We start from the raw sequence: 57,142 nt of genomic DNA on the forward strand, positions 1-57,142 counted from the left end.
GTGCGGCTGCGTCAGTACGCCCGCCGGGTAGAACTGGGCAGCCGCTTTATTCCCTGGTTTATCGGCCAGGTGTTGCTCTCCAGCCTGCATGTGGCCAGGCTGGTGCTAGCGCGCCGGGTGGACGTCGAGCCGGCGATAGTCGCCGTACGTCTGCGCAGCCGCGACGCGAACATGGTGACCCTGATCGGCGGCCTGCTAACCCTGACCCCCGGCACCCTGGCCCTGGATTATCGGGCAGCCGATGGCACCCTGTTTATCCACGCCCTCGATGCGCGCCAGCAGATGGAAGTGGAGAGCATGGTGCGCGACCTGGAAAGCCGTCTGCTGGACTGGTTTGAACCCGCCGCTGAGGGAGAACATTGATGACTGTCGAACTGGCTGGAGCGTTCTGGGTGCTGCCCCTGGCCGCCGCGCTGCTGGCGCTAAGCGGTCTGTTGATTGTCTACCGCCTGCTGCGCGGCCCCAGCCGCCCCGACCGCGCGGTGGCCATCGATGCGCTGACCCTGCTGGCCGTCGCAGCCATGGCCCTGGCTGCGTTGTTCAGCGCCCAGGCTGCCCTGGTTGATGTGGCGGTGTTGCTGGCCCTGGTGTCGTTTCTCGGCACCGCCGCCTTCGCCTTTCTATTTCGCGATGCCCCCGGCGACAAGGAGCCTGAATGACTGCCCCTCTACTGGCCTGGCTGGCCTCGTTTCTAGTACTCGCCGGAGCGCTGGTTTCCCTGCTCGGGGCCATAGGCGTAGTGCGCCTGCCGGACAGTTACAGCCGTATGCATGCGGCGAGCAAGGCTGGGGTACTGGGCGCGGTACTGGTGCTTTCCGGCGTCGCGGTGGCGAGTAACGCCGAGGTTGCGCTGGAAGTACTGCTGGGTGTGCTGGTGCTGCTGGCCAGCGCCCCACTGGCCGCCCATGTGCTGTCGCGGGCGGCCTATCGGGCGGGGATTAAACCGCAGTGCGGCAGCCTGGGCGACGCCCTGCAGCAGGAGCGGGACAAGGATTGAGCCTTAGCCCCGAACCAACTGGTTAGCTGATCTCGCGACGAAACGGCGGCAGCGCATTGAGGATGGCCTTGCCGTAGCGTTGGGTCACTACGCGCCGGTCCAGCAGGGTGATGGTGCCGCGGTCTTCCTCGGTGCGCAGCAGGCGGCCGCAAGCCTGAACCAAGCGCAGCGATGCGTCGGGCACGGCGATCTCCATAAAGGGATTGCCGCCGCGCGCCTCGATCCACTCGGCCAGGGCCGCTTCCACCGGGTCGTCCGGCACGGCGAAGGGTATCTTGGCGATCACCACATGCTCGCAATAGGCACCGGGCAGATCGACCCCTTCGGCAAAACTGGCCAGACCGAACAGCACGCTCTCCTCACCGGAATCGACCCGCGCCTTATGCTTGTTGAGGGTTTCCTGCTTGGACAGGTTGCCCTGGATAAATACCCGCTTGCGCCAGTCGCGCTCCAGCCCCTCGAATACGTCCTGCATCTGCTTGCGCGAGGAGAACAGCACCAGGGTGCCGCGCGAGCCTGCCACCAGAGTTGGCAGATCGCGGATGATCGCCGCGGTGTGCGCCACCGCATCGCGCGGGTCGGCATTCAGATTGGGCACCCGTAGCACCCCGGCATCGGCATGGTGAAACGGACTTGGCACCACGGCGGTCACCGCCACCTTGGGCAGGCCGGCACGCATGCGGTAGCGCTCGAAGGTGCCCAGGGCGGTCAGGGTTGCCGAGGTCACTAGGGCACCATAGGCGACATTCCACAGATTACGCCGTAGGGTTTCGGCCGCGAGGATCGGGCTAGCATTGACCTCGATATCGAACAGCGCGCCGCTGTCGGCCAGGGTCAGCCAGCGCGCCATTGGCGGGCTGTCTTCCGGGTCTTCGGCGGTGAAGGCCAGCCACAGCTCCCAGCTACCTTGGGCGCGCGCCAGCAGGCTGCCGAACAGCGGGTACCACTCCTCGGCCTGGTGGCTGGCGATGCCGACAGTGGCCTCGCCGTCCATGGCCTCCTTGAGCTGTTCGGTCACGCCAGTGAACAGGTCGGTGAGCTTGGAGAAACCTTTTTTCAGCTCCACGCCCAGCTCGATCAGGTGCGCCGGCACCAGGCCACCGACAAAGCGATGGCGCGGCCGTTCACGGCCCTGCATATCTTCGCCCGGCTTGAAATCGGCCACCTGCTCGCAGGCAGCGAACATAAATTGCTGCTGGGTCTTGATCTCCCGCGCCAGCTCCGGCACCTGCTCGATCAGCCTGCCTAGATCCCCCGGCAGTGGGTTTTGCGCCAGCAGCTTGGTCAGGTTCTTGGCGGTCTGCTCGAGCCAGTCGGCAGTCGAACGCAAACGGGTGAAATGGGCGAAGTGGCCGATGGCCTTGTCCGGCAGGTGATGGCCTTCGTCGAACACGTAAAGGGTATCGCGCGGGTCCGGCAGCACCGCACCACCGCCCAGGGCCAGGTCGGCCAGGACCATATCGTGGTTGGTGACGATCACATCGACCTTGCCCATGCCCTCGCGGGCCTTGTAGAAGGCGCATTGCTGGAAGTTCGGACAATGGCGGCTGGTGCACTGGCTGTGATCGGTGGTCAGTTGCGACCAGCGGCTGTCTTCCAGCTCTTCCGGCCAGCTGTCACGGTCGCCGTCCCATTTATTGCCGGCGAGTTTTTCGATCATCGCGGTAAACAGTTTCTGACTCTGCTCATCCACATCGATCTTGAACCCTTCCTCCTCAAACAGCTGGGCGGTGGCGCTTTGCGCCTGGCCTTCCTGCAGCAGGATATCCAGCTTGGACAGGCACAGATAACGACCGCGGCCCTTGGCCAGGGCGAAGCTGAAATTCAGCCCGCTGTTGCGCATCAGGTCCGGCAGGTCCTTGTGCACGATCTGCTCTTGCAGGGCCACGGTGGCCGTAGCAATCACCAGACGCTTGCCGGCGGCCTTGGCCGTGGGAATCGCCGCCAGGCTGTAGGCCACGGTCTTGCCGGTACCGGTACCCGCCTCCACCGCCACCACCGCCGGTTCGCCCACACGCCGGCCTTCGTCGTCGGTCTTGATGGTCCCGAGTACCTTGGCGATTTCGGCGATCATCAGGCGCTGGCCATAGCGCGGCTTGAGCGACTTGGCCTCGAGAAAGCGAGAATAGGCACCCTGGATCTGGGTCTTGAGTTCGGTGCTGAGCATAAAAGTGGCAAGCCTGTCGGACGTGACGCTGTTCTATTGCGCCAAAACTCAGGCGCGCACCTGGGAGAGGTGACGCCTGGGTTGCGCTGTTTCGTTAACCCGGGGCCTGTTCGTCTGGCTGCGGTAGTAGCGTCCCGCAACCGTAGGCAGTCTGGCGGCGAACGGATAATTCCGCGCGCCGGCCGGACAGGAAAAGGCTGGATATATTTTCAGTGTTTGCAATGGGTCGCTATCATAGCGCGCAAAATGCTTCGGCGCAGAACCGCTTACCGGATAGGAACAAGCCATGACCCCTTACGCCTTTACCTACGCGCTACACCTGCTGGCCGCACTGATCTGGGTGGGCGGCATGTTCTTCGCCTGGATGATCCTGCGCCCGGCGGCCGTCAGTGCCCTGCAGGGCCCCGAGCGCCTGAAACTGTGGCTCGAGGTCTTCCCGCGCTTTTTCTACTGGGTCTGGGCGGCGGTCATCGTGCTGCCGATCAGCGGTGTGGGCATGCTGCACCTGGGCTTTACCGGGTTCGACAATGCCCCGCGCTATGTGCAGGTGATGATGGGCATGTATATCGTCATGCTGGCGCTCTTTCTGCGGGTGCAGATACTCCAGCTTCCGGCACTGCGCAACGCCGTTGGCGCGGCAGACTGGGCCAGCGGCGCAACCGTGCTCGCGGGCATTCGGCGACTGGTCGGGATCAACCTGATACTGGGTCTGCTGGTGGTCGCCATTGCCGCCGCACGTCCGGCCTTCTAACGGGTCGGCAGGGTGCGCGCCGCGCCCCTGCCGATAGCGATCCTAGAACCGCAGCAGATCGACACTACCTGAGGGGCCAGCTGCACCGGTTTTGCCGGCCTGACCAGGCCGACCATCGCCAGCGCCCTGGGTGCTATAGAGCAAGCAGCCCTTGCTCAGACCGCCGCGACCACCCTGCCCCGCCCGGCCAGCAACGCCACCGGCACCGCCATCGAGGAGCACCTGCAGCACCTGAACCGGGAAATCGGCCGGCAGCTCAAGGCGCACCTGGGCACCCGCCGCCCCCTCCTGACCGTCGCCACCGTTCTGGCCATCATGACCACGGCTGGCCTGTCCCCAGGTACAGCCACCCGCCTGGCCATCGGCACCATCCAGCCCGGCATAACCCGGCGCACCGCTACCGCCGCGCGCATCCAGCAGCAGGCTCTCGGCCACCACGGCCTGCAGCCGGATACTCAGCGTGCGTCCCGGCAAAGCGGGTTGCTGCGGGGTACCACGCGCGCCACGGGCGCTGATCTGCGCACCGCTGGCAATCTCGCCTGAGGCTACTTCCAGGCGAAAGGCCTGGTCAGCCGGGGCAATGGCGATCCGTGCGTCGCGGCCAAGGTGCAATTCGGCGACGCGCATCTCGGTCAGGTTGGCCGGGATCAGCAGGGTGCCATGATCGGCAATCCGCAGACGCTCGACGTGCAGCGTGCTGGCGGTGGTCGGCAAGCGCATCACCCCATGGGGGGCCACTTCAATAACCGCCTGGGCCAGGGCAAGGGGGCTGAATAATGCGGCCACCAGCAGCAGATTACGCATTGCCGGCCTCCAGCGGCAGGTCGTCCTGCTCCTGCGCCACAGGCTGAGCTGCAGACAGCCCGTGCAGGTGAAAAATACCGAACAGCAGAATTTGCACCCGCTCCTGGCCCGGGCTCTGACAAGCGCCAAGGCGCTTATTGAAGGCCCACAGTTCAAGACCGTGGATCAGCAGCAACAGCGCCCCGGCCAGCTGCAGCAGCAGGGCAAAAGGTTGCGCGAAGGGTTGTAGCAGATTGGCCAGCACCACGCCCCAGAAGATCGCGGCCAGTACTTTGCCCAAAACCAAGAGTTTGTTCATACATGCCCCGGCAGTTTTTGTTTGGCAGCACCTTAACCGCTTTGGCCACAGGCGACCAGCAGGCCAGGACAAACAGTCGGCGCGACCGCTTTGGGCTGCCTCTGAATGGCAATGCCGTCGTGGGCAATGGTTAAAAGCTACTTGCGGGGGGGATGCAGCCCGCGCGCGCTAGGCAGGCAAACGAGAGCTCGATGCAGCCCGATAGCCGAGATGCGCAAACGCCCCGGGCAACTGAGGCGGAAAAACGCCGGCAGCAATTTTCCACCACGCCCCATGCCCTGGGCGCTAAACGCTATGGGTTGGCATCAGGGTCTGGCCTCTACCTCGGCCTCCACCCGGCGGTTGATCGCACGCCCGGAATCGGTGTCGTTATCCGCGACGGGCCGTGCTTCACCATAACCCACCGAGGAAACCCGACCTGCCTCGATCCCATACTGGTTGACCAGCACATCACGCACGGCATTGGCGCGCCGCTCGGACAGTCCCTGGTTATAGGCATCGCTGCCTACCGAGTCGGTGTGCCCTTCGACGGTCGTAGTGGTTTGCGGGTACTGCGTCATAAAGTCGGCCAGGCTCTTGATATCGGCCTGACTGCCTTCCTTGACCACGGATTTGTCGAAATCGAATTTCACGTCCAGTTCGACGCGCACCGCTTCATCCATGACCACGGGCTCTGGCTCCATCGCCGGCGGGCTGCTGGCATATTCCTTGAGCGGGCAGCCATTGTGGTGCACCGGAGTATTGGCGGGGGTACCCGGGCAACGGTCGCGCCGGTCGAACACACCATCGCCGTCCTCGTCGCCATCCTGGGCATAGCAAATCAGCGTACCGACAACCGCACCGGCCACCGCACCGCCCGCCGCCCAGGCGGAACTTTCAATCGCGCCCAGACCTGCACCGGCCAGGCCACCAATCACGCTACACAGGGGCCAGTTCCCTTGGTTGAGTGGCGCATCTCCCGTACTGGAAGTTGTGACACACCCCGAAAGAACACTGCTGACCAAGAGAATGGGGGCTACCCCAGTTATGAATCTGGCTCTCATGGTTGAAATCTCCTGTTATACCGGCCATTACCGGTACCTTTGGAGTAAAGACCCCGCATTGAAAGCACACAAGCCAGACCTTGAAGGGTCTGGCTTGTTTTTTACTGACAGCAGTTGTGCAAGCGGTTTATGGACGCGCTTCCACCTCGGCCTCTACACGACGGTTAACGGCACGGCCGCTGTCGGTAGCATTGTCTGCAACCGGACGCGACTCGCCATAACCCACGGCATTGACGCGCTCAGCGCCTACGCCGTACTGGTTGACCAGTACATCACGCACCGCATTGGCACGGCGCTCGGACAGGTTCTGGTTGTACGCATCGCTACCCACGGAGTCGGTATGCCCTTCAACCACGGTAGTGGTTTGCGGGTACTGGCCCATGAAGTCAGCAAGGTTCTTGATGTCGCCGTAGCTTTCCGGCTTGACCTGAGCCTTGTCGAAATCGAACTTGACGTCCAACTCAACACGCACAGCCTCGGCAGGTTCGGCCATTGGCACTGGCTCTTCGACCACTTCTTCGACCATCACCAGCTGCTCTCCGCCGGCACCATGTACCCAGCAGTAGGCTGCGGCCATACCCGCACCGACCACAGCGCCACCAGCGGCCCAGGTCGAACTTTCAATTGCGCCCAACGCCGCGCCACCCACAGCACCTACAGCGGCACAGGTTGGCCAGTCAGTTTTCTGCAATCCGGCACAACCCGTCAAAAAGCTGCTCGCGATGATCAGGGGTACTGCCTTCCTCATAATGCTCATATATACCTCTCCTATTGGTAAGTCGGCCAAAAACCGATACCTAAGCAGTAAAGACTCCAGTTAGCGAATACGCCAGAGAATAAGCATCTCCGGCGAATACGCCCGTAATTTGTCAAATTCGCCCTTCCCGGGGCAAGCCAGACGTTCACGGCACTGGTGGCTGCGTTAAGTTCGACAGGCCGCTAGGCCATAGTGCCTCGGCACGTTAGTCTTTCTCAACCTGTACTGAGGACACTTTATGCCTGAAAGCACGCACTGCCGCACACCCCAGCAAGCGCTGGCGGCATTATTGGCACGTTATACCCCGCAACGCCTGTTGCTGGTAGGAGCCAGCCAGCTGCCCGCCCTGGAGGCATTCAAGGCTGCCCACCCCGATTGTCATATTGAATATGCCGATGCCGGCCCCCTGTCGACGGAGCTGGCAGCGCAGCGTTTCGACCTGGCCCTGTTTGTCGACTGCCTTGAACATCTACCCAAACGCACGGCCCTGGAACTGCTTGCTGGCATTCGCAACCTGAATGCCAGCCGCCTGGCAGTGCTGGTCGACCTGCAGGCCTGCGACTGGCAGGAAACCGACTTCTTCGCCCTCGCCCTGCAAGCCAGCGAACGCTTCCAGCGTGGCGAACAGGTGCTTGAGCTGTTTACCTACGACCTGCTCGATTACAAACAGGTGCCTGACTGGCTTAACGCAAAGTTCTGGGCCAACCCGGAAAACTTCGGCAAATACTGGTGGTGAGCTGATGCCCACAGCACTATGCCCGTGCGGCAGCGACAAACTACTGCAGCAGTGCTGCGCGCCCTATCACCAAGGGCTGCCGGCCCCCACTGCAGAAGCCCTGATGCGCTCGCGCTACAGCGCCTATGCATTGGGACTGATCGATTACCTGCGCACCACCACACTTCCAGCCCAGCAGGCAGGGCTGGACCTGCAGACCATCAGCGCCTGGAGCCGGGAAAGCAGCTGGTTGGGCCTGATGGTGGAAAGCGCCGAAGTGTTCGCCGGGCAACCCGAACATGCCCGGGTCACCTTTACTGCGCGCTGGTGCAATGCCGGCGGTGAGCACAGTCATCGCGAATGCTCGGCGTTCGTCCGCAGCGCTGACGCCTGGTATTTTATCGACCCCACCGTCGAGCTGCGGATCGGCCGCAATGACCCCTGCCCCTGCGCCAGTGGGCAGAAATTCAAGAAATGCTGCTCGGCTTTTTTCTAACAGGCAGAACTCATGGCTGCAGCTTTAAATGCGAGATATCCGGCGGCGGGCCGGCCGGGGCCTTCTTCGCCTCGCCCATATCACTGCCCACCGGGGCCAGGCTGAACTGCGACAGATCGAGGGCAGGTGCCGCGGGCACTGGCTTGCCGTCCTGCACATCGGCCCCCAGGGGTGCGATGCCAAAGTCCGGTGCATCCACCTCGGCAAAGGCCGCCATATATTCGTCCCGCGGAGCGACCTGCAGACGCCCGACCACGGGTTCCCCAGGCGTGCCCACCCCAGCAGCGGGGTCGGCGGGAGGCGGGGCCAGCTCGATTTCCTCGACTTCCGGGGCCAGTTCGACCACCTCGACCAAGGCTCCGGCGCGCTCCAGAGTGCTGCGGTATTTCTCCGCCCCCGCCGCATCGAGGTTGCTCTTGATCACGATCCGCCGCCCAGAGAACAGCAGGGCCAAACGCTGCTCATCCGCCTGAAACAGCTTGGCCAGATTGGCCTTCACCAACTCCAGTTGAGCGCCCGGCACCAATTGCCCACTGAAAGCGATCTCGTAACAAGCCATGGTCATACTCCTGTCCTAATTCCTGCTCAGTATGGCGCAGGTTTTTTTACCCTCACAACAGGTTGCAGCTGAGCACTTGCTTGTTACACTGATGCGTCATTCGGAGTATGCAATGTTTTATCAGGCGCAAACGATAAGAATTCTCAGCCTATTGATTGTTTTTGGCCTCTTTTCTGGCCTTAGCGGATGTTCCTCCTGGATGTCAGGTGACTTCAAGGACCCGGATGTTCGCTTGATCAAGGTCGACGTGGTCAAAGCCAAATTGCTGGAGCAGCATTTCACTCTGCGCTTTCGCATCGATAACCCCAATAGCGTCAGCCTGCCCGTGCGCGGGCTCGACTACGTGGTCCACCTCAACGGGGTGCAACTGGCCGAAGGGGAATCCACTGCCTGGTTCACCGTACCGGCCCATGGTCACTACAGTTTCGATGTTCCGGTACGCACCAACCTCTGGCGGCACTTGCGCCAGATCGTCAAAGCCCTGGAAAAACCAGACCGGCCGATCCCCTACCGCCTGCAAGGCAAGGTGAAAACCGGCCTGATGTTCGGACGGAGCGTGCACATGTCGCGCAATGGCGAGATAATTCCCGGCGAATATATCTCGGAGTAGTTCCCATGAATCAACACGCCCATGTCCATGGCCCTGACTGCAATCACGACCACGACCATGATCATGCCCACGATCATGATCACGGGCATGTACACGGCCCCCACTGCAATCACGGCCATCAAGAACCGGTGCGTAACAGCCTCAAGGATGTTGGCCGTAACGACCCTTGCCCATGCGGCAGTCAGAAGAAATTCAAAAAATGCCACGGCGTATAAGCCCGCAATGAGCAACCTCAACCTGTTCCTACTGGGCCTCGGCGGCCTGCTGCTGGCAGCATTGGCAGTTTATGCCCTGCTGCTATGGCGTCGCGTCTGGGCCCGGGAAAAAGCCCAGGCTGCAGCGGCCGAGGCGCAACGCGAGCGGATCGGCGGAGATCTGCAGATCCTCGCCGGCAGCCTGCTGGAAGGTCAGCTGCCGCTGATCGAAGGCGCGATTCGCATCAAAGTGCTGCTCGATAATTACGACACCTCGCTCACCCAGGATGCCCGCTGCCAGGTTTTCCATCTACTGTTCGAGGCCACCGCCCAGGTGCCAACCCACGCCGAATGGAAGGCCCTGGACAAGAACCTGCGTCGCCAGCACGAGAAGCATTTCAACGAGCTCGAATTACAACACAAGGCGGCGGCTCGCTCTGCGGCGCGCTGGTTGCTCGACGAAGGCCTGCAGGCACCGCGTAAAAGCGCCTGAAGTACCCACCATGCGCCTTGCCAGGCGCATGGCCGCTGACTAACTTAACAACCCCGCACCTGCACCCTGTTTGCATAGCAGCGAAGGCGCGTGCCCCACCGATGTCTGCCCGTACCGCAAGGAGCCCGCTGCATGCAATCGCGCCTGTTTCGCCCCATGGCCCACCTGAGCCTGGCTGCCGCCCTGACCGCTGCGGTGACGCTAAGCGGTTGCCAGTCGTTTTTGCAAAGCCGCTACAGCGCCAGCGTGCACCCGGATCAGGGCACCGTACGCGTCCAGGGCTTGGCGCAAAGCGTGGTCATCCGCCGCAACGCGCTGGGCATGCCGCTGATCGAAACCAACACCTTCCATGACGCGCTGTTTGCCCTCGGCTATGTGCACGCCAGCGATCGCCTGAGCCAGATGGTGGGCCTGCGCCTGATGGCCGAAGGTCGCCTGGCCGAAATGGCCGGCCCCGGTGTGCTGGAAATCGACCGCTTTATGCGCGCGGTCAACCTGAAGAAAAGCGCCGAGGTGCTCTACCGCAACGCTTCCCCACGCCTGCAACGCTTCTTCGAGGTCTATGCACGCGGGGTCAACGCCTACCTGTTCCGCTACCGCGACAAGCTGCCAATGGACCTGGCCGAATCCGGCTATCGCCCGTCCTACTGGAAGGCGGAAGACTCGGTGCTGGTGTTCTGCCTGCTGAACTTCGGCCTGTCGGTCAACCTGCAGGAAGAAATCGCCGCCCTGGTGCTGGCGCAGAAAGTCGGCAGCGACCAGCTGGCCTGGCTGCTGCCGACCTACCCCGATGAGCCACTCCCTATAGAGGAAGCGGCCAAGCTCAAGGGCCTGGATCTCAATGGCCAACTGACGGGGCTGAACGCCGTGAGCAATGCCGTCAGCCAATTCGCCGACGCCCATATGCTCGGTGTCGCCGCGTCCAACAACTGGGCCATCGCGCCGCAGAACAGTCGCAGTGGCAAAAGTCTGCTGGCCAACGACACCCACCTGCCGCTGTCGATGCCTTCGGCGTGGAATTTCGTGCAGATCCGCTCGCCCAAGTACCAGGCTGCCGGCGTGTCGATTGCCGGCGTACCGGCAGTGGTGGCCGGCTTCAACGGCAAACTCGGCTGGGGCATGACCATGGTCATGGGCGATAACCAGGACCTGTTTCTAGAGAAGATCAAACGGGAAAACGGCCGACTGCTGTACCTGGCCGACGGCAAGTGGCTACCCGCCCAGCAGCGCCAGGAAACCTTCTTTATCAAGGGCCAGCGGCCAATCCGCGAAACCCTCTACGAAACCCGCCATGGCCCGCTGCTGAACTCCGTGCTGGGCGAACGCAAGCACATGCTGCAACCCATGCAGCTAAGCAGCGGCTATGGCCTGGCGCTGCAAACCACCCAGTTCGAAGCGGATAAAACCCTCGATGCCTTCTTCGACCTGTCCCGTGCCCAATCGGTGGAACAGGCTTTCGAGGCCACCCGCGAAGTGCGCGCCATGCCGCTCAATATTGTCTTCGCCGACGCCCAGCATATCGGCTGGCAAGTTACCGGCCGCTTCCCCAATCGCCGCGCCGGCCTGGGCCTGATGCCCTCCCCCGGCTGGGACAGCCAGTATGAGTGGGACGGCTTTGCCGACCCGATGCTCCACCCCTATGACCAGGACCCGCCGGAGGGCTGGCTGGGCACCGCCAACCACCGCACCGTGCCGCGCGGCTACGGCATGCAGCTGTCCAACTCCTGGTACTACCCCGAGCGCGCCGAACGCATCGCCGAGCTCGCCGGAACGGGCAAGCATGACAGCCAGAGCATGATCGCCATGCAGTACGACCAGACCTCGCTGTTTGTCGGCAAGCTGCAGAGCATGTTCAGCGCACCGGGCATGGCCGAGAGCCTGAAAACGGCCATCGACGCCCTGCCGCCAGCAGAGCGCAGCAAGGCCCGCGAGGCGCACAGCCGACTGATGAAATTCGACGGCAAGATGGCCGCCACCTCGGCAGATGCCGCACTGTACAGCGCCTTCCTCTACCAGAGTGCGCGGGAGACCTTCCTCGACGAACTAGGCCCGGAAACCAGCCCGGCCTGGCAGGCCCTGGTGGAAACCGCCAACAGCTCCTACTCGGCCCAGGCCGACCACCTGCTGGGCCGTGAAGACAGCCCGTTCTGGAATGACCGACGCACGACGCAGCAGGAAGACAAGCCAGCCATCCTGGCCCGCAGCCTGGCTGGCGCGGTGAGCTTTATGGAGAACAAACTGGGCACAGAGCGCAGCGCCTGGCAGTGGGGCAAGCTGCACAACTACAACTGGACCACCGAAACCAGCCACCTGGCCCGCTATATGGGCACCAGCCAGCGCACCAGCATCAATGCCCTCAAGGGCTATCTGGATCGCGGCCCCCACCCGGCAGGCGGCGACCACAGCACGCTCAACGTATCGGCCTATAACTGGGGGCAGAACTTCGACACCTGGCTGGTACCCGCCATGCGCATCGTCGTCGACTTCGGCCGCGAGGAACCGTTGATTGGCCTGAACAGCTCCGGTCAATCCGGCAACCCGGCCAGCAAGCACTACGCCGATGGCATCGACGCCTGGCTCAAGGGACAGTACATGACCTTCCCCTTCCAGCCGCAAAACCTCGACAAAGCCTATGGCAGCAAACGCCTGGTGCTGGTACCAGGGCAATAACGACCGTTCGTCGGGAGTTACTGAACCCTTTCAGCCCGCGCCACTCAGATTGAGTGGACTTACTCCATAGATCATCATCGTTTTAGGGCGCTTTTTAGCGCCCTTTCTTTTGCCTGCCATCCATGGCGGCCACCCTCCGGGCTATCGCTTCGCGACGTTAAAAATTGCTCCCGGCCATTTTTTGCCTGCGACTCGCCCCACCTAGCCAAGATATGCAGCTCTAGCGTGCACTTTGCAGCCGGTTCAACGTAAGCTTTGCGCCTTATACCAACGCTTGATGCCATACAGCCGGGGATTTCTGCCGCGCGACCGCATAAGCCATGTGTTCTGCTCCCAGTGAGGACTTTGAAATGAGCAACCGCCAAGCTGAAATTGCCGCCGCCCTAGACGTGGTGCCGCCCTTCACCGACGAAGCGGCGCTGGTGGCGCAGATCAACCAGCGTAAAACCTTTATCAAGAACTGCCTGAAGAACTCCGGGCTCAAGGTACTGGTACTGGGCATCAGTGGCGGCGTCGACTCACTGACCGCAGGCCGCCTCGCGCAGCTCTCGGTGGAAGAGCTGCGCAGCGAAACAGGCGACACGGCCTATCGCTTTATCGCCGTCCGCCTGCCCCACGGCACCCAGCACGACGAACATGACGCCCAGGCCTCCCTGCAATTTATCCGCGCAGATGAAGAAGACACGGTGAATATCGCGGACAGCGTGCAGGGCCTCGGCGAACAGGTCACCCACCTGCAGAAGCTCAGCGACGCCCGTCGCGACTTCGTCACCGGCAATATCAAGGCGCGTATCCGCATGGTCGCCCAGTTCGCCATCGCCAACGCCAACAACGGCCTGGTGATTGGCACCGACCATGCTGCCGAAGCGGTAATGGGCTTCTTCACCAAGTTCGGTGACGGTGCCTGCGACCTGGCCCCACTTTCCGGCCTGGTGAAAAATCAGGTGCGCGCCATCGCCAAACACCTCGGCGCGCCGGAAAACCTGGTATTCAAGGTGCCAACCGCTGACCTGGAAGAACTGCGCCCCGGCAAACCGGACGAGGAAGCCCACGGCGTCAGCTACGCCGAAATCGACGCCTTCCTGCACGGCCAGCCAGTACGCGACGAGGCATACGCCATTATCGTGCGCACCTATGACGCCACTCGCCACAAACGCGAACTGCCACTGGTTCCCTGAGTTTCTGATACACATGAAAAAGCCGGGCAACGCCCGGCTTTTTCATTACAGAGGCCGATCAAGCCCTGGGCAGGGTCACACCCAGCTGGCCCTGATACTTGCCGCCGCGATCCTTATAGGACACTTCGCACGGCTCATCCGACTGCAGGAACAACATCTGCGCCACGCCCTCGTTAGCGTAGATCTTCGCCGGCAGGGTGGTGGTGTTGGAGAACTCCAGAGTCACGTGGCCTTCCCACTCCGGTTCCAGCGGGGTGACGTTGACGATGATGCCGCAGCGCGCGTAGGTGCTCTTGCCCAGGCAAATGGTCAGCACATCGCGGGGAATGCGAAAGAATTCCACGGTGCGGGCCAGGGCAAAGGAGTTCGGCGGAATGATGCACACGTCGCTTTTCACATCGACGAAGCTCTTCTCATCGAAGTTCTTCGGATCGACCGTGGCCGAGTTGATATTGGTGAACACCTTGAATTCGTCGGCGCAACGCACATCGTAGCCGTAGCTGGAAACACCGTAGGAGATCAACGGCTGCGCACCCTCGGCACGCACCTGGCGCTCGACGAAGGGTTCGATCATGCCGTGCTCTTGGGCCATGCGGCGAATCCACTTATCCGATTTAATGCTCATGGCGGGCGTCCTGAATGGGCTAATGATGAAAAAGTGAGCGCATCTTACCGGGGCCGGCCATCGGGTTCAAAGCCTCTTGCGCCACAGCGGACGGCCAGCAGGCAATCCACCTGCGCCTTAGCAAATAACAGAAAGATGCACAGAGCATTCGCGCTTAGCGTTAAAAGCGAGTATGGTGATTCCACTGTGCTGCATGTGTCACCGCGAATCGCTACTTGATGCCTAGATTTCGATCCAAACATCGTCCGACTCCTAGTACTCGTTGCACTCAGTCCCGGCCTGGGCTTTTCCAGGGCTGTTATTAAAATTGTTAGGAGACATAACATGTCGAATCGTCAGAATGGCACCGTCAAGTGGTTTAACGATGAAAAAGGCTACGGCTTCATCACTCCGCAATCCGGTGACGACCTCTTCGTACACTTCAAAGCTATCCAGAGCGATGGCTTCAAGAGCCTGAAAGAAGGCCAGGCAGTGACTTTCGTCGCTACCCGCGGTCAGAAAGGCATGCAAGCTGAGGAAGTTCAGGTTGTATAACCTGCACTAACCTCGCTTGATAAAAAGCCCCGCCTAGTGCGGGGCTTTTTTATGGGCGCTTATTTATCTGCGCGCACGATATGGCGTACTTGCGTACGCCACTACCGAATCAGTCTTCGCTGATCACAATGCTCGGCATTGCCTGCTGCGCAGCGCCCTGAGCGATACGCGCGCCGACGTTGCGCGCAGTTTCCTGGTAGATCATCGCGATCTGGCTTTCCGGGTCGGCCACAGTGGTGGGCCTGCCGCCGTCGGATTGCATACGGATGGCCATCGACAGCGGCAAGGATGCCAGCAGGTCGACGCCAAACTGCGATGCCAGCTTCTCGCCGCCGCCTTCACCGAACAGATGCTCGGCATGCCCGCAGTTCGAACAGATATGCACGGCCATGTTTTCCACCACGCCGAGCACCGGGATATTCACCTTGCGGAACATCTCCACGCCTTTTTTGGCATCCAGCAGGGCCAGGTCCTGGGGCGTGGTGACGATCACCGCGCCGGCCACCGGCACCTTCTGCGCCAGGGTCAGCTGGATATCACCGGTGCCTGGCGGCATATCGACCACCAGATAATCCAGGTCATCCCAGGCGGTCTGGGTGATCAACTGAATCAACGCCCCGGACACCATCGGCCCGCGCCACACCACCGGGGTGTTTTCGTCGGTGAGAAAGGCCATGGACATCACTTCCACGCCATGGGCCTTGAGCGGCACAAACCATTTCTGATCGCGAATCTCGGGCCGCGTGCCTTCAGGGATACCGAACATGATGCCCAGGCTCGGCCCATAGATATCCGCATCGAGGATGCCGACCTTGGCACCCTCACGGGCCAGGGCCAGGGCCAGGTTGGCCGCGGTGGTGGACTTGCCCACCCCGCCCTTGCCGGACGCCACGGCAATCACGTTCTTTACATTGGCCAGCGCCGGTATCTGATCCTGCGCCTTGTGCGCTTCGATCACGCAGTCGACCTGCACCTGCGCACGCTCGACACCATCAAGGTTTTCCAGGGCCATCTGCAGCATCTGCGCCCAGCCGTTCTTGAACAGCCCCGCGGCGTAGCCCAACTGCAGACGCACCTTGACCTGCCCACCCTGGATATCCACCTCACGCAGGCAACCGGCGCTGACCGGGTCCTGATTCAGATGCGGATCGGTGTATTGGGACAAGGCGGCTTCGACCGCTGCGCGGGTAACGACACTCATTGGAAGGCTCCGAAAGGCTGAGTAAAGCAGGCGGACATATTACCCCAGGCCACCCCCATAGGTGGGCACCGACCGGCATTGCCCACGCAGGATGAAAAATATCCGCCGGCCCTATATAGTTACCGGCTTCCCTGAGTTACCAGTGCAGCCGATCCCATGAGCGAAGCCCGCAAGATTCTCGTTACCAGCGCCCTGCCCTATGCCAACGGCTCGATTCACCTTGGCCATATGCTCGAGTACATCCAGACCGACATGTGGGTGCGCTTCCAGAAGCTGCGCGGCAACCAGGCCATCTACGTCTGCGCCGACGATGCCCATGGCTCGGCAATCATGCTGCGCGCCGAGAAAGAAGGCATCACTCCCGAGCAATTGATCGCCAATGTGCAAGCCGAGCACACCGCCGACTTTGCCGATTTCGGGGTCAACTTCGACAACTACCACTCCACCCACTCGGATGAGAACCGCGAGCTGTCAGCGGCCATCTACCTGAAGCTGCGCGACGCCGGGCATATCGCCACCCGTTCGGTGACCCAGTACTTCGACCCCGAGAAGGGCATGTTCCTCGCCGACCGCTTTATCAAGGGCACCTGCCCCAAGTGCGCGGCCGAGGACCAGTACGGCGACAACTGCGAGAAATGCGGTGCCACCTACGAGCCGACCGAGCTGAAAAACCCACGCTCGGCCATCTCCGGTGCAGTACCTGAGCTGCGCGACTCCAAGCATTTCTTCTTCAAGCTGCCGGACTTCGAGGCCATGCTGAAAAGCTGGACCCGCGGCGGCGCATTGCAGGACGCAGTGGCCAACAAGATCGCCGAATGGCTGGATTCTGGTCTGCAAGAATGGGACATCAGCCGCGACGCGCCCTACTTCGGCTTCGAGATCCCCGACGAGCCGGGCAAATACTTCTACGTCTGGCTGGACGCGCCGATCGGCTATATGGCCAGTTTCAAGAACCTCTGCAGCAAGCGCCCGGAGCTGAACTTCGATGCGTTCTGGGGCAAGGATTCGACCGCCGAGCTGTACCACTTTATCGGCAAGGACATCGTCAACTTCCACGCCCTGTTCTGGCCGGCCATGCTCGAAGGCGCGGGTTTCCGCAAGCCGACCGCGGTGGCCGTGCACGGCTACCTGACCGTCAACGGGCAGAAGATGTCCAAGTCCCGCGGCACCTTTATCAAGGCACGAACCTACCTGGATCACCTGAACCCCGAGTACTTGCGCTACTACTACGCGGCCAAACTGAGCCGCGGCGTGGATGACCTCGACCTCAACCTCGAAGACTTCGTGCAGAAGGTCAACTCGGACCTGGTCGGCAAAGTGGTGAATATCGCCAGCCGTTGCGCCGGTTTTATCCATAAGGGCAACAACGGCCTGCTGGTCGCCGGTAATGCCGCGCCCGAGCTGACCGAAGCCTTCCAGAGCGCCGCGCCAAGCATCGCCGAAGCTTACGAGGCCCGCGACTTTGCCCGCGCCATGCGCGAGATCATGGCCCTGGCCGACCGCGCCAACGCCTGGATCGCCGACAAGGCCCCCTGGTCGCTGGCCAAACAGGACGGCAAGCAGGATGAAGTGCAGGCCATCTGCGCCCTGGGCGTAAACCTGTTCCGCCAGTTGGTGATCTTCCTCAAGCCGGTACTGCCGAAACTAGCCAGCGATGCCGAGGCCTTCCTCAATATCGCGCCGTTGAGCTGGGACGATCACCAGACGCTGCTGGCCGACCATCAACTAAACCCCTTCAGCGCCCTGCTGACCCGTATCGAGCCTGCGAAAATCGACGCCATGATCGAAGCCTCCAAAGAAGACCTGGCCGCCAGCGAAGCCGCGCCTGCTGTAGCTGGCAATGGCGAGCTGACTAAGGACCCATTGGCCGCCGAAATCGCCTTCGATGCGTTCGCCGCGGTCGATCTGCGCATCGCCCTGATCGAGAAGTGCGAGTTCGTCGAAGGGGCCGACAAGCTGCTGCGCCTGACTCTGGATATCGGCGACGCCAAGCGCAACGTGTTCAGCGGCATCAAGAGCGCCTACCCGGACCCAAGCAAGCTGGAAGGCCGCCTGACCCTGTACGTAGCCAACCTGGCGGCGCGCAAGATGAAGTTCGGCATCAGCGAAGGCATGGTCCTGGCAGCTGGCCCCGGCGGTGAAGAAATCTACCTGCTTAGCCCCGACAGCGGTGCCAAGCCGGGTCAGCGGGTCAAGTAGCCCTGCGACCCAATAGCGCAGCCAGCGACTTCAGGCTGCGCTAGCCTTATGCCGACACCTCAAGGTGGCTGATCCAGCTTGTCTGGCTGGGTCGGCTTACCGATAATAGCCGCCCTTGAACATAGTAAGTCGCGCAGCGACAGCATCCTTCTGGCCTTCTACCCCCTGGGAGAAGGTGGCGCGTAGCGCCGGATGAGGGAAATGGCCTTTTGCCCGTCCATCAATGGAACCTGCAATGACCGAACTCGCCTTGATCATGGTCAGCGCCATCCTGGTCAATAACTTCGTGCTGGTGCAGTTCCTCGGCCTGTGCCCCTTTATGGGCGTGTCGAAGAAGATCGAGACGGCCATCGGCCTGTCCCTGGCCACTACCTTCGTCCTAACCCTGGCCGCAATGTGCAGCTACCTGGTCCAGGAGTACGTGCTCAAGCCGCTGGATATCGAGTACCTGCGCACCATCAGCTTTATCCTGGTGATTGCCGTGGTGGTGCAATTCACCGAGATGGTGGTGAACAAGACCAGCCCGCTGCTGTACCGCGTGCTGGGTATTTTCCTGCCGCTGATCACCACCAACTGCATAGTTCTGGGCGTGGCCCTGCTCAACGCCAACAAGACCGAGTTCACCTTTATCACCGCCACCGCCAACGGCTTCGCCGCCGGCCTGGGCTTTTCCCTGGTGCTGGTGCTGTTCGCCGCCATGCGTGAGCGCATTGCGATTGCCGACGTGCCCAAGTCCTTCCAGGGCGCGGCCATCGGCATGATCACCGCGGGGCTGATGTCCCTGGCCTTTATGGGCTTTACCGGGCTGATCAAGCTATGAGCCTGGTGCTGATCGCCGTTCTCGCCCTGCTCGCCCTGTGCCTGCTGGCCGGTGCCATCCTCGGTTTCGCCGCGGTGCGCTTCAAGGTCGAAGGCAACCCGATTGCCGAACAGATCAATGCCCTGCTGCCGCAAACCCAGTGCGGCCAGTGCGGCTATCCGGGCTGCAAGCCCTACGCCGAGGCGATTGCCGGCGGCGACAAGATCAACAAGTGCCCACCCGGCGGCGAAGCGACCATCGCTGCCCTGGCCGACCTGCTGGATGTCGAAGCCGAGCCGCTGGACGCCGTGGAAGGCGAAAAGCCGCAGATGGTCGCCTATATCCGCGAAGCCGAGTGCATTGGCTGCACCAAGTGCATCCAGGCCTGCCCGGTGGACGCTATCGTCGGCGCGGCCAAGCAGATGCATACCGTGATTGTCAGCGAGTGCACCGGCTGCGACCTGTGCGTCGAGCCCTGCCCGGTGGACTGCATCGACATGCTTGAGGTCGGCAGCACGGTACAAAGCTGGAAATGGGAAAAACCCCTGGCCCCCGGCCAACTGATTGCCTCGGACCGGGAGCAGGCAGCATGAGCGCGCAGCAACGCATCTGGGATATCCCCGGCGGTATTCACCCGGCCGAGCGCAAGGAACTGTCCAACCGCACGCCCATTCAACCCGCACCGCTGCCCAAGCGCCTGGTCCTGCCGCTTAACCAGCATATAGGCGCGGCCGCCGAGCCGGTGGTGGCCGTGGGCGAGCGCGTGCTGAAAGGCCAGCTGATCGCCGCCGCCACTGGCTTTGTCAGCGTACCGGTGCATGCGCCGACCTCCGGCACCGTGAGCTTTATCGGCCCGCAGCCCTACCCGCACGTATCCGGTATGCTCGCCCCGGCCATCGTTATCGACAGCGATGGGCTGGATGAGTGGATCGAACTGACGCCCTGCGCAGACTATCGCCACCTGGAAAACAGCGCCCTGATCGAGCTGATTCGCCAAGCCGGGATCAGCGGCCTGGGCGGTGCGGGCTTTCCCACGGCGGTCAAGCTCAACGCGCGGCCCACCCAGAAGATCCACACGCTGATCATCAACGGCACCGAGTGCGAACCCTATATCACCGCCGATGACCTGCTGATGCGCGAGCGCGCGAGCGAGCTGGTCTCGGGTATCGATATCCTCGCTCAGCTGATCCAGCCCGACCAGGTGCTGATCGGCGTCGAGGACAACAAGCCCGAAGCCATCGCCGCGCTGCGTGTAGCCCTGAGCGAGCGCAGCTATCAGCTCAAAGTGTTCCCGACCAAATACCCGTCCGGTGGCGAGAAACAGCTGATCCAGATTCTTACCGGCGTGGAAGTGCCCTCCGGCGGCCTGCCCGCGGATATCGGCATCCTCTGCCAGAACGTCGGCACCTGCGTGGCCATCCATAACGCGGTGATCAACGGCAAACCGCTGATCTCACGCATCACCACCCTCACCGGCGAAGCCCTGGCACGGCCGATGAACGTCGAGGTGCTGCTCGGCACTGCGGTGGGCGAGTTGCTGGAATTTGCCGGCCTCGACCGCGGCAAGCTGAACCGCCTGATCATGGGCGGGCCGATGATGGGCTTTACCCTGCCCGATTTTGCCGTACCGCTGATCAAGACCACCAACTGCCTGCTGGCCTCGACCGTGGCCGAGTTGCCAGCGCCACCGCCAGCCATGCCCTGCATCCGCTGCGGCGAATGCGCCGAGGCCTGCCCGGCCAGCCTGCTGCCGCAGCAGTTGCACTTCTTCGCCATCGGCCAGGAGCACGAGCAGCTCAGGGCGCATAACCTGTTCGACTGCATCGAATGCGGTGCCTGTGCCTATGTCTGCCCGTCGAGCATCCCGCTGGTGCAGTACTACCGCGCGGCCAAGGGCGAGATTCGCGACCTGGAGCAGAAGCAGCTCAAGGCCGAGCAGTCGAAACAGCGCTTCGAGCTGCGCCAGGAACGCCTGCGCCGCGCCGAAGAACAGAAGGAAGCCGAACGTCAGGCCCGCGCCGCCAAAGCGGCACAGGCCAAGGCCGCCCAGGCACAAGCCGCAACGGCTGCGGCCAGCAGCGACACACCGGCAGCCAAACCGGCCGGCATGAGTGACGAGCAGAAGAAACTCAAGATCGAAGCCAGCATGGCCCAGGTCGCCCTGAAAAAGGCCGAGAAACAGCTGGCCGCCCATGCCAGCCCCGAACTGCAGACCCAGGTCGACGAACTGCGTAGCGCCGCAGCCGCCGCCCAGCAGGCGCTCGACACAGCCATGGCCGCCAACCCGCCAACCCCGGCCGCGCCACCGGCTGCTGCCGATGATGGCGCGCTGAAAAAAGCCAAGATCGACGCTGCCATGCTCCGTGCCCAGTTGCGCAAGCTGGAAAGACTCGAAGCACCCAGCCCCGAACAGCAAACCGAACTGGCGCAACTACGCAGCCAGCTGGAGGCCGCAGAAAAACTGCTGGCCGGCCTCGAAGCCCAGGCACCGGCCCCAGCGGCCGCCCCCGTAGCCAAAACTGCTGCCGACGATGGTGCACTGAAAAAAGCCAAGATCGACGCAGCCATGCTCCGTGCCCAGTTGCGCAAGCTGGAAAGACTCGAAGCCCCCAGCCCCGAACAGCAAGCTGAACTAACGCAACTGCGCAGCCAGCTGGAGGCAGCAGAAAAACTGCTGTCCGGCCTCGAAGCCCAGGCACCGGCAGTCGCAGAAAAAGCGACCGATGCACAAGCCGTCGATCCGCTGAAAAAGGCCAAGATCGAACTGGCGATGAAGCGCGCCGAACTGAAAAAGGCCGAGAAAGCCGGCAGCGACGACGCCACGCTCGAGACCCTGCGCAGCGCATTGGCGCAGGCCGAAAAGGCACTGCATCAGGCCGAGGACGCCTCCGGCAAACCCGCGCCAGAGCTGCTGCGTACAGACAAGAAGCCCATCGACGAAACCACCCGTGCACTGAAAACCGAGGTGGCCTTCGCCCGCGCCGACCTGCGCAAACTGGAGCGCGATGACAGCAGCGCAACCGATGCCCTGGCCGCCGCACGCCAGCGGCTAACAGACGCCGAAAGCAAGCTACAGGAACACGCGGGCAGCTGATAACAGCCCCGCGCAACCAACCCAAGCATCAACCGGAGCACCAATGGCCCTGCCCCGCATCACCTCGCCCCACGCCAAGGGCAGCAACCGCACCCAGCAGGTCATGCTGCAGGTGCTGCTGGCCACGGTGCCGGGCATCCTGGCCCTTACCTGGCTGTTCGGTGCTGGCACCCTGATCAATCTGCTGTGGGCCAGTGCCTGCGCCCTGGGCTTCGAGGCCGCCATCCTGGCCCTGCGCAAGCGCCCGCTGCTGTTCTTCCTCAAGGACTACAGCGTGCTGGTCACCGCCGTGCTGCTGGCCCTGGCGCTGCCGCCCTACTCGCCGTGGTGGCTGACTCTGGTGGCCACCGGCTTTGCCGTGGTGTTCGGCAAGCAGCTGTATGGCGGCCTCGGGCAGAACCCCTTCAACCCGGCCATGCTTGGCTATGTGGTGGTGCTGATTTCCTTCCCGGTGGAAATGACCAGCTGGCCAGCCCCGCATACTGTCGGCCTGCTGGACAGCCTGCAGCAGATCTTCGGCATCGCCAATCTGCCCGACGGCTGGGCCCTGGCCACCGCACTGGACGCGCTGAAGGTCAATAAGAGCCTGACCATCGACGAGCTGTGGGCGCAGAACCCTGCCTTCGGCTATCTCGGCGGCGCAGCCACCGAGGCGGTCAACCTGGCCTTCCTCGCTGGCGGCCTGTACCTGCTGCACAAGCGTCTGTTCAGCTGGCATGCGCCGGTGGGCATGCTCGCCGCCCTGGCCCTGATGAGCCTGCTGTTCTGGAACGGCTCAGGCTCGGACTCTCACGGCTCGCCGCTGTTTCATCTGCTCACCGGCGCGACCATGCTGGGGGCCTTCTTTATCGTCACCGATCCAGTCAGCGGCGCGACCAGCAACCTCGGTAGGCTGCTCTTCGGTGTCGGCGTCGGTGTGCTGGTTTATGTGATCCGCGCCTGGGGTGGCTATCCGGACGGTGTAGCCTTCGCCGTGCTGCTGATGAACCTGGCGGCCCCGACCATCGACTACTACACGCGGCCACGCACCTATGGCCACCGCAAGCCGACTCGCGGCTTCAAGTTGGGAGAGTGACCGTGGCCCTGCCTGAAATTAGCCGCTCGATGCTGAAAAACAGCCTGGTACTCGGGCTGTTCGCCATTGCCACCGTGGGTCTGGTGGCGGTGCTGCAACAAGCCACTGCCGGGCGTATCGCCAACGCCGAGCGCGCGGCCCAGGTCCGCGCCCTGAGCGAAATCCTGCCCCCGGGCAGCTACGACAACCAGCTGCTGGACCACAGCATCCAGCTGCATGACCCACTGCTGCTCGGCAGCAAATCGCCACAGCCCGCCTATATCGCCCTGAAGAATGGCCAACCCAGCGCCATTATCCTGCGCGCCACCGCCCCGGATGGTTACAGCGGCGCGATCCAGTTGCTGATCGGCATCCAGGTCGATGGCCGCCTGGCCGGAGTACGGGTGCTCAACCACCGGGAAACCCCGGGCCTGGGCGACAAGATCGAACTGGCGAAGAGCCCCTGGATCCACAGCTTTGTCGGTCGCTCGCTGCAAGCGCCGGACGAATCCGGCTGGGCGGTGAAGAAGGACCGCGGCGAGTTCGACCAGTTTGCCGGTGCCACCATCACCCCGCGCGCGGTGGTCAAGGCGGTGCACAAGGCCCTGCAGTATTTCGATGCCCATAAGCAGCAGCTGTTCGCAGCCCAGGTGAAGTCCAATGGCTAGCCCCAGTTACCGCGATATCACCCTTAACGGCCTGTGGAAGAACAACCCGGCGCTGGTACAGCTGCTCGGCCTCTGCCCGTTGCTGGGGGTGAGCAACTCCACGGTCAACGCCCTCGGCCTGGCGCTGGCCAGCGCGGTGGTGCTGATCTGCTCCAATACCGCGGTATCGCTGGTGCGCGGGGTGGTCAACACCGCGGTGCGGCTGCCGGCCTTTGTGATGATCATCGCCGCCCTGACCACCTGCATCGAACTGCTGATGCAGGCCTTCACCTACGAGCTGTACCAGATCCTCGGCATCTTTATTCCGCTGATCACCACCAACTGTGTGATCCTCGGCCGCGCCGACGGCTTCGCGGCGAAAAATGACCCGGCCCGCTCCGCCTATGACGGCCTGGTCATGGGCCTGGGCTTCGGCGCGGTGCTGGTAATGATCGGGGCCCTGCGCGAGCTGTTCGGCACCGGCGTGCTGTTCGCCAATATGCACCTGCTGTTCGGCCCGCTTGCCGCCAACTGGCAGGTAACGGTGATTCCCGAGTACCGCGGCTTTCTGCTGGCCATCCTGCCGCCGGGGGCCTTTATCGTCCTGGGCCTGTTGATCGCCTGCAAAAACCGCGTGGATGAGGTGCTGGCCGAACGGGCCAAGGCCCGTCAGGTCGATGCGCCGGTGCAAAGCCGCCGAGTGCGGGTGACCGGAGTCATCGAGTGAACGCCGCCAAGCGCCTGGAAATCTTCCGCCGCCTGCACGAAGACGACCCCGAACCGAAAACCGAGCTGGCCTATAGCTCGCCTTTCGAGCTGCTGATCGCGGTGATTCTCTCGGCCCAGGCCACCGACGTCAGCGTCAACAAGGCCACCGCCAAGCTCTACCCGGTGGCCAACACCCCGGAAGCGATCTACGCCCTGGGGGTCGAGGGCTTGAGCGAGTACATCAAGACCATCGGCCTGTACAACAGCAAGGCCAAGAACGTGATCGAGACCTGCCGCCTGCTGGTCGAACGGCATGGCAGCCAGGTGCCGGAAACCCGTGAAGCCCTGGAGGCCCTGCCCGGGGTCGGCCGCAAGACCGCCAATGTGGTGCTCAATACCGCCTTCCGTCAGTTGGCCATGGCCGTGGACACGCATATTTTTCGGGTCAGCAACCGCACCGGAATCGCCCCCGGCAAGAATGTCGTGGAGGTGGAAAACAAGCTGCTGAAGTTCGTCCCCAGGGAATTTCTCCTCGACGCCCACCACTGGCTGATCCTCCATGGCCGCTATGTGTGCCAGGCGCGCAAGCCGCGCTGCGGCAGTTGCCGCATCGAAGACCTGTGCGAATACAAGCAGAAAACCTCCGACGATTGAGCCGCTATTCAGGCAGTCGACAAGTCGATTGAAAAAATCTTTTTTACCCGCTCAGGTTTTGCCGCTATAAGGTGCGCAAATGGCCCCCTGTAGCCAGGAGTGAAACAGATGAGTACCGCGAAAGAAGATCTTGAGCTCGATGAAGACTTTGTTGCAGAAGAGGCCGAGGATGCCGAAGCCCCGGTCGAGGTGGCAAAAACCAACCTGACCAAGCGCCGCATCATCGATAACTTTCTCGAGGAACGACGCCTGCACAAGCAGCTGGCCGAATACGATTTCGACCTGTAAGCCCTAGCCCGTCATAGAAAGCCCCGCTGAACCGCGGGGCTTTTCGTTCTACCAGGCTGGAGCCCCTACTGTAGGAGCGGGCCATGCCCGCGACCCCATCACTACCGCTGGCTATTCGCGGCCATGGGACTGGGCGTCCCCGCCGTTCTTACAAGACAGAACACCTGCTGTCAGTCGGCACGCGACGGCGATAGCAGTTCGATCTTGTAACCGTCGGGATCCTCAACAAACGCCAGGATACTGGTGCCGTGCTTCATCGGGCCCGGCTCGCGGGTGATATTGCCGCCGCGACCGCGAATGTCCTCACAGGCCTTGTAGACATCGGCCACTTCCAGGGCGATATGGCCGTAACCCGTACCCAGCTCGTAGCTTTCCACACCCCAGTTATGGGTCAGCTCGATCACGCTGTTGTGCGCCTCATCGCCATAACCGACGAAGGCCAGGGTGAACTGCCCTTCTGGATAGTCCTTGCGGCGTAGCAGGGTCATGCCCAGCACTTCGGTGTAGAACGCGATGGATTTATCCATATCGCCGACGCGCAGCATGGTATGCAGCAGTCTCATCAGATTTCTCCTTTTCGGCTTATAAATGCAAACCCCGGCTTATGGCCGGGGTTTGATGTGGCTCAGACACTGAAGTCTATCAGAGCATCTTGCGCCCTTTGCCCGCCGCGATGCGCATGCGCAGGGCGTTGAGCTTGATAAAGCCACCGGCGTCAGCCTGGTTGTACGCGCCGCCATCTTCTTCGAAGGTGGCGATATTGGCGTCGAACAGCGAATCATCGGACTTGCGGCCGGTGATGATCACGTTGCCCTTGTACAGCTTCATGCGCACCACGCCGTTCACGTTGGCCTGGGAGGCGTCGATCATCTGTTGCAGCATCAGACGCTCAGGGCTCCACCAGAAACCGTTGTAGATCAGGCTGGCGTATTTGGGCATCAGCTCGTCTTTCAGGTGAGCGACTTCGCGGTCCAGGGTGATCGACTCAATGGCGCGGTGGCCCTTGAGCATGATGGTGCCGCCGGGGGTCTCGTAGCAGCCACGGGACTTCATGCCGACAAAGCGGTTTTCGACGATATCCAGACGACCGATGCCGTTCTCACCGCCGATGCGGTTCAGCTCGGCCAGCACGGTGGCCGGGCTCATGTCCTTGCCGTCGATGGCAACGATGTCGCCCTTGCGGTAGGTCAGCTCGATATAGGTCGGGGCGTCCGGCGCTGTCTCGGGGGAGACAGTCCATTTCCACATGTCTTCTTCGTGCTCGGTCCAGGTGTCTTCCAGCACGCCGCCTTCATAGGAGATGTGCAGCAGGTTGGCATCCATGGAGTACGGCGACTTCTTCTTGCCATGACGCTCGATCGGGATGGCGTGCTTCTCGGCGTAATCCATCAGCTTCTCGCGCGACAGCAGGTCCCACTCGCGCCATGGGGCGATGACTTTTACGCCAGGCTTGAGGGCGTAGGCACCCAGTTCGAAACGCACCTGGTCGTTACCCTTGCCGGTAGCGCCATGGGAGATGGCGTCGGCACCGGTTTCGTTGGCGATTTCGATCAGGCGCTTGGCGATCAGCGGACGGGCAATCGAGGTGCCCAGCAGGTATTCGCCTTCGTAGACGGTGTTGGCGCGGAACATCGGGTAGACGAAATCGCGCACGAACTCTTCGCGCAGGTCGTCGATATAGATTTCCTTGACGCCCATGGCCTTGGCCTTGGCGCGTGCTGGCTCGACTTCCTCACCCTGGCCGAGGTCAGCGGTGAAGGTCACCACTTCGCAGTTATAGGTATCTTGCAGCCACTTGAGGATCACGGAAGTGTCCAGGCCACCGGAATATGCCAGGACTACCTTGTTTACGTCGGCCATGCCATCAACTCCACGGGGTTGTGCGGGAAAACCCGTGATTCTACTGGCCTCGGCGGTCAATTTACAGGGCCGCGACAGCTTGAGACGACCAAGCGACAGCTTCTGTCGCCCGCCAGCGGTGTTTCCCTGGGCTCAGGAAGTCGTTGCAGGCGCGGCGGCTGGAGCCTCGGCGGGTGCCGCAGGCGGGGCTTCGGGGGCGCGGTCGAGCTGCACATTGACGCGACGGTTCTTCGCCCGGTTGGCCTCGCTGTTATTCGGCACCAGCGGGTAGCGTTCGCCATGGAAACGCAGGGTGATGTTCTCGGCCGGCACGCCGTTGGCCTTGAGGTACTCCATCACGGCCAGGGCACGGCGGCGTGACAGGTCGCGATTGATCAGGCGATTGCCGCTGTTGTCGGCATGGCCATCGAGCTGAATGCGATTAACGCTGGGGTCGGCCTTGAGAAAGCTGAGGATGATATCGAGCTTGGCCTGAGCCATTGGCTCGAGGTCCACCCCGCCGCCCGGAAAGCCGACCTGGCTATGGCGCACCTGATCGAAATTCACCGGCAGCAGTTTGGCCGTGCAGGCGAGGTAGTCGTTATAGGCCTTTTTGAACTTGGCCGGCAGCAGGCGCACCTCAATGGCCTCACCACCCTGGGCGGTGCGGTGACGCAGCAACGGGCTGCGGCCTTCGAACAAGCCGGTCAGCAGGCGTGCCCCCTGCTCCTGGGAGCTGTTGAACAGCACCTCGGAGGAGCCGACGCTGACCGAGCCCAGATTGATATCGCCACGTCCGGGCTGCCAGGGTGCAGCGGCCGCCAGCAAGGTCGCCGACCCCGCCCCCAGCCAACGCTCGCGAGCCTGCATACGGAAGGTCACCTGCTCGCCCGCCCGGCGCACGAACACCCCTGCGCCGAAATCGGTAATGGGCTGACTCAGGCGGCATTCGAATTGATCGCCCTCGACTTGCCACTCGACCTTCTCCAGGCGGGTCTGGAAACTAATGGCTAGCACTGGCTGGCATGCCAGCAGGCAAAGCAGGACGAGTGGATAACGTCGCACGACAGGCTCCCAGGAATACGGCTTATGTTCTGGCTATCGGTGCCTGGGGGGAAAACTTGAGGCCTTGCGGCTATGCGCGCAGTACTTGGCGCGCCAAACGCCCCTGGTATCCGTCCGAGATTGTCGGACTGGGCAGCTTTCAGCGTGCCGCCACAAGCCTTTTCCGGTAGCATTCTCGCCACGTTTCGCCCGCCTGGAAGCTTCCATGACTGACCGCCTTACCCTGCTGCGTCCCGACGACTGGCATATCCACCTGCGTGACGGTGCCGTATTGCCGCACACGGTCGCCGATGTAGCCCGCACCTTCGGCCGCGCCATCATCATGCCCAACCTGGTGCCGCCGGTGCGCAACGCCAGCGAAGCCGACGCCTACCGCCAGCGCATCCTCGCAGCCCGACCTGCCGGCAGCCGCTTCGAACCGCTGATGGTGCTCTACCTCACCGACCTGACCAGCCCGGATGACGTGCGCGCGGCCAAGGCCTCGGGTTTCGTCCATGCGGCCAAACTCTACCCGGCCGGTGCGACCACCAACTCCGACTCTGGCGTGACCAGTATCGACAAGATTTTCCCGGCGCTCGAGGCCATGGCCGAGATTGGCCTGCCGCTGCTGGTGCATGGCGAAGTGACGCGCAACGAGATCGACGTGTTCGACCGCGAGAAGGTCTTTATCGACGAACACCTGACCCGTGTGGTCGAGCGTTTCCCGAGCCTGAAAGTGGTGTTCGAACATATCACCACCCGTGATGCGGTGGAGTTCGTGCAGAGCGCCTCGGCCAATGTCGGTGCCACCATCACCGCCCATCACCTGCTGTACAACCGCAACCATATGCTGGTCGGCGGTATTCGCCCGCACTTCTATTGCCTGCCGATTCTCAAGCGCAACACCCACCAGGACGCCCTGCTGGATGCCGCCACCAGCGGCAATGCCAAGTTCTTCCTAGGCACCGACTCGGCCCCCCATGCCCAGCACGCCAAGGAAGCCGCCTGCGGCTGCGCCGGCTGCTACAGCGCCTACGCCGCCATCGAGCTATATGCTGAGGCCTTCGAGCAGCGCAACGCCCTGGGCCAGCTGGAGGCCTTTGCCAGCCTCAACGGCCCGGACTTCTACGGCCTGCCGCGCAACCGCGAAACCATCACCCTGGTGCGTGAAGACTGGACCGCCCCGGCCAGCCTGCCGCTGGGCGAACAACGCGTTATCCCGCTGCGTGCCGGCGAAACCCTGCGCTGGCGCCTGCTGGAGGAAAACGCGTGAGCGAAGATCTGTACGACGACGAACTGGAAAGCAGCCCCTCCGGCCCGCGCCACCCCATGGCCGCGCGTTTCCGCGGCTACCTGCCGGTGGTTGTGGATGTCGAGACGGGCGGCTTCAACTGCGCCACCGATGCCCTGCTGGAAATCGCCGCGACCACCATCGCCATGGACGAACAGGGTTTTCTCTACCCGGACCACACCCATTTCTTCCGGGTTGAGCCCTTCGTCGGGGCGAACATCGAGCAGGCGGCGCTGGACTTCACCGGCATCAAGCTCGATCACCCGCTGCGCATGGCCGTCACTGAAGAGCACGCACTGACGGAAATCTTCCGCGGTCTGCGCAAATCACTGAAAGCCAACAGCTGCAAGCGGGCGATCCTGGTCGGCCACAACAGCAGCTTCGACCTCGGTTTCCTCAATGCCGCAGTGGCCCGGACCGGCATCAAGCGCAACCCCTTCCACCCCTTCTCCAGCTTCGACACCGCCACCCTGGCCGGCCTCGCCTACGGCCAGACCGTCCTGGCCAAAGCCTGCCAGGCCGCCGATATCGACTTCGACGGCAAGGAAGCGCACTCGGCCCGTTACGACACCGAGAAGACCGCCGAGCTGTTCTGCGGCATCGTCAATCGCTGGAAGGAGATGGGCGGTTGGATGGATTTCGACGACTAAGTAGGTGCACGTCAACGATCTGCTGCGCGTCGGCCCTGCTGCGTTAAAAACAGACTCGGAATGCTCATGTACAAAAGTACACTCCGCTTCCTCGCCTGTTTTCGCCTTGCAGGACTCTAGCTCGCAAGATCGGGAGCGATTGTGTCTGCGCTAACGCCAGACCTTGCCCCAATAAAAAGCCCCGCACTTAGCGGGGCTTTTTATTGGGGCAAGGACAGCGCAGGCCAAGCCTGCGCTGCTCCCTCTTAGGCGCTTTGCGCCAGGTCCATCAGCTCCCGGTTGGCCACGGCATACATGGCGTAATCGGTAGTGGTGGCCGAACGCAGTTCGCCAAGCATCAGCTTCCAACGATCGACCAGACGGCGGTGCTGCTCCAGCCACACGCCGGCACGTTCCTCGATATCCGCCGGGGCATCGGCCATCTGCAGCACCGACACGGTAATGGCGCGCTGCTGCCAGTCGAGGTCGTCGCGGAAGGCTTCACGGGCCAGAGCTTGCCAGTTGTTTTCCACCGGCAGGCTGGTGATCTGCTGCAGGTACCAGGACAGTTCCAGGGAGCCACCCACCGCGAAGTAGGCCGCCGCCACGCGGGCCGGTTCCTGCCCTGTGACATCGGAGGCCTCGATAATCGGCAGCAGGGTGTACAAATGGCTGGTACCGGCAACAACCCGCGCCAGCACCTCCGGCACACCCGCCTCCATATAGGCCTGGAAGCGCGCCAGCCACTGCTCGCGGGCCGGGCCTTCAAGCAGCTCGTCCAGACGCAGGGCCAGAGCCTCAACACGCGGCGCGAAATGCGCCACGTCACGGGCCGCATCCAGATCGTTGCGACGGCTGCGCAGGAACCAGCGGGTAGCCCGGCGGCCCAGGCGCATAAGCTCGTCCATCAGCTGCAGCTGCAGGTCGGCCGGCACCTTGTGGTCCAGGGCCTCGATCTGCTGCCACCAGTGCGGCAGGCGGAACACGTCGCGCACGATCACATAGGCACCGGCAACATTGGCCGCGCTCATGCCGGTGGACTCCTTCAGACGCTGCACGAAGGTGATGCCCATATGGTTGACCAGATCGTTGGCGATCTGCGTGCTGACGATTTCGCGCTTGAGGCGATGGCGACGCATCGGCTCGCCGAACTTCTGCGCCAGCAGCGGCGGGAAGGCGGTTTCCATTTCCCGCGCCAGGTACTCGTCATCCGGCACCAGGGATTTCAGCAGCGATTCCTTGAGGTCGATCTTGCTGTAGGAAATCAGCACCGACAGCTCCGGCCGGGTCAGACCCAGGCCGTTGTTGGCGCGCTCGTTGAGCTCCTCGTCGCTGGGCAGGAACTCCAGGGCGCGATCCAGCTTGCCGGCGCTTTCCAGGGCCGACATCAGGCGTTTGTACTCGCCAACCCGCTCACGGGCGCGACGCTCGGCCAGGGACAGGGCCTGGGTCTGCTTGTAGTTGTTGCCCAGTACCAGGCCGCCAACCGCATCGGTCATTTCCACCAGCAGCTTGTTGCGCTGCTTGCCGGTCATATCACCAGCGGCAACGATTTCGCCGAGCAGAATTTTGATGTTGACCTCATGGTCGGAGCAGTCCACACCACCGGCGTTATCGATAAAGTCAGTGTTGCTCGCGCCACCATTCAAGCCGAACTCGACGCGCCCCAGCTGGGTCATGCCGAGGTTACCGCCCTCGCCCACCACCTTGGCACGTAGCTCGCGACCATCCACACGGAGCAGGTCGTTGGCCTTGTCGCCAACGTCAGCGTGGCTTTCCTTGCTCGATTTGACGTAGGTGCCGATACCGCCGTTCCACAGCAGATCCACCGGGGCCTTGAGCAAGGCATTCAGCAGTTCGTTGGGTGCCAGCTTGTCGGCACTGATATCAAAACGCTCTTTCATCTGCGGGCTGATGGCGATGCTCTTGGCGCTGCGCAGGAAGATGCCGCCACCCTCGGAGATCAGCGAGCTGTCGTAGTCGCTCCAGCTGGAGCGCGGCAGGTCGAACAGACGCTGGCGTTCGACAAAGCTTTTGCCCGCATCCGGGTTGGGGTCGATAAAGATATGCATATGGTTGAAGGCCGCCACCAGCTGCAGGCTTTTCGACAGCAGCAGGCCGTTGCCGAACACGTCGCCGGCCATATCGCCGATGCCGATAACGGTGACGTTGTCCTTCTGCACGTCAATGCCGCGCTCACGGAAGTGGCGCTGCACCGAGACCCAGCCGCCCTTGGCGGTGATGCCCATGCCCTTGTGGTCGTAACCGGCCGAGCCGCCCGAGGCAAAGGCATCGTCCAGCCAGAAGCCATAGTCGGCAGCAATGCCGTTGGCGATATCGGAGAAGGTTGCGGTGCCTTTGTCAGCCGCCACCACCAGATACGGGTCGTCGCCATCGTGGCGCACCACGTTCTGCGGCGGTACCACGGCACCTTCTTTCAGGTTGTCGGTGATATCCAGCAGACCCGAGATAAAGATCCGGTAGCAGGCGATGCCCTCGGCCAGTACCTCGTCACGGCTGCCGCCCAACGGCATACGCCGTGGAATAAAGCCGCCCTTGGCCCCCATCGGTACGATGACTGCGTTCTTCACCTGCTGCGCCTTGACCAGGCCCAGCACCTCGGTGCGGAAGTCTTCCTCGCGGTCCGACCAGCGCAGACCGCCGCGGGCCACGTCGCCGAAACGCAGGTGCACACCCTCGACCCGTGGCGAATAGACGAAGATTTCGAACTTCGGCGTCGGCCGTGGAATCTCCGGAATTGCCCGCGGATTGAGCTTGAAGCTGAAGTAGCTCTTGGCCGCACCGCTGGCATCGGTCTGGTAGAAGTTGGTGCGCAGGGTGGCCTTGATCAGGTCCAGGTAGCGGCGCAGGATGCGGTCCTCGTTGAGCACCGCGACGTTGTCCAGGGCAGCCAGAATCGCCTGTTCGAGCTTCTGCTGCTTGTCTTCCAGGTCATCGGCGGTGAGCTTGCGCGCCAGGTAGAAGCGGGTCTTGAACAGGCGCACCAGCTCCTTGGCGATATCGGCATGGTTGACCAGGGTGCTGGCGATATAGCTGAGATCAAAGCCCAGGCGAATCTGCTTGAGATAACGCGCGTAGGCACGCAGCAACGCCACATCGCGCCATGGCATGGCGGCCATCAGCACCAGACGGTTGAAGCCGTCGTTCTCCGCCGCGCCGCCAACGATATTGACGAAGGCACCCTGCAGGGTGTCGTTGAGCTGCTGGATGTCGACATCCAGGCCTTCTGCATAGGTGAAAGCGAAGTCGTGGATCCAGAACTCGCGGCCATCGGCGCGGCGCAGTTTGTAGGGGAACTCGCCGAGTACACGTAGGCCGAGGTTTTCCAGAATCGGCAGCACGTCCGACAGCGGCAGCGGCGTGTCGGCGTGGTACAGCTTGCAGTGCAGCTGCTGGCCATCCTGGGTCAGCGGCTGATAAAAGCTCATCACCAGTTGGCGATCACTGTTCAGGCTGAGGATATGCTGCATGTCCACCACCGCCGAATGCGGGGCGAAACGCTCGCGGTAGCCGGCGGGGAAACCATCGGGGAACTCACTGAGCACCTCGGTGCCCTGGGCTTCGCCGAGGCTTTCGACCATCAGGCTGGCGTAGTCGTCCTTCCACGAACGGCAGGCCTGGATCACTTCCTTCTCCAGGCGCAGCGGGTCGATCTGCACGCGGTTCTTCGGGTCGACCTTGAGGATAAACTGCACCCGCGCCAGCACGGACTCGGAGAAGAAGGTCCAGAACTCGCAGTCGGTGGCCTGCAGACGCTCCATCAGCACCTGCTGGATTTTCAGACGGGTCTCGGTGGAGTAGACATCACGCGGCACATAGGCCAGGCAGTAGCAGAAACGGCCATAGGGGTCGCGGCGCAGGAACACGCGAATCTTGTTGCGCTCCTGAATCTGCACGATGGCCATGGCGGTGTTGAACAGCTCATCCACCGAGGTCTGGAACAGGTCGTCGCGCGGCAGCACTTCCAGTACCTGGGCCAGTTCCTTACCCAGGTGGGCGCTGCTGTCAAAGCCGGAGCGCTGTTTGATCACGCCGACCTTGCGACGGATATAGGGAATGTTCCACACGCTCTCGGCATACACCGCCGAGGTGTACAGGCCCATAAAGCGGCATTCCTTGACCACATTGCCCTTGCTGTCCAGCTCACGGATCGACACCAGATCCGGGTAGGCCGGACGGTGCACGCGGCTCGGTACGGCGGCCTTGGCAAAGGACAGCAGCTGCGGCTCGCGCAGGTAGGCCACCGCTTCCGGCTCGATATGCAGCTCATCGACCTTGAGGCCACTGCGCAGGTTTTTCGACAGGCCCAGCAGAGACTTCTCGTCATACACCATGCTGCCGCCGCCGGGTACGTCGGCCACGGTGAACTCTTCGTAACCGAGGAAGGTGAAGTTGTTGTCGAGCAGCCAGCTCATAAACACCTTGATCTCGTCCAGCTCGGCTCCGTCGACCTTGAGCCCGACCTGGCCCGGCTTGACCTTGTCCAGCCAGGCACTCAGCTCCTGAGCCTTGGCCTTCATCGCGGAGAAATCGGCAACGCTCATGCGCACGTCGCGGAATACTTCGTGCAGGGCTTTTTCCAGGGTCTTCAGCTCGCCAGCGTTGGCGCAACGGTCGATCTCCAGGAACATCAGGGCTTCCTGGCGGATGTCCTTGCCCTGGGTGCCCTTGGGCAGGATTTCCAGCAATTCGCCACTCTTGTTGCGGCGCACGCTGAACACGCTGTTCTGCAGGGTGTGGATGCTGTAACCGCGACGGTTCAGCTCCATGCGCGCCGAGTCGACCAGGAATGGGATATCGCTGTGGAGAATTTCCACGGCGGTGTGAGTCGATTGCCAGCCGTGCTTTTCATAATCGGGGTTGAACACCCGCACCTCGGGTTTACCCGAGTCGAAGCGTTCCAGTACGCGCCAGGACGACAATGTGCAGCCGACCAGATCGGAGAGGCGACGCTGGGTCAGCTCCTCCAGGGCGATGATGCCGAAAAACTGTTCGGCGAACAGGGCCATTTGTGGCAAGGCCTGTTCACTGACGTGCTGCGCCAGCGCCGTTTGCAGATGATGCTGAAAATCGGCTTTGCTGGCCGCCGTAAAGAACGCCATGGGTATGCTCCGTTTGGCTTGTTATTCAACTAGAGGCAGTCGCGAGTAATGACCTTCGCCACAACCTTGTGGTTCAACGTTAGTCTAGGAGGCAGCGATTGCATTAAAGTGGCTGCCACTTAACTCTGGCGAGGTTCGAGACTCGCTGGTCACATTTGCTGGATGAGCTTAACGATGGAACACCGTGAAGCGCTTGTCGCGCTGCGACATTTTCTTTCAACACAGATCCTCGGCCAGGAAAAACTCATCGAAAGGCTGCTGATTGCCCTGCTTGCCGACGGCCATATGCTGGTCGAGGGTGCTCCCGGTCTGGCCAAGACCAAGGCGATCAAGGAACTGGCCGAAGGTATCGAGGCGGAATTCCATCGCATTCAGTTCACCCCTGACCTGCTTCCGGCGGATATCACCGGCACCGAGATCTACCGTCCGGAAACCGGCAGCTTTGTGTTTCAGCAGGGGCCGATCTTCCACAACCTGGTGCTGGCCGACGAAATCAATCGCGCCCCGGCCAAGGTCCAGTCGGCGCTGCTGGAGGCCATGGCCGAGCGCCAGGTCAGCGTGGGCCGCAGCACCTATCACCTGTCGCCGCTGTTTCTGGTGATGGCGACGCAGAATCCGATCGAGCAGGAAGGCACCTACCCGCTGCCCGAAGCCCAGCTCGACCGTTTTCTGATGCATGTGAAGATCGGCTTCCCGGATGCCAGCGTGGAACGCAAGATCCTCGCCCAGGCCCGCGGCGAGGCGCTCAATGGCGAAACCAAGCCCGAGCAGCGGGTCAGCCAGCAGGCGATCTTTGCCGCACGCCAGGAGATTCTCGGCCTATATATGGCCGATGCGGTGGAGGAATACCTGGTGCAACTGGTAATGGCCTCGCGCACCCCGGCCAAGTTCGACCCGGAGCTGGCCGAGTGGATCGCCTATGGAGCCAGCCCGCGCGGCTCGATTGCCCTGGACCGCTGCGCCCGCGCCCACGCCTGGCTGGCCGGGCGGGATTTCGTCAGCCCGGAAGATATCCAGGCGGTGCTGTTCGACGTGCTGCGCCACCGCATTATCCTGTCGTTCGAGGCGGAAGCCGCCGGCATCGACCAGGACCGCGTGGTGCAGCGCATTCTCGACGTCGTGGCGGTCGCCTAACCACCATGCACGACCAACCGCCCCAACCCGGTGTGCGTATCAGTCTCGGCGAGCTGATCGAGATGCGTCACCGCGTGCGCGAGGTGCAGCTGTTTTCCACCCCAGCGCAGCGCAGCCCGCTGATAGGCCTGCACCACTCCAAGCTGCGCGGGCGCGGTGTCGATTTCGATCAGGTGCGCGCTTACCAGGCCGGCGACGATGTGCGCAGCATCGACTGGCGGGTTACCGCGCGCACCCAGGAGCCGCACACCAAGCTGTTCCACGAAGAGCGCGAGCGGCCGATCTATATCCTGGTCGAGCAGAGCGCCCGGCTGTTTTTCGGCTCGGGTCTGGTGTTCAAATCGGTACTCGCCGCCCAGGCCGCCGGCCTCATCGGCTGGGCCGCCCTGGGCCATAACGACCGCATCGGCGGCCTGGTGTTTGGCGACCTGGAGCACCATGAAATCAAACCGCGGCGCAGCAAGCAGAGCCTGCTGCAATTGCTCAACCGCCTGGTGCGGGCCAACCAGGCGCTGTCCGGCAACGCCGGCGGCAACCGCGACAGCCTGGCACTGGCCTTGCGCCGCGCCCGCGAAGTGCTGCGGCCCGGCAGCCTGGTGGTGCTGATCTGCGACGAACGCACGTTGGGCGACAACAGCGAACAGCAGCTACAGCTCCTGGCCCGGCATATCGACCTGCTGCTGCTGCCGCTGTCCGATCCCCTCGACCACGCCCTACCCGCGGCCGGCCTGTTGCGCTTTGCCGAGCAGGGTGCGCAGCTTGAGCTGGATACCCATGACGCCGACCTGCGCCAGGCCTATCGCGGCCTGGGCCAGGCGCGCCAGGCACGCTGGCAGCGCCTGGCGCAAAAGCTCGGGGTGCCGCTGCTGGCCTTGAACACCCAGACGGAAATGATCGACCAGCTGCGCGAACACCTGAACGCCCAGCGCCCGAGGAAAACCCCGTGACTGCGCTGGAGCGACTCGAACCGCTGATCGCCCCGCCGGCGATCGGCTGGTGGCCGCTGGCACCGGGCTGGTGGTTGCTCGCGGCGCTGCTGCCATTGCTGCTCTGGGGCGCGTTCAAGCTGCTTAAGCGCCTGCCGCGCAAGGCCGCTGCCGAATCGACCACAGCGCCTCTGGACCCGGTGCGCCAGGCCGCACTGAATGAACTCGCGCAGCTGCGCAAACCCTACGACGGCACCGATGCCGGGCCCTGGCTGCAACAGCTTAATGCCATCCTCAAGCGCCTGTGCCGCGAACGCTATCCGCAAGGCAACAGCCATACCCTGAGCAGCCGCGCCTGGCTGGCCTTTCTCGACAGCCGCTGCCCGGCCGCCGGCCTGACCCGCTGGATGATCCTGGTCGAGGGCACCTATCGGCCACACTGCACACTCGACGACAAGGCCATCGCCGGCCTCGACCAGGCCGTGGCCATCTGGATTCGCAAGCATGTTTGAATTCGCCTGGCCCTGGGTCTTTCTGCTCGCCCCGCTGCCCTGGCTGTTACGCCGGTTGCTACCCGCCGCGGACAGCGGCGAGGCGGCCCTGAACATCAGTTTTATCGCCGAACTGCAAAGTCTGACCGGACAGCGCGCCCGCACTCGCCTGCCAAGCTGGCGGCAACAGCTGCCATTTGTTCTGCTCTGGAGCCTGCTGCTGCTGGCCACGGCGCGCCCGCAATGGCTTGGCACGCCCCTGCCGATGCCTGCCAGCGGGCGCGACCTGCTGCTGGCGGTGGATGTCTCCGGCTCCATGGATTACGCCGACATGCGCTGGGAAGACCAGCAGATCAGCCGCCTGAGCCTGGTCAAGCACCTGCTTGGCGACTTTATCGAAGGCCGCCAGGGCGACCGGGTCGGCCTGATCCTGTTCGGCAGCCGCGCCTACCTGCAATCGCCGCTGACCTTCGACCGGCAGACCGTGCGCTTCTGGCTGGACGAGGCGCAGCAGAATATCGCCGGCCCGCAAACCGCCATCGGCGACGCCATCGGCCTGGCCGTCAAGCGCCTGCGCCAACGCCCGGCGGACAGTCGGGTTCTGGTGCTGGTGACCGACGGGGCGAACAACAGCGGCGAACTCGACCCCTTGCTCGCCGCCCGCCTGGCCGCCGACGAGCAGATCCGCATCTACACCATCGGCATCGGGGCCGATCCACAGGAGGATGGCGTCCTCGGCATGTTCGGCTTCAACCCGAGCCTGGATCTGGACGAAACCAGCCTGCGCGCGATTGCCGAAGCCAGCGGCGGCGAATACTTCCGCGCCCGCGACAGCCAGGAGCTGCAACGTATAGAGGCAACCCTCGACCGCCTCGAACCCGTTGCACAGAAACCCACCCTGGCCCGCCCGAGCCTGCCACTGTACCCCTGGCCCCTGAGCGCGGCCCTGCTCTTGAGCCTGCTGCTGGTCGCACGTACGCTGTGGCCTGACCTGTCGCAACGCCTGCGTGCCGTGGCCAACCGCCATCCGAGGAGGCCGTCATGATCGAGTTGCTCGGCAATAGCCTCTGGCCCCACTGGCTGCGCCCCTTCTGGCTGCTTCTGCTGCCGCTGCTGGGCATGCTACTGTGGCAACTCTGGCACCGCAAAAAACGTAGTGGGCACTGGCAGGCCCTGCTTCCGGCGGCCTTTCACAGTGTGCTACTGACGCCGGGCAGCGGGCGCAACAGCCGTCTGCCCTGGATCGCCTTGGGCCTGGCCTGGCTGCTGGCCCTGCTTGCGCTACTCGGCCCCAGCTGGCAGCGCATCGAACAGAACAACCTGAAACCGGCCGACCCACTGGTGGTCCTGCTCGAACTGACCCCGGCGATGCTGGCCAGCGATGCCTCGCCCAACCGCCTGGAACAGGCCAGGCGCAAGCTGCTCGACCTGCTGGAAGCCCGCCAAGATGCGCAAACCGCCATCGTCGTCTATGCCGGCAGCGCCCACACCCTGGTGCCGCTGTCCGATGACCTGAGCACCAGCCGCAACCTGCTCGACGCCCTCAAGCCCTCGATCATGCCCGAGCCCGGGCAACGTGCCGACCTGGCCGTGCTCAAGGCCCTGCAACTGCTCCAGCAGGGCCAGCAAGGCCAGGGCCGGCTGCTGCTGCTCGGCAGCGCCCTCAGCGAGCAGGAACGCCAGGGCATCACCCAGGCCTTGGACGGCCGCGATGAGCGCCTGCATATGCTCGGTATCGGCAGCGCCCAGGGCGCGCCAATCATTCAGGAGGACGGCTCCTTCCTCAAGGATCAGCAAGGTGCAATCCTTATCCCGCGCCTGGATAGCGCCAGCCTGAGCGCCTTTCTGCGCGAGATCGGCGGACGCTTCCAGCAGGTCACCCTGGATGAGCGCGACCTGCGCAGCCTCGGCCTGTTCGATGGCCCCGAACGTCTGCGCAGCGACGGCGAGCCGACCCAGCTGCAGGCCTGGGCCGACCAGGGCCACTGGCTGCTTCTGCCGTTGCTCCTGCTGGCCGCCTGCGCGGCACGGCGCGGCTGGCTGCTGTGCCTGCCGCTGTTGTTGCTGAGCCTGCCGCAGAACAGCTACGCCTTCGACTTCGCCGACCTCTGGCTGCGCCCCGACCAGCAGGGCCAGCGTCTGCTTGAGGCGCAGCAACCGGCCCAGGCCGCGCAGCGCTTCAAGCAGCGCCAGTGGCAAGGCGTGGCCCTGTACCAGGCCGGCGACTATGCCGCCGCCGCCGAGCGCTTTGCCGCCGGCGAGTCGGCCACAGACCACTACAACCGCGGCAATGCCCTGGCCCATAGCAACGAGCTGGAGGCCGCACTGGAGGCCTATAGCCAGGCCCTGGAGCTGCAACCCGAGCTGCTCCAGGCGCAGACCAACAAGGCCCTGATCGAAGAATTGCTGCGCCAGCGGCAGCAGCAAACCGCCGAGCCGGACACCGCCCAGGAGTCCGCCAGCCAGACCAACAGCCCGTCGCCACCGCCTCAAGGTGGCCAGCGCGACGGCGAACCCCAGGCCACACCCACACCTGCCAGTGGCGATGAGCAGCCGCAGCCAACCGAGCAACCGCCGCCATCCGGCGAAGAGCCCGGCGCGCCACCGCCGGATGAACCGGATGAGGGCGACGGCGAACAGCAGTTTGCCAGCGCCGACCCCGGCACCAACGGTGAGCGGCGTCAGGCCCTGGAACAATGGTTACGGCAGATACCCGATGATCCGGGCGAACTGCTGCGACGTAAATTCTGGCTGGAACAACAGCGTCAGGAACAAACTCAATGAGTCGTCTGCTCTGCACCCTGATTCTCGGCCTGCTGGCCTTCTCGGCCAGCGCCCAGACCTTTACCGCCAGCGTCGATCGCACGCGCCTGAGCGCCGGCGAAAGCGTCGAACTGACCCTCGAATCGGATGATGCGACGCGCTTCAGCAAGCCCGATCTGGAACCACTGAATGCCCTGTTCGAAGTGCTGGGCACGCGTCAGGTCAATCGCCTGAGCACTATCAACAACCAGGCCCGGGCCGTCACCCGCTGGATTGTCACCCTGCAACCCCGGCAGAGCGGCTATGTGGTGATCCCGCAGCTGAGCCTGGGCGACAACCAGACCCAGGCTATCACCCTGCATGTTCAGGACAGCGCCAGCCAGGCCGGCGAACAATTGGCCCCGGTGTTTATCGACGCCAGCCTGGATCAGGACAGCGTCTATGTGCAGGCCCAGGCGCTGCTGACCCTGCGCATCTACCATTCGGTTTCGCTGTACGACGACAGCAGCCTGAGCCCGCTGGAGATACCCCAGGCCCGGGTCGAGGTGTTGGGCGAGGCGCGCACCTATGAGCGGGAGATCAATGGCGTTCGCCATGGTGTGATCGAACTGCGCTATGCCATCTTCCCCCAGGAAAGCGGCGAACTGCTGATCCCCGCCCAGGTGTTCAGCGCCACAGCGGTGGATCGTTCGCGCAGTGATGACTTCAATCCCTTCGGCCCTCGCACTGGCAAGGTTACCCGGGTCAAGTCACCGGAGGTGCCCCTGCAGGTCAAGGCCAAGCCCGCCGGCTACCCCGCCGACGCCCCCTGGCTGCCCGCCCGCGCCCTGAGCCTGGCCGAGGTATGGAGCCCGCAACCGGAACAGGCCCGGGCCGGTGAATCGCTGACCCGCAGCATCCTGCTTAAAGTGGAGGGGCTCTCCAGCGCCCAGTTACCGCCCCTGCCGGCCACCCGTGGGCAGGACCTGCGGCGCTACCCCGACCAGCCGCAACTGGCCAACCAGGCCGGCGAAACGGGGCTGACCGGCAGCCGCGAGGAGCGCGAAGCCCTGGTGCCCAACCGCAGCGGTACGCTCGAACTGGCCGCAGTCGAAGTGCCCTGGTGGAACACCGCAGAAGATCGCCTGGAAATCGCCCGCCTGCCGGCCCTTACCCTGCAGGTGGCCAGCAACCCCAGCCTGGAGGTGCAGGACAGCCCGATGCAACCCGCCCCGACAATCCTGCCACCAGGCCCACCGCTGTGGCCCTGGCAGCTGAGCAGCGCCCTGCTGAGCCTGACCACCCTGCTCGGCTTTGCCCTGTGGTGGCGCGCGCGCCGCCAGCCGGCGGTGATGCCCAACCAGCAGGCCGGGCCCAGCCCGCGCAACCTGCTTGACGACCTTAAACGCAGTTGCCTGGCCAACGACTCCCAGGCCACCCGCCATGCGCTGGATGCCTGGGCCCGGCAGCAGCCGGAAACCCTGGCCGATATGGCCGCACGCTTTACCCCGCTGTCCGATGCCCTCGACGGCCTCAATGGCGCGCTTTACAGCGAAAGCGGCCAACACTGGCAGGGGCGCAACCTGTGGCTGGCGATCCGCAGCCTGCCGGCCGTGGAAAATCCAGAAAGCAACGCCAACCCGGAAGCCAGTGCGCTGCCACCGCTGTATCCGCGCTAACCACCCGGCGATATCGGCCTGCCTCGCCTGATGGCTTAAACGCCCGCCATGTAGGAGCGGACTTGTCCGCGAAACTGCTGGAGTCCGGCGCAGCGCGCGGGCCAGCCCAGCAACGATTCGGGTGGGTTAGGCGCATGATCACGAGCTATCCGTCGATGCTTAATTCAGTTGCGCCGTAACCCACCATCGGTGGCCAGCCGAAGACCGCTTGGTGGGTTACGTGGCGCACAGGTCTCGCAGTTACTTCGCTAACCCGGTTCCGCACCACTAACCTGCGCGGCCCGACCCACCCTACAAAAGCTGCCTGCAACACATGACTGATACATAGCCCATAAAAAACCGCGACCCAAGGGCCGCGGTTTTTTGTTGTGCTACTACGCGCCAGGCTTAGCCCTTGTTGCGCAGTTTCTCCGGGTTGATCAGGAAGCGGGCCAGGGCCGGCAGCAGCCAGATCGCGCCGATCATGTTCCAGAGGAACATAAAGGTCAGCATCAGGCCCATATCGGCCTGGAACTTGATCGCCGAGAAGATCCAGGTAGCCACACCAATGGCCAGGCACACGCCGGTGAACAGCACGGCCTTACCGGTGGACTTGAGGGTCTCGTAGTAGGCTTCCTGCAGCGACAGGCCCTGGCGCAGGTACGTCTCCAGGCGGCTATAGATATAGATGCCGTAGTCGACACCGATACCCACGCCCAGGGCGATCACCGGCAGAGTCGCCACCTTCACACCGATGCCCATAAAGGCCATCAGGGCGTTACCCAGTACCGAGGTCAGCACCAGCGGCAGGATCACGCAGAGGGTAGCGGCCAGGGAACGGAAGGTCAGCAGGCACATGATGCTCACGGCCGCATAGACGGCGATCAGCATGGTGGTTTCCGAGGCAGCGATAACTTCGTTGGTCGCCGCCTCGATGCCAGCGTTACCCGCAGCCAGGATAAACTCGAGGCCGTCCTGGTTGTTCTGCTTGGCGAAGTCTTCCGCCACGGCCACGGCCCGGGACAGGGTCTCGGCCTTGTGGTCGGTGAGGAACACCAGCAGCGGAGCCACCGAGCAATCAGCGTTGTACAGGCCATCGGCGCGGGCAATGGAGTTGTTCAGCACGTCCTGGTTACGCGACAGGGTTTCCCATTTCAGGTTGCCCTCGTTCATACCCTTGATCACCTGACGCGACACGGTAACCATGGAAATCGCCGACTGCACGCCTTCGGTGTTTTCCATGGTCCACATCAGCTCGTCCATGGCCGACAGCGTGCGGTAGGTCGAACAGCCTTCGGGGGCCGTCTTGACCATGATCACCAGCACATCGGAACTGGTCGAGTAGTTGCGGATGACGAAGTCGTTGTCCAGGTTGTAGCGCGAATCCGGATGCAGCTCCGGTGCGCCCTGGTCGAGGTCACCGATCTTCAGGTTCTGGCCGTACCAGACACCACCAGCCAACGCCGTGATCGCAACTACCACAGAAATGGGGGCTACCATCGGGTGCGCGCAGTTGGAGATAAAGCGCCAGAACGGATGTTCCTTCTCCGCTTCTTCACGGCTGATCCTCACCGCCTTCTTGCTGATACCGACATAGGAAATCATCACCGGCAGCAGGATCAGGTTGGTCAGGATGATCACCGCCACGCCCATGGAGGCACCAATGGCCAGCTCGCGGATCACGCCGATATCGATCAGCAGCAGAGTAATAAAGCCCACCGCATCCGACAGCAGAGCCACCAGGCCCGGGATAAACAGCTGACGGAAAGCCATGCGCGCCGCGGACAGCGAGTCAGTCGCTTCACCGGAGGCCATGGCAATGCCGTTGATCTTCTGCACGCCGTGGGAAATACCGATGGCGAAGACCAGGAACGGCACCAGCATCGAGTACGGATCAAGGCCGAAACCCAGGGTGTGCAGCAGGCCGAGCTGCCAAACCACCGCAATCAGCGTGGTCAGAACCACCGCCAGGGTGCTCTTGAAACAGTGGGTGAACCACAGCAGCAGGACAAAGGTAATAGCGATGGCCACCGCAAAGAACAGCGCCACGCCGACCAGGCCATCGATCAGGTCACCGACCTTCTTGGCGAAGCCGATGATATGCACTTTGACGTTGGGGTTCTGCGCCTGGTACTTCTCGCGGATCTTCTCTTCCAGCTCGTGGGAGAATTTCTGGTAGTCCAGGGGGATCTGCTTGCTCTGATCGTTAGGGTCGGCGTAGGTCTCCAGCAGCGGCAAGTCGACGATGCTCGACTTGAAGTTGTTGGCTACCAGGCGGCCGATCTGCCCGGACTTGAGGATATTGCTGCGCAGCTCCTCCAGGCTTTCCGGGGAGCCGTCGTAGGTCTGCGGGATCACTTCGCCGCCAGCAAAGCCTTCTTCGGTCACTTCGGTCCAGCGTACGCTCGGACTCCACAGCGACTTCAGGCCGGAACGGTCAACACCGGGGATATAGAAGGCTTCGTCATTGATCTGACGCAGCGTCTCCATATATTCCTTGCTGAAGATGTCGCCATCCACCGCTTCCACCGAGATACGCACGGTGTTGCCCAGGTTAGCCAGGTCGTTGCGGTGTTCGAGCATCTTCTGGATATAGGGATGGCCCAGCGGGATCATCTTCTCGAAGCTGGTTTGCGGACGCACCTGCGCCGCCTGGAAGAACAGGAAAACACTGATCAACAGGCACAGCAAAATCACGGCCGGGCGATTGTTGAAAATCAACCGCTCGAGGAACGACGCAGGTTGTTGTTGATGCTTACTCATGCAAAGGCTCCCGGCTTATTGTTGTTGGCCCAGATCGGCGCCAGTAGGCGAAGCGACATGCACGCCGCCCTGCCCTACCAGAATCAGATTGCCGTTATCCATTGCTGCAATGCCTGCCAGCGAAAGCCGGTCGACACGATTGGTCACGCTGAAATTACGGCCGTTATCGGTGCTTTTCAGCACGGTGCCGCCATGCCCGACCACCACAATAGAGCCATCGGCCAGACGGTTACCGTCGGACAGACCAAACTCCAGAGGACCATTGTTTGCCGTATTCAGGCGAATCTGCTCCCAGGTCGTGCCGAAATCGGCCGAACGGAACAGGTGCCCGCGCAGGCCGTAGACCAGCAACGCACCAGCTTCATCAGTGCCCAGGGCACCGAACAGCGAACCCTCGTAAGGGCCTTCCAGGGTTTCCCAGGTCTGACCCCAGTCCGAGGAACGGAACATCGCGCCCTGCTCGCCGACGGAAAACAGACCGGAGTCCTTGACCTCGGTGATGGCATTCAGGTGATAACCGTCTTCGTTGTCCATACGGTCGCTGACGTCTTCCCAGTTGGCACCACCATCGGTGGTTTCCAGCAAGGCACCGTAGGCACCGACGGCATAACCGCTGTTGCGGTCCTTGAACCAGACATCGAGCAGCGGGGCTTCACGCTCCAGGTCTTCGAACTGCTTGACCCAGGTCGCACCACCATCGCTGCTGGCGAGGATCTGCGCATCGTGACCGACCGCCCAGCCATGCTGGTCGTCGATAAAGAACACGGCAGTGAGCAGCTGCTTGGTCGGCACCTTGGCCTGGGTCCAGTTAGCGCCATTGTCGTCGGAGAACAGGATGTGACCGCGGTCACCCACAGTCACCAGGCGCTTGCCGGAGCTGGCCACATCCAGCAGCAGGCTGTGCTGCGCCTGTGCCGACTCGATCGAATAGCTGCTGGCCGCATCGCTGGCGTTTTGCGCGCACGCGGGTACAGCGGCAAACATCAGCACGGACAGCACACTGCACAGCGAGAGCGCTTTAGCCAGCGGCGAGTGGACGCGCAACGCCGGCGTGCGGGCTAGCCCCACAACATGACCGGCCTGGGTGCGCCGCATGACGGGCTCACTCATATACCTTCCCCCTTATTCTTATAGGTAGCACTACCGTTATAGCAGAGCCGTCTATCCTACTGAGCTTTGAAAAGGCCTGACAATCGGCGCGACGTTATGTTTTGTTAAACCCGTCAGCACCTTGCGACCCCGTTCGACCGACAACAACAGAAAAGGCCGCTACAACAGTAGCGGCCTTTCGCCCACTCTACACGGGATTAACGTGTCCCGCGGCGACGCAGAGCTGCCGGCTTGAAATAACCATCGTCCGGTATCGCCTGGCTGAAGTCGATGGTGCTCGACTCTTCGTTGTCCAGGTTCTGCACGTGGTAACGACGGGCCTGCAGATCGTGGAAGCTGTCCAGGGCCGACCAGGTGGTTGGCAGGTCGTAGTAGTTTTTCAGGTAGGCGATGGACACGCGCCACAGCTCGCCGCGGCCGTCGTACTGATCGACCACGGCGGCCTGCCAGCTGTCTTCGTCGAGGTACAGGGTACGTTTGGAGTAGATATGCCGGGCGCTGGACTTGAGGGTGCCCTCGACGACCCAGACACGGTGCAGCTCGTTGCGGGTGAACGCCGGGTTGAGGTGACCGACCTGCAGCAGGTCCTTGTATTTGACCTCAGGGCTGGTGACCTTGTAGCTGTTGTAGGGGATGTAGATTTCCTTCTTGCCCAACAGCTTCCAGTCATAACGATCCGGCGAGCCGTTGATCATGTCGGTGTCGTCAGCGGTACGCAGGCCGTCGGCCGCGGCGATCGGGGTGTCGTAGGCCAGGCTTGGCGCACGGCGTACGCGACGCTGACCGGCGTTGTAGCCCCAGGCCTGACGCGGTTCCTTGACCTGATCCAGGGTCTCGTGCACCAGCACCGCACCGCCAGCCAGGCGCGCCGGGCTCTTGGTGAAGGACAGGTAGTAGAACATGATGTTGTTCAGGTCGGCCGCAGTCCCTTTCGGGTTGTAGAACTTGAACATGGCCTCCTGCTGCGAGGTCACCAGGGAGTAGCTGCCGTTGCGCTGCACCGCCACTTCCGAGGCGCGGCGCACGATATAGGTGCCGCGATAGCGGGCGATGTGGTTCCACAGCGCTTCCACGCCATTTTGCGGAATCGGGAACGGGATGCCGCCGTAAGCGTCGCTGAAGCCGTTGCCGCCATCGATCAGCTTGGCCGTGCTGGCGTTCTTGATGCTGTTGTCATACACCCACTGCGGCGCGGAGCCGGAGCGGCGAGTCGGGTACACCGGCATCTGGTAGCTGCTGGGGTAGGTATCGAACATGGCAATCTGACCCGAGGTCAGGTTGGCCTTGTACTGCTCCAGATTGGCCTTGGTGATGGTAAACAGCGGCTTGTCGTCGGCAAACGGGTCCGGATGGTGCTGGCCTGGGGTCTTGTAGGCTGCCGGCGGCTGGGTAATACCACCGGTCCACTCGGGAATGGTGCCGGCCGCGTTGCCGGCCTTCTCGGCACCGAAGGGGGTCAGGCTGGCACCCAGCTTGGCCGCCTCCGCAGGGGCAACGGCAGCCAGCGCGCTACCGGCAGACAACGCCAGGGCAATGGCAACAGCGACCAGCGTATGCTTTTTCAGCATGGTATTTCTCCGTGATAAATCATCCACCGGGCAGCTACAGCCGCCCGGCACTGCTCGTTTGGGTTAGAAGGAGTACTTGACGTTGATCCCGATATTGTCGCGGTCGGTGCCCGAGTTGTTCTGGCCCGCGCCGTAGAACTCGGTGTACTGCACTTCTGCTTCCAGGCTGTTCAGGTAGTTGGCGCGCATGCCCAGGGTGTAGGCCTGGCGGCCCTCGATAAAGCTGCCGGTCTGGTGCGAGTTGCCTTTGAAATCGTGCTTGTACACGGCGAAGGGCGAGAGGTTCACCCCGGCGTATACGTCGTTCCAGGTACCGGACAGCACCAGGGTGTAGCCGTAGGCGTTCTTGTTGATCTGCGCGTCGCGCTCGTAACCCGAGATGTAGGAGCCGTTCGGCCGGCCCGCGTAATAACGGGTGCTGCCGTCATGGGCGAGGTACTGCAGGCTGTCACCACGAATATGCTCGGAGGCCAGCTCGGCCACGCCGAACAGCGAATCGAAGCTCAGGGTCGGACCAAAGTTATAGATGGTGCCCAGCGAGGTGTTGAAGGCCTCTACCCGGGTGCCGTTATGGATCTGGTCGGTGATCGTCAGCTCCTGACCGCCGATATTCACCGGTCGGCCAGCGGCCAGTAACGCGGCCTGACCCAGCAGGTCGCCGAGCAGGTCGTTGGTGGCGGCAATGCCGATCGGCAAGTTCGGCCGATAGGACAACTCACCGAACACCGAGGCCTCGGCCACCGTGGTATTGAAGCTCAGCCCGTACATGCGGATATCTTCGGCATATTCGCGACGACCATTGACCTGGTTCGCCACATCCACCGCCGCCGCACCATTGACCAGGCCCAGCACCTGCTCGGCCAGCGGATTACCCGCCGCCTCGGCAGCCACCAGCTCGTCATAGCCGGCAAAACCGCCCAACCCAGCCAGCTGATCGATATTCAGGCCGGCGTAGCTGCGGTTCACGTCGGCGTAGATAGTCGGTTCCTTGGAGTGGTAATTGACGAAGTAGAACCCGAACTCGGTGGAGTTGAGCTCTTCGGCGATATAACGCAAGGCCACGCCAAACTGGCCGTCGTTCTTCGCATTGATATCCGAACCTATATTGGCGACCTTGAACACGCCATTGGCATCAAGGTACTGGGTGCCCTGCAGGCCGGCGAAGTTACCGGCCGCCAGGCTCGGGTAGAGCGCCTGGAAGGTTGGGCTGCTCAGCGCCTCGACCGTGGTGTAGGCAGTGTCGCCGCCTGCGGCAAACAGATCGGTTTCCGAGAAGAAGGTGCCCACCGGATCGATGGCCGTCTCTTTCCAGTTCCACTGATAGAAGGCCTCCAGGGAGAGGTTGTCGCTCAGGCCGATATTGAAATTGAACGCTTCAACCGGCACCAGCACCTCTTTCAGCTCGGCACCCGGCAGGCGGAACTTGCCTGCATCCACCGGGTTGGTGGTGTTGATCCCACCGCGGTAGAACAGGCCTTCGCCCCAGTTGAACACCTGCCTGCCGACGCGCGCAGAGACCGGCATATCGGCCACATCCCAGTTGCCATAGACATAGGCATCGAGAATTTCCGCTCCGCGCCCGGCGCTGTGGCGGGTTTCATAGGTGAAGCTGTTCGGCCGAGCGAGGTTCTGGTTGGGCTGCGCGGGATCGTTGTTGTTCAGGTAGTCGTTGCGCTTGTCCATGATCTGCGTGTCATAGAACGCAGAACCCCGGACAAACAGGCCGTAGTTCTGATAAGTCGCTTCCAGATCGGTGGTGAACTTATAGACCTCGGAAACCAGACCGGTATCGAAGTTACGGTTACCGTCGTTGGTATTCACATCATTCTTGGTCTTGTCGATCCCCTGCACGCGCCACAACTGGCCATAGGACACAGTGGTATCGATGGAGCCGCTGATTTCATTATCGGCAAAGCTGAATTCAACGGCCTGAACCTGAGCGGACAACAGCAGCGGCAGAATGCCGGCAAAGGCAAAACCAGCAGCAGCCGGGGCAAAACCCAGTACGGGTTTACGAAACTTAATTAGCATCGAAACTTACTCCGCGAACAGATCATTCTTTTATATGCGCCTGGTTTTACCGGGCACGAGATGGCCGTACTAGCGACAGCCTTAAATATTGATTGGAAGCCATATCCCCCAATGCGCTTACACGCGCTCTACTGTCTGGCACGGGCCAGACGAGGTCAGTTCATGATTGCCACCGCAACCATGGTGCCAATTCAAACGAGGGTATAAAAATTCATCACGATGAATAAATGCCGAAATCCGCCCACTTTGTGACTGGTCATTCCGCATACAAATGACACCAAACAACACAACTTATTACCTATTTTGTCCTACACCCTGGCGTGATATGTCGGTCGCAAAATTGTTTTAACCGACGGCCAGTGCAGATAATTCAACCCTGCGTAAATCAAGCGAACAAGACTATAGCCCTGCAAACTTTTCTTACAGCCAAACAGGTAACAGAAAAGTGTTACTCGCATTATTGCGGGTAACACTTTTTATATGTTTTTGTCGGACAAGATAAACAGGGGTCGAGCGCAAACAAGAGTTGCGCTCTGACGGCCATGCAAAGATCAGCGTGCAAGTTTTCGCTAATCGAAAAGGACAGGAGAGAAACACCGGTGAGGTTGCGGGGGCGCGCCCCCGCAACCTCACCGGGTAACCAAGGCGTCAGCCAGCCAGGCTTTTGCTCACCACTTCAAAGACGTCGCTGGACAGCTCACCCGAAGCCAGGATGCGCTGCAGTTCGGCCTTCATCAGTTGCTGACGGGCGCTGTCGTATTTGCCCCAGCGGGTCAGCGGGGCCAGCAGGCGCGAGGCGATCTGCGGGTTGAGGGCATTGAGGACGATCACCTGATCGGCGAGGAAGCGGTAGCCGCTGCCATCGGCCTGGTGGAAGCCCAGCAGGTTCTGCCCGGCAAATGCGCCAATCAGAGCGCGCACCTTGTTCGGATTCTTCAGGGTAAAGGCCGGATGCTGCATCAACTGCTCGACCCGCTGCAACGCACCGGGCAAGGCGCAGGCCGCCTGCACGCTGAACCACTGATCCATGACCAGCGGGTTGTCCTTGAAGAAGTCGGCAAAGCTGGCCAGCGCGGTGGCCTTCTCGGCTTCGAATGGCGAATTGACCAGCACCGCCAGGGCGGTCAGGCGCTCGGTCATATTGTCGGCGTTCTCGAACTGCTCCAGACAGGCCGCCAATACCTCGGCCTTGCCGCTAAGCATCAGGTAGGACAGCGCGATGTTCTGCAGGCTGCGCCGGGCAAAGTGCTCGGCCTCGGCGATATAGGCGGTGCCACGCGAAAGCTCGCGGTTGGCCTGGTAACGCGCCCACAGCAGATCAAACAGCGCCGCCGACAGTTGCTGGCGAGCAAACTCGCGGGCCGCGTGAATGGCCTCGACATCGGCCACTTCGCTGATCTCGGTCAGATAGGCCTCACCCGGCAGCGAGAGCATCTCGGCGACCATGGCCTGATCCAGTTGCTCATTGGCCAATACGCTGCGCAGCGCCGTAACCAGGCGCTGGTCGAGCACCAGGGCCTCACCGCGCTGATGCTGGCCGATCAGCTCCTGCAGCACCTGCACCGACAACTGCTGCCCCGCTTCCCAGCGGTTGAAGCCATCGCTGTCATGCTGCATCAGGAACATCAGCTGATCGCGGCTGTAAGGGAAGCTCAGCTTGACCGGCGCGGAGAAGCCGCGCAGCAGGGATGGCAGAGGCTGCTCGGCGATATCGACAAAGGTCAGCACCTGCTCGGCCTGGTCGATGGCGAATACCCGCGAGGCCGCGCCGGCCTGCGCTTCCCCCTGCAGACGCAGTGGCAAGGCCTGGCCCTGAGCACCAATCAGGCCCAGCTCCACCGGAATCACGAAGGGCAGCTTCTCGCTTTGCCCAGGCGATGGCGGGCAGCTTTGCTGGAAGCTCAGGCTGTAGGTCTTGGCCGCGGCGTCATAGTGCTCGCTGACCGCCAGGCGCGGCGTACCGGCCTGGCTGTACCAGCGCTTGAACTGGGTCAGGTCGATGCCATTGGCCTCTTCCATCGCGCGGATAAAGTCATCACAGGTCACGGCCTGGCCATCATGGCGCTCGAAGTACAGGTCGCTGCCCTTGCGGAAGCCCTCGGTGCCGACCAGGGTGCGGATCATGCGCACCACTTCCGAACCCTTCTCGTACACCGTCAGGGTGTAGAAATTGGAAATCTCCATAAAGGCATCTGGACGCACCGGGTGGGCCATGGGGCCGGCATCTTCGGCGAACTGGTGGGTACGCAGGTACGCCACATCCTCGATGCGCTTGACCGTGCGCGAGTGCATATCGGCGCTGAACTCGGCATCGCGGAATACGGTAAAGCCTTCTTTCAATGACAGCTGGAACCAGTCGCGGCAGGTCACGCGGTTGCCTGACCAGTTGTGGAAATATTCGTGGGCCACAACCGCCTCAACCCGCTGGTGGGCAGCGTCGGTAGCGGTCTCGGCGCGGGCCAGCACACAGCTGGAGTTGAAGATATTCAGGCCCTTGTTTTCCATGGCCCCCATATTGAAGTCGTTGACCGCGACGATCATAAAGATGTCCAGGTCGTACTCACGGCCGTAGACCTCTTCGTCCCACTTCATGGATTTTTTCAGGCTGTCCATGGCGTGCTGGCATTTGTCGATATTCTCCGGCTCGACATAGATGCGCAGCGCCACTTCGCGCGAACTCATGGTGGTAAAGCTGTCTTCTACACACCAGAGATCACCGGCGACCAGGGCAAACAGGTAGGCCGGCTTCATAAAGGGGTCTTGCCAAGTCGCCCAGTGCCGAACACTCTTTCCAGGGGCAGTTTCCTCACTGCCGCTGGCAATCGGGTTGCCGTTGGACAGCAGCACCGGATAGCTGTGCTGCTCGGCGCTCAGGGTGGTGGTGAACTTGCTCATCACGTCCGGGCGGTCGAGGTAATAGGTGATCTTGCGAAAGCCCTCGGCTTCGCACTGGGTGCAGAACATGCTGCCGGACTTGTACAGCCCCTCCAGCGCGGTGTTGCTTTCCGGGTGGATGCGCACGCTGCTGTCGATCACAAAGCTGGCTGCGGTTGGCTGCAGGGTCAGATGGCTGTCACTCAGCTGGTAATCGCCGGCACTCAGCTCGCAGTCATCCAGCGCCACACTGAGCAGTTCCAACTGCTGACCATCCAGCACCAGCGGCGGAAGGCCACTGCCCGCAGCCGGATTGCGGCGCATCACCAGTTGCGCGTGCACCAGGGTGTGGTCATCGAACAACTCGAAGGTCAGGTGCGTTTCATCGATCAGATAATCCGGTGCCTGGTAGTCCTTGAGGTAAATCATCTTCGGCTGTTCGGTGCGCATGGCTTGTGGCCCTTTGTCTGCGGCGCGCGGGCGCCGGGTTCGCGAATAGAAAACTCAGGCGGCCAGTTCGTGAACGGCCAACTGGTAAGCGGTGTATTTGCGGATATTGATCACGCCGGTATCGAACATCAGATACTGACCCTTGATGCCCAGCAGCGTGCCTTCGGCCAGCGGATTCTTGTCCAGGTTGAAGCTGTTGATCTTGGCCGGATAGGCCTCAATCGGGTAGGCAATCTGCACCACGGCTTGATCGCTGAGCGGCTGAATGGCCTGGATGCCGAAGCGCTGCTGCAACTCGGTGAGCCCGCTGCCGCAACTGGCAAACAGCTGTTCGCGCACCGCCAGCAGATCAACCGGCGCGGCATCGCCCTTGAGCAGTGCACGCCAATTGGTCTTGTCCGCCACCTGGCTGCGCAACAAGTCTTCGACAAAGCCGGACTGCTGACGGGTGGCAACCCGCAGAATCGGCAGCGCCTGGGTCGCGCCCTGATCGATCCAGCGCGTAGGAATCTGGGTGGCGCGGGTAATGCCGACCTTAACCCCGCTGGAGTTGGCCAGGTAGACCACATGATCAGTCATGCAGAACTGCTCGCCCCAACTCGGCTCGCGGCAGGTGCCGGCCTCATAGTGGCAACGCTCCGGGCTCATGATGCAGATATCGCACTGCGCCAGCTTCTGCATGCAGGGGTAGCAATAGCCTTGGCTGTAGCTGCTTTTGGTCTTGCGCCCGCAATGGCTGCAGTGGATTGCGCCGAGGAACTCCAGGCGCAGGCTCTTGCCGATCAACGGATTCACCGGCAGCAACTCATCGCCCAGGCGAAAGCTGTATTGCACCGGCGCACCCAGCTGCGCCGCCATTTTGCTCAGGGCACCACGGGCCAGCTCACTCATCAGTGCAGGGTATCCGTGGACTTGAACAGCAGATTGGGTACCGGCTCGGACTTGGAGCCACATTCCTGCGGGCCCATATAACCGATGCGTTCTTCTTCCGGCAGATTCTGAATTTCCCAGGCGATCAGCGCCTGCAGGGTCAGCTCCTTCTGCTCCTGGCTCAGCTTGCGGCCATCGGGCCATTTGCCGATTTCCACGGCCAGCTTGAGGCTCTGGTAGATCTCAGGGGTGATGTTTTCGATTGCTTCAAGAAAGGACGACATAAGCGCCTCCAAATACAAAATGGCAGTTTACCGAGACCGACGCGCCAGCGCACCGCCCAGCAGCCCGGTCAGGCAACCGGCCAGCAGGCCGCCGACATGGGCGGCATTGGCGATGGCACCGAATTGCAGCAGCTCGAAGATGCCGGTCATGCAGATCAGCAACCAGGCCAGCATCATCACCAGCACGCCCGGCGGCAGGCGATAGGCCGCGTTGGGAGCCAGGCGCTGGAACAGCCAGCAATGCCCGAGCAGGCCATAGAGCACCCCGGACAGGCCGCCAAACAGCGAAGGCCCGGCCCACAGGTACTGGGCGAAATTGGCCGCCAGGCTGAATATCAGGGTCAGCCCAAGCAGAATCCAGGGTCCCTGGCGCGCCTCGACACGGCGACCCAGCTCCCAATACCAGAGCGTGTTCATCGCCAGGTGAAGAATGCCGAAATGGATCAGCATCGGCGTCAACAGCCGCCACCATTGGCCGCTGGCCAGGGTGAGGCTGAGGTTGCCGAAGTAGATGTACTCGCCCTCTAGGCGAAAATCGACAAAGCTCAGCCAGCTGATCGCATCGTAGTTATCGCCCAGCAGGGTGAGCCCGGCGACCACGAAGGTCAGCAGCAACAGGCTGGAGGTCAGCAGGCTGTTTTTCAGCTGGCCGATAAAGCCCGGGGTCGAGTCTGCAGCCAAGGCCGCAGGCGGCGGTACCTGCAGGGCATCGTCGCCCTGGGGGTAACGCGCATACAGCTCGCGCACCTGCTCGGCCAGTTGCTCGCCGGGCACCCAGAGCACCTGTTCGCCGGCTTCTTCGGCGACCCGATGGGGCACCTGCAGACGCTGCAACAAGGCGATAAAAGCACTCAGATCGATCTGCACCGGCAGGCGCATCGCGGCTACCGCACTCATGGCTGTACCTCGACCCAGACAAATTTGTGTGGATCCAGGCGCTGCTCCTGATCCAGGCGGTAGGCCACCATCTTGCCATTGAGCACCGCGCTGTAATCCAGGCAGGCCAGGTTGGGCCGAATCGGCGCGGGCTTGCCACTGCGCCAGTAATGGCCAACGAACAACAACGGCTCATCGGCGGCGTATTTCAGCAGCTCGGTCTTCTGAATTTCCGTCAAGGGCATCTGCGCGGCCAGCTCTGGCAGGGCATCGGGCTGGAAAACGATATCGCCATAGGTCTGCGGGTCTTCTTCCCAGAACTTGGTGCGAAAGTGCGCGCGGGTAAAGCCGTCGTCGCTGGTCAGGGTCATGCCATGGGGCAGGCGCATATCGGTGCCGCGCAGCAGGCGGTCGAGCACGGTATTGGCAAAGCTGCCGGGCACCGCCGAAGCCTGAAGGAAGTGTTCGTCGATACAGGCATCGGCAAACAGCCCGCGCAGCGGCTCGATCAAGCCAGCATCCCAGCAGGCATGCACCACCCGGAAACGCCCGGCATCGATAAACAGCGGCAACTCATAGAACCAGCCGAGAAACTCGCGCCATTCGGCCGGATAGGCCTCGAACTGCTCCAGGGTTTCCCTGATCAGCCGGGCGTGCCGCGGCGTATGCTCGCGGACGAACTGCCGGCCGCTGCCAGGGGCCGCCGGGGTGCTCCAGCCCAGGGCGTTGAACTCGTGATTGCCCATGATGCACAACGCCTGCCCGGCAACGACCATATCGCGCACCAAGTGCAGGGCCTCACGGATGCGCGGGCCGCGATCAACCAGGTCACCGAGGAAGATCGCCATACGCTGCGGATGACGCCAGACGCCCGCCTCAAGACGGTAGCCCAAGGTGTCCAACAGGCGAGCCAGGGTCTTGGCACAACCATGGATATCGCCGATCAGGTCGTAGCCACGGGCAGGATCGAGGTCCATTCAGTCGCCCCCGCCCCCGAGCCGACTGCCCCAGCCCAGTTTGGTCCGGCAGACCTCGTAGTAATTGTGGTCGAGGGGATGGATCAAGCGCAGCTTCTGCGGCTTCTTGGCCACGGTAACGGTGTCGCCGGGGGCACAGGTGAAGTGGTTCTGGCTGTCGCAGGACACCTGCGGATAGAGCTGCAGGTCCTTGGACACGACGATCTTCAACTCGCTGTTGCCGTCCACCACGATGGGCCGGCTGGACAGGGTGTGCGGGTACATCGGCACGATAACGATGGCATCCAGCTTGGGATGCATGATCGGCCCGCCAGCGGACAGCGCATAGGCGGTGGAGCCGGTCGGGGTGGCGACGATCAGGCCGTCGGCCTTCTGGCTGCAGACGAACTGGCCGTCGATATACAGCTCGAACTCGATCATCCGGTTCGACTTGCCGGGGTGCAGCACCACGTCATTCAAGGCATCGCCCTGGCCAATGGCCTCGCCATGCCGACGCACCTCGGCCTCGAGCAGAAAGCGATTCTCGGTCAAGTAGTTGCCTTCCAGCACCTGGGCGACCTTGAGCTCCAGCTCGTCAGGGCGGATATCGGTGAGAAAGCCCAGGCTGCCGCGGTTGATCCCCAGTACCGGAACCTTGTGCCGGGCCAGCGCGCGGGCCGCGCCGAGCATGCTGCCATCGCCGCCGACCACTATCACCAGGTCACAGACCTCGCCGAGGATCTTGCGTGACGAGGTCTGCAGGCCATGGCCCGGCAGCACTTCGGCGATGGTGTCTTCAAGAATCACATGCAGATGGCGGTCGAGCAGAAACTTTTTCAACCGGCGAATAGTGTCGAGCACCTGGGTACTGCCCAGCCGACCGATAATGCCGACATTACGAAACTGTTCCATGGTGCTCCCGCAAGACTCTGGATCTAGAGGGTTGCG

Annotated in this window: 49 protein-coding genes and 2 pseudogenes (1 of these 51 cut by a window edge); 29 read left to right on the forward strand and 22 right to left on the reverse strand. The window is 62.5% G+C overall.

The window, feature by feature from the left end; genetic code table 11:
• The 3 genes in view from VMP31_RS19030 to mnhG are tightly spaced (each overlapping or abutting the next) and all read left to right on the forward strand, a layout consistent with a single transcriptional unit that may run on beyond the window.
• On the forward strand, positions 1-363 hold the 3' portion of the coding sequence (locus VMP31_RS19030) for a Na+/H+ antiporter subunit E (protein ID WP_325509267.1). It extends 123 nt beyond the left edge of the window; only the last 363 of its 486 coding nucleotides appear in the window; its start codon lies beyond the left edge, outside the window; its stop codon occupies positions 361-363.
• Positions 363-659, forward strand: a complete 297-nt coding sequence (locus tag VMP31_RS19035; protein ID WP_325509268.1) for a monovalent cation/H+ antiporter complex subunit F — start codon at positions 363-365, stop codon at positions 657-659. Before VMP31_RS19030 ends, VMP31_RS19035 begins: the two co-directional genes overlap by 1 nt.
• Complete coding sequence (mnhG, locus tag VMP31_RS19040; RefSeq protein WP_325509269.1) at positions 656-997, forward strand: monovalent cation/H(+) antiporter subunit G; 342 nt, start codon at positions 656-658, stop codon at positions 995-997. Before VMP31_RS19035 ends, mnhG begins: the two co-directional genes overlap by 4 nt.
• Positions 998-1,019: 22 nt before the next feature.
• Here the strand turns inward: mnhG and dinG are convergent, their stop codons facing one another.
• The gene (gene dinG, locus VMP31_RS19045; protein ID WP_325509270.1) at positions 1,020-3,164 is read right to left on the reverse strand and encodes an ATP-dependent DNA helicase DinG; all 2,145 of its coding nucleotides are present in this window, start codon (positions 3,162-3,164) and stop codon (positions 1,020-1,022) included.
• Between the two features lie 286 nt (positions 3,165-3,450).
• Here dinG and VMP31_RS19050 point away from each other — a divergent pair, with 286 nt between their 5' ends.
• The gene (locus tag VMP31_RS19050) at positions 3,451-3,915 is read left to right on the forward strand and encodes a CopD family protein (protein WP_325509271.1); all 465 of its coding nucleotides are present in this window, start codon (positions 3,451-3,453) and stop codon (positions 3,913-3,915) included.
• Positions 3,916-3,957: 42 nt separating this feature from the next.
• On the opposite strand, the gene VMP31_RS19055 is transcribed toward VMP31_RS19050, so the two are convergent.
• The 4 genes and pseudogenes from VMP31_RS19055 to VMP31_RS19070 form a co-directional block, all read right to left on the reverse strand.
• Positions 3,958-4,719, reverse strand: coding sequence for a collagen-like protein (locus tag VMP31_RS19055; protein WP_325509272.1), 762 nt, complete (start codon positions 4,717-4,719; stop codon positions 3,958-3,960).
• On the reverse strand, positions 4,712-5,017 hold the full coding sequence (locus VMP31_RS19060) for a DUF1145 domain-containing protein (protein WP_325509273.1): 306 nt from the start codon (positions 5,015-5,017) through the stop codon (positions 4,712-4,714). The genes VMP31_RS19055 and VMP31_RS19060 overlap by 8 nt, the downstream gene beginning before the upstream one ends.
• Before the next feature lie 305 nt (positions 5,018-5,322).
• Positions 5,323-5,817 (reverse strand): annotated as a pseudogene (locus VMP31_RS19065) (OmpA family protein); the annotation flags it as partial.
• Positions 5,818-6,187: 370 nt separating this feature from the next.
• Positions 6,188-6,541: pseudogene (locus VMP31_RS19070) on the reverse strand (OmpA family protein); the annotation flags it as partial.
• Positions 6,542-7,055: 514 nt separating this feature from the next.
• Here VMP31_RS19070 and VMP31_RS19075 point away from each other — a divergent pair.
• Positions 7,056-7,553 (forward strand): DUF6231 family protein, encoded by a 498-nt coding sequence (locus tag VMP31_RS19075; protein ID WP_325509274.1) that lies wholly within the window; start codon positions 7,056-7,058, stop codon positions 7,551-7,553.
• Positions 7,554-7,557: 4 nt separating this feature from the next.
• Entirely contained in the window at positions 7,558-8,028 is a 471-nt protein-coding gene (locus VMP31_RS19080; RefSeq protein ID WP_325509275.1) for a YchJ family protein, read from the forward strand.
• A gap of 10 nt (positions 8,029-8,038) precedes the next feature.
• Here the strand turns inward: VMP31_RS19080 and VMP31_RS19085 are convergent, their stop codons facing one another.
• Positions 8,039-8,587, reverse strand: coding sequence for a hypothetical protein (locus VMP31_RS19085; RefSeq protein ID WP_325509276.1), 549 nt, complete (start codon positions 8,585-8,587; stop codon positions 8,039-8,041).
• A gap of 112 nt (positions 8,588-8,699) precedes the next feature.
• Between VMP31_RS19085 and VMP31_RS19090 the strand changes: the two genes are divergently transcribed.
• The 5 genes from VMP31_RS19090 (at position 8,700) to nadE (ending at position 13,732) form a co-directional block, all read left to right on the forward strand.
• Positions 8,700-9,197: an LEA type 2 family protein gene (locus VMP31_RS19090; RefSeq protein WP_325509277.1), complete on the forward strand. Its 498-nt coding sequence runs from the start codon at positions 8,700-8,702 to the stop codon at positions 9,195-9,197.
• A 5-nt stretch (positions 9,198-9,202) separates the two neighbouring features.
• Positions 9,203-9,412 carry an SEC-C metal-binding domain-containing protein gene (locus VMP31_RS19095; RefSeq protein WP_325509278.1) on the forward strand — a complete coding sequence of 70 codons (210 nt, stop codon included), beginning with the start codon at positions 9,203-9,205 and terminating at the stop codon, positions 9,410-9,412.
• 7 nt (positions 9,413-9,419) lie between these two features.
• Positions 9,420-9,884: a DUF2489 domain-containing protein gene (locus tag VMP31_RS19100; protein ID WP_325509279.1), complete on the forward strand. Its 465-nt coding sequence runs from the start codon at positions 9,420-9,422 to the stop codon at positions 9,882-9,884.
• A 132-nt stretch (positions 9,885-10,016) separates the two neighbouring features.
• The gene (locus VMP31_RS19105) at positions 10,017-12,554 is read left to right on the forward strand and encodes a penicillin acylase family protein (protein WP_414705474.1); all 2,538 of its coding nucleotides are present in this window, start codon (positions 10,017-10,019) and stop codon (positions 12,552-12,554) included.
• A 350-nt stretch (positions 12,555-12,904) separates the two neighbouring features.
• Positions 12,905-13,732 (forward strand): ammonia-dependent NAD(+) synthetase, encoded by an 828-nt coding sequence (nadE, locus tag VMP31_RS19110; RefSeq protein ID WP_325509280.1) that lies wholly within the window; start codon positions 12,905-12,907, stop codon positions 13,730-13,732.
• Positions 13,733-13,790: 58 nt separating this feature from the next.
• Here the strand turns inward: nadE and dcd are convergent, their stop codons facing one another.
• Complete coding sequence (gene dcd, locus VMP31_RS19115; RefSeq protein ID WP_325509281.1) at positions 13,791-14,357, reverse strand: dCTP deaminase; 567 nt, start codon at positions 14,355-14,357, stop codon at positions 13,791-13,793.
• Positions 14,358-14,681: 324 nt separating this feature from the next.
• Here dcd and VMP31_RS19120 point away from each other — a divergent pair, with 324 nt between their 5' ends.
• Positions 14,682-14,891 carry a cold-shock protein gene (locus tag VMP31_RS19120; protein WP_090242762.1) on the forward strand — a complete coding sequence of 70 codons (210 nt, stop codon included), beginning with the start codon at positions 14,682-14,684 and terminating at the stop codon, positions 14,889-14,891.
• Positions 14,892-15,000: 109 nt separating this feature from the next.
• Here the strand turns inward: VMP31_RS19120 and apbC are convergent, their stop codons facing one another.
• Positions 15,001-16,092, reverse strand: a complete 1,092-nt coding sequence (gene apbC / locus VMP31_RS19125) for an iron-sulfur cluster carrier protein ApbC (protein ID WP_325509282.1) — start codon at positions 16,090-16,092, stop codon at positions 15,001-15,003.
• Between the two features lie 156 nt (positions 16,093-16,248).
• On the opposite strand from apbC, the gene metG reads away from it, so the two are divergent.
• The 9 genes from metG to VMP31_RS19170 all read left to right on the forward strand — a co-directional run bounded on the left by metG (position 16,249) and on the right by VMP31_RS19170 (position 25,535).
• Positions 16,249-18,291, forward strand: a complete 2,043-nt coding sequence (gene metG / locus VMP31_RS19130; RefSeq protein WP_325509283.1) for a methionine--tRNA ligase — start codon at positions 16,249-16,251, stop codon at positions 18,289-18,291.
• A gap of 235 nt (positions 18,292-18,526) precedes the next feature.
• A complete protein-coding gene (rsxA, locus tag VMP31_RS19135) occupies positions 18,527-19,111 on the forward strand; it encodes an electron transport complex subunit RsxA (RefSeq protein WP_325509284.1) in 585 nt (194 codons plus the stop codon).
• Positions 19,108-19,683: an electron transport complex subunit RsxB gene (gene rsxB / locus VMP31_RS19140; RefSeq protein WP_325509285.1), complete on the forward strand. Its 576-nt coding sequence runs from the start codon at positions 19,108-19,110 to the stop codon at positions 19,681-19,683. Before rsxA ends, rsxB begins: the two co-directional genes overlap by 4 nt.
• A complete protein-coding gene (gene rsxC / locus VMP31_RS19145; RefSeq protein ID WP_325509286.1) occupies positions 19,680-22,184 on the forward strand; it encodes an electron transport complex subunit RsxC in 2,505 nt (834 codons plus the stop codon). Before rsxB ends, rsxC begins: the two co-directional genes overlap by 4 nt.
• Before the next feature lie 43 nt (positions 22,185-22,227).
• Positions 22,228-23,259 carry an RnfABCDGE type electron transport complex subunit D gene (locus VMP31_RS19150; RefSeq protein ID WP_325509287.1) on the forward strand — a complete coding sequence of 344 codons (1,032 nt, stop codon included), beginning with the start codon at positions 22,228-22,230 and terminating at the stop codon, positions 23,257-23,259.
• 29 nt (positions 23,260-23,288) lie between these two features.
• Entirely contained in the window at positions 23,289-23,906 is a 618-nt protein-coding gene (rsxG, locus tag VMP31_RS19155) for an electron transport complex subunit RsxG (protein WP_325509476.1), read from the forward strand.
• On the forward strand, positions 23,899-24,612 hold the full coding sequence (locus VMP31_RS19160; RefSeq protein WP_325509288.1) for an electron transport complex subunit E: 714 nt from the start codon (positions 23,899-23,901) through the stop codon (positions 24,610-24,612). The genes rsxG and VMP31_RS19160 overlap by 8 nt, the downstream gene beginning before the upstream one ends.
• A complete protein-coding gene (gene nth / locus VMP31_RS19165; protein WP_325509289.1) occupies positions 24,609-25,247 on the forward strand; it encodes an endonuclease III in 639 nt (212 codons plus the stop codon). Before VMP31_RS19160 ends, nth begins: the two co-directional genes overlap by 4 nt.
• Positions 25,248-25,355: 108 nt before the next feature.
• On the forward strand, positions 25,356-25,535 hold the full coding sequence (locus VMP31_RS19170; protein ID WP_325509290.1) for a PA3496 family putative envelope integrity protein: 180 nt from the start codon (positions 25,356-25,358) through the stop codon (positions 25,533-25,535).
• A gap of 170 nt (positions 25,536-25,705) precedes the next feature.
• Here VMP31_RS19170 and gloA read toward each other — a convergent pair whose 3' ends face one another.
• The 3 genes from gloA to VMP31_RS19185 form a co-directional block, all read right to left on the reverse strand.
• Complete coding sequence (gene gloA / locus VMP31_RS19175) at positions 25,706-26,098, reverse strand: lactoylglutathione lyase (RefSeq protein ID WP_325509291.1); 393 nt, start codon at positions 26,096-26,098, stop codon at positions 25,706-25,708.
• A 79-nt stretch (positions 26,099-26,177) separates the two neighbouring features.
• Positions 26,178-27,395, reverse strand: a complete 1,218-nt coding sequence (locus tag VMP31_RS19180; RefSeq protein ID WP_325509292.1) for an argininosuccinate synthase — start codon at positions 27,393-27,395, stop codon at positions 26,178-26,180.
• Between the two features lie 132 nt (positions 27,396-27,527).
• Positions 27,528-28,439 carry a flagellar protein MotY gene (locus VMP31_RS19185; protein ID WP_325509293.1) on the reverse strand — a complete coding sequence of 304 codons (912 nt, stop codon included), beginning with the start codon at positions 28,437-28,439 and terminating at the stop codon, positions 27,528-27,530.
• Between the two features lie 205 nt (positions 28,440-28,644).
• Between VMP31_RS19185 and pyrC the strand changes: the two genes are divergently transcribed.
• Positions 28,645-29,691, forward strand: coding sequence for a dihydroorotase (gene pyrC, locus VMP31_RS19190; RefSeq protein ID WP_325509294.1), 1,047 nt, complete (start codon positions 28,645-28,647; stop codon positions 29,689-29,691).
• A complete protein-coding gene (gene rnt, locus VMP31_RS19195; RefSeq protein ID WP_325509295.1) occupies positions 29,688-30,359 on the forward strand; it encodes a ribonuclease T in 672 nt (223 codons plus the stop codon). Before pyrC ends, rnt begins: the two co-directional genes overlap by 4 nt.
• 245 nt (positions 30,360-30,604) lie before the next feature.
• Here the strand turns inward: rnt and VMP31_RS19200 are convergent, their stop codons facing one another.
• Positions 30,605-35,461 (reverse strand): NAD-glutamate dehydrogenase, encoded by a 4,857-nt coding sequence (locus tag VMP31_RS19200; protein WP_325509296.1) that lies wholly within the window; start codon positions 35,459-35,461, stop codon positions 30,605-30,607.
• A 174-nt stretch (positions 35,462-35,635) separates the two neighbouring features.
• On the opposite strand from VMP31_RS19200, the gene VMP31_RS19205 reads away from it, so the two are divergent.
• From VMP31_RS19205 to VMP31_RS19230, 6 genes are read left to right on the forward strand one after another with little or no spacing between them, the layout of a single operon-like run.
• On the forward strand, positions 35,636-36,595 hold the full coding sequence (locus VMP31_RS19205; RefSeq protein WP_325509297.1) for a MoxR family ATPase: 960 nt from the start codon (positions 35,636-35,638) through the stop codon (positions 36,593-36,595).
• 5 nt (positions 36,596-36,600) lie between these two features.
• Positions 36,601-37,542: a DUF58 domain-containing protein gene (locus VMP31_RS19210; RefSeq protein ID WP_325509298.1), complete on the forward strand. Its 942-nt coding sequence runs from the start codon at positions 36,601-36,603 to the stop codon at positions 37,540-37,542.
• Positions 37,539-38,033, forward strand: a complete 495-nt coding sequence (locus VMP31_RS19215) for a DUF4381 domain-containing protein (protein WP_325509299.1) — start codon at positions 37,539-37,541, stop codon at positions 38,031-38,033. Before VMP31_RS19210 ends, VMP31_RS19215 begins: the two co-directional genes overlap by 4 nt.
• Complete coding sequence (locus VMP31_RS19220; protein ID WP_325509300.1) at positions 38,026-39,057, forward strand: VWA domain-containing protein; 1,032 nt, start codon at positions 38,026-38,028, stop codon at positions 39,055-39,057. The genes VMP31_RS19215 and VMP31_RS19220 overlap by 8 nt, the downstream gene beginning before the upstream one ends.
• Complete coding sequence (locus tag VMP31_RS19225; RefSeq protein ID WP_325509301.1) at positions 39,054-40,796, forward strand: VWA domain-containing protein; 1,743 nt, start codon at positions 39,054-39,056, stop codon at positions 40,794-40,796. The genes VMP31_RS19220 and VMP31_RS19225 overlap by 4 nt, the downstream gene beginning before the upstream one ends.
• A complete protein-coding gene (locus VMP31_RS19230) occupies positions 40,793-42,433 on the forward strand; it encodes a BatD family protein (protein ID WP_325509302.1) in 1,641 nt (546 codons plus the stop codon). The genes VMP31_RS19225 and VMP31_RS19230 overlap by 4 nt, the downstream gene beginning before the upstream one ends.
• A 387-nt stretch (positions 42,434-42,820) precedes the next feature.
• On the opposite strand, the gene VMP31_RS19235 is transcribed toward VMP31_RS19230, so the two are convergent.
• The 10 genes from VMP31_RS19235 to VMP31_RS19280 form a co-directional block, all read right to left on the reverse strand.
• A complete protein-coding gene (locus tag VMP31_RS19235; protein ID WP_325509303.1) occupies positions 42,821-45,175 on the reverse strand; it encodes an RND family transporter in 2,355 nt (784 codons plus the stop codon).
• A 15-nt stretch (positions 45,176-45,190) separates the two neighbouring features.
• Positions 45,191-46,285: a WD40/YVTN/BNR-like repeat-containing protein gene (locus VMP31_RS19240; protein WP_325509304.1), complete on the reverse strand. Its 1,095-nt coding sequence runs from the start codon at positions 46,283-46,285 to the stop codon at positions 45,191-45,193.
• Positions 46,286-46,482: 197 nt separating this feature from the next.
• Positions 46,483-47,853 carry a DUF1329 domain-containing protein gene (locus tag VMP31_RS19245; RefSeq protein ID WP_325509305.1) on the reverse strand — a complete coding sequence of 457 codons (1,371 nt, stop codon included), beginning with the start codon at positions 47,851-47,853 and terminating at the stop codon, positions 46,483-46,485.
• 63 nt (positions 47,854-47,916) lie between these two features.
• Positions 47,917-49,884, reverse strand: a complete 1,968-nt coding sequence (locus tag VMP31_RS19250; protein ID WP_325509306.1) for a DUF1302 domain-containing protein — start codon at positions 49,882-49,884, stop codon at positions 47,917-47,919.
• Positions 49,885-50,532: 648 nt separating this feature from the next.
• Entirely contained in the window at positions 50,533-53,208 is a 2,676-nt protein-coding gene (gene pepN / locus VMP31_RS19255; RefSeq protein WP_325509307.1) for an aminopeptidase N, read from the reverse strand.
• Between the two features lie 54 nt (positions 53,209-53,262).
• Positions 53,263-54,099, reverse strand: coding sequence for a DUF2797 domain-containing protein (locus VMP31_RS19260; protein WP_325509308.1), 837 nt, complete (start codon positions 54,097-54,099; stop codon positions 53,263-53,265).
• A complete protein-coding gene (locus VMP31_RS19265; RefSeq protein WP_325509309.1) occupies positions 54,099-54,362 on the reverse strand; it encodes a YeaC family protein in 264 nt (87 codons plus the stop codon). Before VMP31_RS19265 ends, VMP31_RS19260 begins: the two co-directional genes overlap by 1 nt.
• Before the next feature lie 27 nt (positions 54,363-54,389).
• Positions 54,390-55,259 carry a rhomboid family intramembrane serine protease gene (locus VMP31_RS19270; protein ID WP_325509310.1) on the reverse strand — a complete coding sequence of 290 codons (870 nt, stop codon included), beginning with the start codon at positions 55,257-55,259 and terminating at the stop codon, positions 54,390-54,392.
• Complete coding sequence (locus VMP31_RS19275; RefSeq protein ID WP_325509311.1) at positions 55,256-56,215, reverse strand: metallophosphoesterase; 960 nt, start codon at positions 56,213-56,215, stop codon at positions 55,256-55,258. Before VMP31_RS19275 ends, VMP31_RS19270 begins: the two co-directional genes overlap by 4 nt.
• Entirely contained in the window at positions 56,216-57,106 is an 891-nt protein-coding gene (locus VMP31_RS19280; protein ID WP_325509312.1) for an NAD(+) kinase, read from the reverse strand.
• Positions 57,107-57,142 lie beyond the last annotated feature (36 nt).

This window comes from Pseudomonas sp., assembly GCF_035512415.1.
Lineage (GTDB): Bacteria > Pseudomonadota > Gammaproteobacteria > Pseudomonadales > Pseudomonadaceae > Aquipseudomonas.

Excerpts from the sequence above, each read along its gene's own strand:
- VMP31_RS19035 (WP_325509268.1), top strand. The coding sequence starts at position 363 with ATGACTGTCGAACTGGCTGGAGCGTTCTGGGTGCTGCCCCTGGCCGCC.
- mnhG (WP_325509269.1), top strand. The coding sequence starts at position 656 with ATGACTGCCCCTCTACTGGCCTGGCTGGCCTCGTTTCTAGTACTCGCC.
- dinG (WP_325509270.1), bottom strand. The coding sequence starts at position 3,164 with ATGCTCAGCACCGAACTCAAGACCCAGATCCAGGGTGCCTATTCTCGC.
- VMP31_RS19050 (WP_325509271.1), top strand. The coding sequence starts at position 3,451 with ATGACCCCTTACGCCTTTACCTACGCGCTACACCTGCTGGCCGCACTG.
- VMP31_RS19055 (WP_325509272.1), bottom strand. The coding sequence starts at position 4,719 with ATGCGTAATCTGCTGCTGGTGGCCGCATTATTCAGCCCCCTTGCCCTG.
- VMP31_RS19060 (WP_325509273.1), bottom strand. The coding sequence starts at position 5,017 with ATGAACAAACTCTTGGTTTTGGGCAAAGTACTGGCCGCGATCTTCTGG.
- VMP31_RS19075 (WP_325509274.1), top strand. The coding sequence starts at position 7,056 with ATGCCTGAAAGCACGCACTGCCGCACACCCCAGCAAGCGCTGGCGGCA.
- VMP31_RS19080 (WP_325509275.1), top strand. The coding sequence starts at position 7,558 with ATGCCCACAGCACTATGCCCGTGCGGCAGCGACAAACTACTGCAGCAG.
- VMP31_RS19085 (WP_325509276.1), bottom strand. The coding sequence starts at position 8,587 with ATGGCTTGTTACGAGATCGCTTTCAGTGGGCAATTGGTGCCGGGCGCT.
- VMP31_RS19090 (WP_325509277.1), top strand. The coding sequence starts at position 8,700 with ATGTTTTATCAGGCGCAAACGATAAGAATTCTCAGCCTATTGATTGTT.
- VMP31_RS19095 (WP_325509278.1), top strand. The coding sequence starts at position 9,203 with ATGAATCAACACGCCCATGTCCATGGCCCTGACTGCAATCACGACCAC.
- VMP31_RS19100 (WP_325509279.1), top strand. The coding sequence starts at position 9,420 with ATGAGCAACCTCAACCTGTTCCTACTGGGCCTCGGCGGCCTGCTGCTG.
- VMP31_RS19105 (WP_414705474.1), top strand. The coding sequence starts at position 10,017 with ATGCAATCGCGCCTGTTTCGCCCCATGGCCCACCTGAGCCTGGCTGCC.
- nadE (WP_325509280.1), top strand. The coding sequence starts at position 12,905 with ATGAGCAACCGCCAAGCTGAAATTGCCGCCGCCCTAGACGTGGTGCCG.
- dcd (WP_325509281.1), bottom strand. The coding sequence starts at position 14,357 with ATGAGCATTAAATCGGATAAGTGGATTCGCCGCATGGCCCAAGAGCAC.
- VMP31_RS19120 (WP_090242762.1), top strand. The coding sequence starts at position 14,682 with ATGTCGAATCGTCAGAATGGCACCGTCAAGTGGTTTAACGATGAAAAA.
- apbC (WP_325509282.1), bottom strand. The coding sequence starts at position 16,092 with ATGAGTGTCGTTACCCGCGCAGCGGTCGAAGCCGCCTTGTCCCAATAC.
- metG (WP_325509283.1), top strand. The coding sequence starts at position 16,249 with ATGAGCGAAGCCCGCAAGATTCTCGTTACCAGCGCCCTGCCCTATGCC.
- rsxA (WP_325509284.1), top strand. The coding sequence starts at position 18,527 with ATGACCGAACTCGCCTTGATCATGGTCAGCGCCATCCTGGTCAATAAC.
- rsxB (WP_325509285.1), top strand. The coding sequence starts at position 19,108 with ATGAGCCTGGTGCTGATCGCCGTTCTCGCCCTGCTCGCCCTGTGCCTG.
- rsxC (WP_325509286.1), top strand. The coding sequence starts at position 19,680 with ATGAGCGCGCAGCAACGCATCTGGGATATCCCCGGCGGTATTCACCCG.
- VMP31_RS19150 (WP_325509287.1), top strand. The coding sequence starts at position 22,228 with ATGGCCCTGCCCCGCATCACCTCGCCCCACGCCAAGGGCAGCAACCGC.
- rsxG (WP_325509476.1), top strand. The coding sequence starts at position 23,289 with ATGCTGAAAAACAGCCTGGTACTCGGGCTGTTCGCCATTGCCACCGTG.
- VMP31_RS19160 (WP_325509288.1), top strand. The coding sequence starts at position 23,899 with ATGGCTAGCCCCAGTTACCGCGATATCACCCTTAACGGCCTGTGGAAG.
- VMP31_RS19170 (WP_325509290.1), top strand. The coding sequence starts at position 25,356 with ATGAGTACCGCGAAAGAAGATCTTGAGCTCGATGAAGACTTTGTTGCA.
- gloA (WP_325509291.1), bottom strand. The coding sequence starts at position 26,098 with ATGAGACTGCTGCATACCATGCTGCGCGTCGGCGATATGGATAAATCC.
- VMP31_RS19180 (WP_325509292.1), bottom strand. The coding sequence starts at position 27,395 with ATGGCCGACGTAAACAAGGTAGTCCTGGCATATTCCGGTGGCCTGGAC.
- pyrC (WP_325509294.1), top strand. The coding sequence starts at position 28,645 with ATGACTGACCGCCTTACCCTGCTGCGTCCCGACGACTGGCATATCCAC.
- VMP31_RS19200 (WP_325509296.1), bottom strand. The coding sequence starts at position 35,461 with ATGGCGTTCTTTACGGCGGCCAGCAAAGCCGATTTTCAGCATCATCTG.
- VMP31_RS19205 (WP_325509297.1), top strand. The coding sequence starts at position 35,636 with ATGGAACACCGTGAAGCGCTTGTCGCGCTGCGACATTTTCTTTCAACA.
- VMP31_RS19210 (WP_325509298.1), top strand. The coding sequence starts at position 36,601 with ATGCACGACCAACCGCCCCAACCCGGTGTGCGTATCAGTCTCGGCGAG.
- VMP31_RS19220 (WP_325509300.1), top strand. The coding sequence starts at position 38,026 with ATGTTTGAATTCGCCTGGCCCTGGGTCTTTCTGCTCGCCCCGCTGCCC.
- VMP31_RS19225 (WP_325509301.1), top strand. The coding sequence starts at position 39,054 with ATGATCGAGTTGCTCGGCAATAGCCTCTGGCCCCACTGGCTGCGCCCC.
- VMP31_RS19230 (WP_325509302.1), top strand. The coding sequence starts at position 40,793 with ATGAGTCGTCTGCTCTGCACCCTGATTCTCGGCCTGCTGGCCTTCTCG.
- VMP31_RS19235 (WP_325509303.1), bottom strand. The coding sequence starts at position 45,175 with ATGAGTAAGCATCAACAACAACCTGCGTCGTTCCTCGAGCGGTTGATT.
- VMP31_RS19240 (WP_325509304.1), bottom strand. The coding sequence starts at position 46,285 with ATGAGTGAGCCCGTCATGCGGCGCACCCAGGCCGGTCATGTTGTGGGG.
- VMP31_RS19245 (WP_325509305.1), bottom strand. The coding sequence starts at position 47,853 with ATGCTGAAAAAGCATACGCTGGTCGCTGTTGCCATTGCCCTGGCGTTG.
- VMP31_RS19250 (WP_325509306.1), bottom strand. The coding sequence starts at position 49,884 with ATGCTAATTAAGTTTCGTAAACCCGTACTGGGTTTTGCCCCGGCTGCT.
- pepN (WP_325509307.1), bottom strand. The coding sequence starts at position 53,208 with ATGCGCACCGAACAGCCGAAGATGATTTACCTCAAGGACTACCAGGCA.
- VMP31_RS19260 (WP_325509308.1), bottom strand. The coding sequence starts at position 54,099 with ATGAGTGAGCTGGCCCGTGGTGCCCTGAGCAAAATGGCGGCGCAGCTG.
- VMP31_RS19265 (WP_325509309.1), bottom strand. The coding sequence starts at position 54,362 with ATGTCGTCCTTTCTTGAAGCAATCGAAAACATCACCCCTGAGATCTAC.
- VMP31_RS19270 (WP_325509310.1), bottom strand. The coding sequence starts at position 55,259 with ATGAGTGCGGTAGCCGCGATGCGCCTGCCGGTGCAGATCGATCTGAGT.
- VMP31_RS19275 (WP_325509311.1), bottom strand. The coding sequence starts at position 56,215 with ATGGACCTCGATCCTGCCCGTGGCTACGACCTGATCGGCGATATCCAT.
- VMP31_RS19280 (WP_325509312.1), bottom strand. The coding sequence starts at position 57,106 with ATGGAACAGTTTCGTAATGTCGGCATTATCGGTCGGCTGGGCAGTACC.